We start from the raw sequence: 56,673 nt of genomic DNA, 5'->3' as shown, positions 1-56,673 counted from the left end.
CGTGCGCTCGCCCAGGTAGCGGTAGGTCTTCCGATCGAAGATCAGCTCGGACCGGGTGCCGTCGCCCTCGTCCATGGCGACGGCCAGGCCGGGGCGGCCGGCGGCGTCCACGGCGTCGCCGACGAGCACGATGCCATCCAGCCCAGCGGCGACCTGGTACAGCGCGGCGCCCAGGCTGGGCCTCACCACGGACTCGCGGACCAGGCTCTGGAGGGAGCGCCAGATACGCAGCGGCTCCTCGCCCGCCTCGGCCACGATCTTCGCGCGTACCTGGGCGGGATCCGTCGGCCAAGCGCCCAGCCGCGCGTAGGCCGGCTGGCCAGGACAGGCCCCTGACTCGGACACGATGTCCTCGACGCCGCGGTCCCAGTATTTGCGGGGCGCCGGTCCCGTGGCCGACAGGTTCCGGCTGCGGCTCAGCCAGGGCTTGCCCACGTCGGCGGCCTCCCAGCGCTCCTGGCTGACCAGCACCTTGGTGTAGAGCGTCCGGCCCGACCCGTCCTTGGTGTACAGGCTGTGCTGGGCCAGCGTCTTGGTGTGAACGTACTGGCCGCGAGCCGGCACCGTGTCGGGCCGAGCGGCGGCGGCCCGGGCGGCCAGGGTGAGCAGCGCCTTGGCGTCGGCCGGAGGGGCGGCGATCAGGTACCCGGGGGTACGCGGGTCGGAGCCGCCCAGGCTCACCTGGGTGACGATGATGCCGGCGGTGAGCGTCACCGCCAGCGCGCCGACCAGCGCGACGCGCCGGAGCGGCAGCGCGGTACGCCACCCGCGGCGTGGACGGTCCAACCGTGACGCCGTTGCCTCGCGGGTCACGCGGAGAAGGCGGTCACGCCCCCTGGCCGCCGCCTCCGCCGTGGGCTCGGGCTCCGCGAACAGGGCCTCGATCAGCTTCAACTCGTCCATCACCACTCCCCGATCGGGTTGACGTCGCCCAGGGCCTTGCGCAGCTTCTTGCGCGCCCTGTTGATCCGGGACCCGACGGTCCCCACCGGTATATCCAGAGCAGTGGCGATCTCCTCGTAGCCCAGCCCGCCGAACACGAGCAGGAACACCACGTCGCGATCGCCCTTCGCCAGGCCCTTCAGCCCCCGTACGAGCTCCGGCCGACTGGACTGCGCCGCGAGCCGCGCGGTCACCCGATCCTCGTGCCCGACGACGGAATCCTCAGCCGCCACCTTGCTGAGCGCGTTCAGGCGGCGGCCCTCCGCGCGGCGGTGCCGCGCCACGACGTTCGTGGCGATGCCGAATAACCACGACCGCACAGTGCCCCGCCGCGGGTCGAAGCCGCGCCTGCCGTTGAACGCGAGCAGGAAGGCGTCAGCGACCAGATCCTCGGCCTGCTCGCTGCCAAGCCGGGCGGCCAGATATCGGTAGACCTCCGTGAAGTACCGGTCGTACAGGAGGGCGAACAGCTCAGGACTGTCCAGCGACCGCCCGACCACGGTGACGTCTTCCATCACATCGCTGTCGTCAGGTGGTGCAGTCATGGCGTCCTTCCGAAGGCAACTGTCGCCCAGTGTTCGCCGCTCGGCAGGTTTTCTTCACACCAGTTTCCAGCCGGGCACGGCCCGCCTGCCGTCCGGTGAGCGCGGGCTCAGACGCAGTGTCTCGGCTTCAGGGATGCGAACCAGGCCGGGAGTATGTTGGTGATCCGCGCACGGGTTATGGATCAGGGTGCACGCCCTCGCCCCCGGCACGAGTTCCTGGCCGCCCAGGGGGGTGCACAACGACGACTTCCTCCGTGTGGAGGTCCACGCCTGCCCGATGACCGCCTGCGCCGCCCCTGCCGGCTCGCCCTGCCGTACTGGCAAGGGCAAGGTGGCCGTCCAGTACCACACCGCCCGCTTCCGGCTCGTGCCCTCGCTCGCCAAGGCGCTCAACGTCCCCACCCCGGCCATCCGAGCGCCGGGCATGGCCTGGCTCCGACTGCCCCGCCCCGCCGTGGCCGACGCCGAGCCGACCGGGCACGCGCGGATCGGCTACATCCGCGACCGCACCCTGGAAGGCCACGAGTCCGCCCGCGCCCGCGGCAAGGCCATCGGCGGCGCCGCCGTCACTGACGAGCACATGCTCTCCATGGCTCTCCACCTGCGCGCCCAGAACCTCAGCCTGCGCGACATCGCCGCCCGGCTCGTCATCACCAGCGGCGCGAAAGGGGCCGTCACCCTCGGCCGCGACCGTCCTGCGCATGCTCCGTGACCACGATCAGCAGACCGCGATCTGACCGGCCGGACCCGTCAAGGCCCGGGGGAACGGCTGAACGCGGAGCTATCGCAGGCGGATCGCCTCGGCCGCGCGGCGGCAGACCGGATAGACCGGGTTAGGCGACGCGTCCGGGAACGGGTTCGCCTGCCGGGCCAGCGCCTCCGCCGAGGTCTCCATGCCAAGCTCGAGGTCCGACTTGGCCAGCGTCGCCTCAATCGTGCCCGTGGCCAGCCCATCGGCCAGCGCCGCGCCGGCTCCAGAGTCCGCAACTGCTCGCGTTGGCGCCCAATTGCTCCAGCACGATCGCAGTCACCAGCCCACGTCTGTCACCGGCCGCCACCCGGGCTCGCCTCTGCCGTTCCTGCCGCCACCATCACCACGCGCCATGCCGCAGATCGTCCAGACCGGTTCCAGCCGTCCGCCGTACCTTCACCATCGAGACCCGGGCTGCCTTCCGCACCATGATCATTATCAGCGCTGACCATCTGTGCGATGGAACGGAATCCGGCGTTGACCACGTCCGGAAGACAGCAACGGCAGGGGTTCACTGACCGGGGAGAACTCGCTAACGCCGGATTCCGTTCCCCATCTCTCTGACCGCCGAAGCTCACCCGGTCTCAGGCTGATGCGCCGGAGGCCGGGTGTGCGGCTGTTCGGTGTGGATGACCGGTAGCAGCGCGGGGCGCTTGGCCGTGCGGCCGTCGCCGGAGGAGCGGCCGCGCAGGCGCCGGTGGATCCAGGGCGCCGCGAACCCCGTCACCCAGCGCAGCTCGGCGCCCGCCGCCCGCCACGGCGTGGGCCGGGGGAGCGCGGGCAGAGGAGCCGTCCACGAGTCGTCGCTGCCGGGCAGCCCCAGCGCGTGCGCCATCGCGGCGGCGATGCGCGCGTGGCCGAGCGGATTGGCGTGCAGCCGGTCGCTGCCCCACAGCCGCGCGTCGGTGATCGCCGTGTGCGCGAACGAGTCCACCACCAGGACGCCGTGGCGCGCGGCGGCGGCCACGATCCGGGCGTTCAGGTCGATCACCCGGGGCAGCAGCGGGCGGGCCAGCGGCACGAGCCTGCCGAAGTCCGGGAAGGTGACGGTGACGACGGTCGCGCCCGCGCCGGTGAGCGCGGCGAACATGTCCTCCAGCGCGCCCGCCACGGCGGTGGCGTCGAACCGGGGCCGGATCAGGTCGTTCATGCCCGCCATGACGGTCGCCAGGTCGGGCCGGAGCGCCAGGGCGGGGGCGAGCTGCTCGTCACGGATCTGGGCGGCCAACCGGCCGCGCACAGCCAGGTTCGCGTACAGCAGGCCGGGCTCCTCGCGGGCGAGGTCCTCGGCGAGCCGGTCGGCCCAGCCGCGCAGGCCGCCGGCGTCGTCGCCGTCGCCCAGGCCCTCGGTCTGGCTGTCACCCAGGGCGACGTAACGCGCATAACTCATCGGGGTTTCCTGTCGGTGCTCATCGCGGAGTCCTCTCGGCTCATGGCCCTGCGGGGGGTCGCCGGCGTGGTCGCGGGGGTGGGATGGCGGCCTGGACGGTGGTCGGTGGGGTGGCGGCCTGGATGGTTGCGGGGGGTGGTCGTCCGGGGGTGGTCGTGCGGGGGTGCTCTCAGGGTGCGGTGGAGGCGTGTTCGGTGGTGGAGGCGCGCTCGGTGAGGACGCGGGCGGTGGACACGCACCAGTCGCGCACCTCACGCTCCAGCCGGCAGCCCGCCAGGCACGAAAGGTACGGGCCGACGCGGTCGCCGTGGCGCAGGAACTCCTCCTCGGCCGTGTCGCCCCGCAGGTGGCGCAGCGTCTGCTCGAAGAGCTCCAGCTTGGCCGCGGCCTCCTCCGCCCGCTCGCGGAGCTGGGCGATCACGGGGGCCGGGTCGAGCCGGTCCACGGCGTGGACCTTGACGGTCAGGTCGTAGCGGATCAGCAGCGGCTTGCCGGGCGCGGCGGCGAAGGCGGCCAGCTCGCCGATCCCGGCCTCGGTGACCGTGAAGACCCTCTTGTTCGGGCGGCCCCGCTGCACGACCTCGCGCCCGCTGACCAGGCCGTCGGCCTCCAGCCTGGTCAGCTCGCCGTAGAGCTGCTGGGGGGCGGCGTACCAGAAGTTGGCGACGCCCACGTCGAAGATCTTGGCGAGCTGGTAGCCGCTGTACTCCCCGTCGAGCAGCGCCGCCAGGACGGCGTGTCGCAATGCCATCGGCTATCGCAGACGGTCATGTCGATGACTAGTCACGGCCATGACTATAGGGAAGGCGCCGCCGGCACGCCAGGTCCTTGGCGCGTTCGGAGACCGGCGACGGTCTCCTCCTCAGGAAGGAGGCGTCAATCAAAGTTGACATACTTTGGTCGTCAATTTAGGTTGACGGGTGCGGAACGCCCGCGGCTGTTCGTTGGGCGCTTCAGGATGAATCGAGATGTGTCGTGAAAGGAGGCGTAGTGATCAAGGACCTGCTCGCCTACGTGCGCCCGCACCGGAAGATCCTTGTCATCGGCGCGTTAGTCGGCCTAGTCGGCTCGGTGGCGGGGCTCGCCATGCCGTTGCTGGCCAAGTACGTGGTGGACGCCTTCGGGAGCGGCGGGTCGATCGCCGGCCCGCTCATCGGGCTGACCGTGGCCGTCGTGGTCGGCGCCGTGGTGTCGGCCGGGGGCAACTACCTCATGGAGCGCACCGGCGAGGGCATCGTGCTCGACGCCCGGCGCGGGCTCGTCGACCGGATGCTCCGCCTCCGGGTGGCCGACGTGGACCGGCTCAAGCCCGGCGACCTGCTGTCGCGGGTGACCGGCGACACGACGCTCCTGCGCTCCGTCCTGACCAACGGCATCGTGAACTCCATCGGCTCGGTCTTCATGCTCGTCGGAGCCGTGATCATGATGGCCGCCATGGACGGGGTGCTGCTGCTCGTCACGTTGCTCGTCATCGTCGTGGTCGGCGGCATGACGGGCCTGATCATGCCGAAGATCCGGCGGGCCCAGCAGGAGGCGCAGGCCGCCGTCGGCGACATGGGCGCCGTACTCGACCGGGCGCTGCAGGCGTACCGGACGGTCAAGGCGAGCGGGGCGGAGGAGCGCGAGATCGCGGTCGTCGGTGACGCCGCCGAGCGCGCCCGCGACCGAGGGCTTCAGGTGGCCGGGTGGACCTCGCTGGCCGGGGTGGCCACGTGGATGGCCGTGCAACTCGCGTTCCTCAGCGTGCTCGGGGTGGGCGGCGCCCGGGTCGCGTCCGGGACGCTGGAGATCTCCTCGCTGATCGCGTTCCTGCTGTACCTGTTCTACCTGGTGGCGCCCATCGGGCAGCTCGTCGAGGGGGCCGTCCAGCTCCAGCAGGGCCTGGCCGCGATGAAGCGCATCAAGGAGATCGAGAACCTGCCCGCCGAGCCGGTCGCCGTGCCGGCTCCCCCCGCGGCCGCCCCGGCGGCGGCGGAGCCTGTCGGGGTGCGGTTCGAGGACGTGGCGTTCCGGTACGGCGAGGACCGGCCGGCCGTCCACGACGGAGTGACCTTCGAGGTGCCGGCCGGCGGCCTGACCGCGCTCGTCGGGCCGTCGGGGGCCGGCAAGTCCACGGTGTTCGCCCTGCTCGAACGCTTCTACGACCATCAGGCCGGGACCATCCTCGTCGGCGGGCGGGACATCCGCGACTGGCCGCTCGGCGAGCTGCGCGCCGCGTTCGGCTATGTCGAGCAGGACGCGCCCGTGCTCGCCGGCACCCTGCGGGAGAACCTGCTGTTCGCCGCCCCCGGCGCCGCCGAGGACGAGCTGTGGAGCGCGATCGCCCGCACCCGCCTCGACGACCTCGTGGCCCGGCTGCCCGAGGGGCTGGAGACGCCCGTCGGCCACCGCGGCGTGCTGCTGTCCGGCGGCGAGCGGCAGCGGGTCGCGATCGCGCGGGCGCTGCTGCGCAGGCCGCGGCTGCTCCTGCTGGACGAGGCCACCTCACAGCTCGACGCGGTCAACGAGCTGCGGCTGCGCGAGGTCATCGCCGAGGTCGCCGCCGAGACGACCGTGCTCGTCATCGCGCACCGGCTCTCGACCGTGACCAACGCCGGCCGCATCATCGTCATGGAGGGCGGCGGCGTACGGGCGTCCGGCACCCACGAGGAGCTGGTCGGCCACGACGACCTCTACCGGGAGCTGGCCGCCACCCAGTTCCTGGTGAGCTGACCTGTTGCAGGTAGCGGACTCCGCTACCTGCAACGAGCCGCTGGACGCGGCTCGTTGTACCCTGCCAGAGACATATATGAATGCCTTCATTCAGGAGGTCGTATGACCCGGACCGTGCGCGCGCCGCGAGGCACCACGCTCACCGCGAAGGGGTGGCCGCAGGAGGCCGCCCTCCGGATGCTCCAGAACAACCTGGACCCGGAGGTGGCCGAGCATCCCGAGCAGCTGGTCGTCTACGGCGGCTCCGGCCGGGCGGCGCGTGACTGGCCCTCGTTCGACGCGCTGGTCAGGACGCTGACGACGCTGGAGGGCGACGAGACGCTGCTCGTCCAGTCCGGCCGGCCGGTCGGGGTGTTCCGCACGCACGAGTGGGCGCCGCGGGTCCTCATCGCCAACTCCAATCTGGTGCCCGACTGGGCGAACTGGGAGGAGTTCCGGCGGCTGGAGGCGGCCGGGCTCACCATGTACGGGCAGATGACCGCGGGCTCCTGGATCTACATCGGCACCCAGGGCATCCTGCAGGGCACGTACGAGACGTTCGCCGCGGTCGCGGAGAAGAGGTTCGGCGGGACGCTGGCCGGGACGGTCACGCTCACGGCGGGCCTCGGCGGCATGGGCGGCGCCCAGCCGCTCGCCGTCACCCTCAACGGCGGCGTCGCCATCTGCCTCGACTGCGACCCGCGCTCGGTGTCGCGCCGCATCGAGCACCGCTACCTCGACGTGCGGGCGTCGTCGCTGGACGAGGCGCTGCGCCTGGCCTACGAGGCGCGCGACGCCCGCCGGCCGCTGTCCATCGGGGTCGTCGCCAACGCCGCCGAGGCCGTCCCCGAGCTGCTGGCCCGCGGCGCCGAGATCGACATCGTCACCGACCAGACCTCGGCGCACGACCCGCTCATGTACCTGCCGCTCGGCGTGGCCTTCGACGACATGGCCGCCGAGCGCGACAAGGACCCGGCCGCCTTCACCCGGCGCGCCCGCGAGTCGATGGCCCGGCACGTCGAGGCGATGGTCGGCTTCAAGGACGCCGGGGCCGAGGTGTTCGACTACGGCAACTCCATCCGGGGCGAGGCGCGGCTGGCCGGCTACGCGCGGGCCTTCGACTTCCCGGGCTTCGTGCCGGCCTACATCCGGCCGCTGTTCTGCGAGGGCAGGGGGCCGTTCCGGTGGGCGGCGCTGAGCGGCGACCCGGCCGACATCGCCGCCACCGACCGCGCCATCCTCGACCTGTTCCCCGACAACGAGCCGCTGGCCCGCTGGATCCGCGCCGCCGGGGAGAAGGTCGCCTTCCAGGGGCTGCCGGCACGCATCTGCTGGCTCGGCTACGGCGAGCGGCACCTGGCGGGCGAGCGGTTCAACGACATGGTGGCCTCCGGGGAGCTCCAGGCGCCGGTCGTCATCGGCCGCGACCACCTCGACAGCGGGTCGGTCGCCTCGCCGTACCGGGAGACGGAGGCGATGGCGGACGGCTCGGACGCCATCGCCGACTGGCCGCTGCTGAACGCCATGCTGAACACCGCCTCCGGCGCGGCCTGGGTGTCGATCCACCACGGCGGCGGGGTCGGCATCGGGCGCTCGATCCACGCGGGCCAGGTCACGGTCGCGGACGGCACGGCCCTGGCGGGGGAGAAGCTCAACCGCGTGCTGACCAACGACCCCGGGACGGGCGTGATGCGGCACGTGGACGCGGGATACGAGGAGGCGGCCGAGGTGGCGCAGGCCCGGGGGGTGCGCGTCCCGATGCGGGAGTCGTGAAGGCGTCCCGGCGCGTGGCGGGCGGACGGCTCTGCGCCCGCGCCGGGCACCGCCGATCCGGTGACCTGGGATGAAGATGTGGCACCCGTGGTGTTAGAGGTGGCGTGGTGGGTGGATATCACGGGGCGATGGAGCTGCTGCTGGGCGGCCGGAGACTGTCGCCCGTGCAGCGCAGGATCGCCCACTACCTGTCCGAGCATCTCGACGAGGCCATCTTCCTGTCCAGTGTGGAGCTGGCCGAGCGGGCCGGGGTCAGCCAGCCGTCCGTGACCCGGTTCGCCATGGTGCTGGGGTTCGCCGGATACCCGGAGCTGCGGCAGGCGCTGCGGCCGATGGTGATGGGCGGCGCCGCCGAGGCGCCGCAGGGCAGCCTGCTGCGCGGCGCCGTCGACAACGAGATCCGCAACCTCACCCTGCTGCGCGAGCGGCTGTCGTCGATGCCGTTGAAGGAGGCGGGGGAGGCGCTGGCCGCGACCGAGCCGCTGGTCGTCCTCGGGCTGCGCGTCTCCTCGGGGCTCGCCACCACGTTCGCCTACTACGCGCGCCGCATCCATCCCGACGTGCGGCTGCTGACCCACGGCGGTTCGGAGCTGGCCGACGGGCTGCACGCCGCCCGCCGCGCCGGGGCCGAGTGGGTGGTGGCGGTGCTGCTGCCCCGCTACCCCGTGGAGGCGGTCCAGGCGCTGGAGTACGCGGACAAGCTGGGCCTGCGGACGGCGGTCATCACCGACAAGCCGGGCGTCCCCGCCGAGATCGTGCTGGACGCCCCCGTGGGGGACCGGCTGGTGTTCGACTCCCACGCGGCGCCGCTGGCCCTGGCCATGGCCCTGGTGGAGGCCATGGCCGACGCGGCGCCGCTGCGCACCCAGGCGCGGCTGGAGGAGTACGAGCGGATGACCGACGAGACCGGGACGTTCGTCCAGGGCGACCTGCCGTAGGGATCCCGGTCAGCCGGCGATCGCCCGCAGGGAGCGTACGGACCAGGTGATGGTGAGCGCCGACAGCGCGAGCATGATGCCGAACGCGAGCGGGACCGACGGGTCGGTGAGGTGGCCGGCGAACAGCGCCCGCCCCGCCACCACCGGGTGGTACATCGGGTTGAACAGGGCCACCGTCCGCATCCACTCCGGGGCGAGCGTCATCGGCAGCAGCGCCCCCGACAGCAGCATGACGGGCAGAGCGAAGAACTGCATGGTCTGGGCCATGCCGTTCTCGTCGCGCAGCGACAGCGCCAGGCCGTAGCCGATGCCGGAGGCGAACAGCCCGGTCAGGGCGATGAGCACCACCATGACGGCCAGGCCGGGCAGGTCGGCCCGCATGCCCATGGCGAGGGCGATGAGGATGACCGCGACGCACTGCGCCACCAGCACCACCCCGTCGCGCAGGGTGCGGCCGAGCACGATCGACGGGCGCCAGGCGGGGCTGACCGCGATGCGCTCCAGCACGCCGCTGCGCAGCTCGTAGATCATGCCGTAGCCGACGCCGATCGCGCCGAACAGCGCGGTGATCACCAGCATGCCCGGCGTGAAGGAGGTCAGCGCGGCGGCCGTCGACCGCCGGGCGGAGCCGGCCACCAGGGGACCGAACAGCAGCAGGTACACGACCGGCTGGACGATGCCGAACAGCGGCCAGATCGGGTTGCGGAAGGTGTTCCGCAGCTCGTAACCCAGGAAGAGCAGGGTGTGGCGGATCACGCGGCGGCTCCCGTGTCCCGGAGTGAGCGGCCGGTTTTGGCCAGGAAGACGTCGTCCAGGGTGGACCGGTCGAGCGCGATCGAGGCCAGGCCGAGGCCGTGCTCCTCCAGGTCGCGCAGCATGGCGGGCAGGGCGTGCTCGCCGTCGTCCACGTACACGCGCAGGATGTCGTCGTCCACGCGGGTCTCGCGGGCGTACGGCTTGAGCGCCTCGGCGGCCCGCCCCGGGTCGCTCACCCGCAACGTCACCACGTCGCCCGACACCTCGCGCTTCAGCTCGGCGGGGGTGCCGTGGGCGACGATCAGGCCGTGGTCGACGATGGCGAGCCGGTCGCAGAGCGCGTCGGCCTCGTCCAGGTAGTGGGTGCTGAGCAGGACGCTCGTGCCGCGCTCGCGCAACTGGCGGATGCGGTCCCAGAGGTTGGCCCGGTTCTGCGGGTCGAGGCCGGTGGTGGGCTCGTCGAGGAAGAGCAGCGGCGGGCTGTGGACGAGGCCGAGCGCGATGGCCACCCGCCGCTTCTGGCCGCCCGACAGGGTGCGGGCGGGCCGGTCGGCCACCTCGGCGAGGTCGAACCGGTCCAGCACGCCGGCCGTCGCCTCGGCGGCGCGGGCGACCCCGTGGATGCGCGCGGCCATCGTGATCTGGGCGCGCGGTGTCGCGGTCTCCTCGACGCCGCCGGCCTGGCTGACGTAGCCGAGCCGGCCGCGCACCCGGCCGGGCTCCTTGAGCAGGTCGAACCCGGCGACCGTGGCGGTGCCGGCGTCGGGGCTGATCAGCGTGGCGAGCATCCTGATCGTGGTGGTCTTGCCGGCGCCGTTGGGGCCGAGGACGCCGAAGATCTCGCCGGTCTCGACGGCGAGGTCGACGCCGCGGACGGCCTCGACGGTCCGGCTGGCGCCTCGGCGGCCCCGGGTGGTGAAGGTCTTGCGTAAGCCGTGCGCGTCAATGATCATCTGATGTTTCCTCAAGGTAGTTCGTCGGCCTCCACCTGCGGGATCGCCTTCTCGGCCCAGGCGAGCTGGGCGGCGTACATGGCGGAGGTGAGGCGGAGGTTCTCGTCCACGTGCTGGGGCGCGCCGTAGCGCTGCTTGGCGCCGAAGATGTGCTCGATCATGGTGATGTTCGCCCGGAGCTGCTGGATCCTGCTGTGCAGGCCGTCGAGCAGCTCCTCCTTGCTGAGCCGGTCCATGAACGACAGCGCCACCTGGAACGGGTCGATGATCGGCTTGACCTCGTGCCAGGAGACGAGCAGTTGCCGGTGGAACTCCGTCCGGCCGGCCTCGGTGATCCGGTAGACGGCCTTGGCGCCCTTGGAACGGCCGCCGGTGCTCTCCGGCTCCGTCACGATCTCCAGCAGCCCTTCCTCCGCCATCTTGGCCAGGCCGTGGTAGATCGAGCCGAATGCCACGTTGGCCCAGGACTCTGCGCCCATCACCTCCAGCCGCCTGCGGACCTGGTAACCGTTCATCGGCTCGTCGAGCAACGTGCCGAGGATGAGAATGCGGGTCGACGTCGACATGCTCAAGTTTGTGTTCAAATTTGAGCATCTGTCAAGGTCGTAAACTGCTCCGCATGACCGAACGACCAACGGCGCTGGTCACCGGCGCCTCCCGGGGCGTGGGCGAGGCCGTCGCCCGGGCGCTCGCGCCCACGCACCACGTCCTGCTCGGCGGCCGCGACACCGAGGCACTCGGCAGACTGGCCGGCGAGCTGCCCGACGCGCGGCCCTGGCCCGTCGAGCTCACCGCGGTCGGCCCCGCCGACGTCGAGGGCGTGCAGCGGCTCGACCTGCTCGTCCACAGCGCCGGCATCGCCCTGCTCGGCCACGTCGCCGAGCTGCCCGCCGACGCCTGGCGCCGGACGATGGAGCTCAACGTCGTCGCGGTGGCCGAGCTGACCCGGCTGCTGCTGCCGGCGCTGCGGGCCGCCCGCGGCCACGTCGTCTGCGTCAACTCGGGCGCGGGGCAGCGCGCGAACCCCAACTGGGGCGCGTACGCGGCCAGCAAGTTCGCCCTGCGGGCCTTCGCCGACGCGCTGCGCCTGGAGGAGCCGGAGCTGCGGGTGACGACCGTCTACCCGGGCCGCGTCGACACCGACATGCAGCGCAGCGTGCGCGAGCAGGAGGGCGGCGCGTACGAGACGGACCGCTACCTGCGGGCCGGCACCGTCGCGCGGGCCGTGCTGGCCGCCGTCAACGCCGGTCCCGACGCCCACCTGACCGAGATCACGCTGCGCCCGAGCGCCGGGCCCGTCACCTGATCCCCCTCCCGATCCGCTGAATGGCTTCATTCACTACAGTGGGGCCATGCTTGACGACCTCGCGCGCATCGGACGCGACCCCGCCACCAACGGATATGTCAGGGACGCCTGGTCGGCCGCCGACCTGGAGCTGCGCGCGTGGTTCCGGGGCGAGGCCGGCCGGCGCGGGCTCGACACGCGCGAGGACCGCAACGGCAACCTGTGGGCCTGGTGGGGCGACCCGTCACGCGCGCCGGGCGTCGTCACGGGCAGCCATCTCGACTCCGTACGGCAGGGCGGCGCCTTCGACGGCCCGCTCGGCGTGGTCTCCGCCTTCGCCGCGCTCGACCTGCTGCGAGAGCGCGGTGTACGGCCCGCCAGGCCGCTGGGCGTCGCCTGCTTCACCGACGAGGAGGGCGCCCGGTTCGGCGTGCCCTGCGTCGGGTCGCGGCTGCTGACCGGGGTGCTCGCGCCGGACCGGGCGCTCGGGCTCACCGACGACTCCGGCGACACGCTCGCGGACGTCCTCACCCGGGCCGGCCGCCGGCCCGGAGACCTGGGCAAGGACGACGAGACCCTCGCCACGGTCGGCACGTTCGTGGAGCTCCACGTCGAGCAGGGCCGCGGGCTGGCCGGCACGGACAGCCCGGTGGGGGTGGCCAGTGCGATCTGGCCCCACGGCCGGTGGCGCTTCGACTTCCGCGGCCGGGCCGACCACGCGGGCACCACCCGGCTGGAGGACCGCGACGACCCGATGCTGCCGTTCGCCCGCATGGTGCTCGCCGCACGGGAGGCGGCCGGCCGGCACGGCGTCGTCGCGACCGTGGGCCGGGCCCGGATCTCGCCGGGCAACACCAACGCCGTCCCCGGGCTGGTGTCGGCCTGGCTCGACGCGCGCGGAGCGGAGGAGCCGGCCGTGCGCGCCCTGGTGGCGGAGCTGGCCGAGCAGGCGGGCGTGGCGGCCCGGGAGGAGTCGTGGACCCCGGTCGTGGACTTCGACACGCGCCTGCGCGACCGCCTGGCCGCCGTCGCCGGCCACGCCCTCGCCGGCCACGCCGGCGCGGAGGGGCCGTCGGTGCCGGTGCTTCCGACGGGGGCCGGGCACGACGCCGGCATCCTGGCCGCGGCGGGGGTGCCGACCGCGATGCTGTTCGTCCGCAACCCCACCGGCGTGTCCCACTCGCCCGAGGAGCACGCGGACCCCGCCGACTGCCAGGCTGGGGTGACCGCGCTCGCGAGCGTCCTGGAGGACCTGTGCCGCTGACGTACTGGTGCGAGCGCGCCTGGCTGCCCGAAGGCGTCACCGACGGCGTGCTCGTCGAGATCGAGGGCGACCGCATCGCCCGGGTCACCCGCGGAGAGCCCGGAGGCGCCGAGCGGCTCGCCGGTCTCACCATCCCGGGCCTGGCCAACGCCCACTCCCACGCCTTCCACCGGGCGCTGCGCGGCGCCACCCAGACAGGCACGGGCGACTTCTGGACCTGGCGCGACCAGATGTACCAGGTGGCGGCCCGCCTCGACCCCGAGTCCTACCTCGACCTAGCCCGCGCCGTCTACGCCGAGATGGCGCTGGCCGGGATCACCTGCGTCGGGGAGTTCCACTACCTGCACCACGGGCCGGACGGGCGGCCGTACGACGAGCCCAACATCATGGGTCACGCGCTGGTCCAGGCGGCCCGCGAGGCCGGGCTGCGGATCGCGCTGCTCGACGCCTGCTATCTGACAGGCGGTTTCGGCGCGCCGCTGGCCGGGGCGCAGATCCGCTTCGGCGACGGCGACTCCGAGCGGTGGGCGGTCCGGGCCGAGGCCCTGGCCGCCGCCTACGCGGGGCGTCCCGACGTGGAGATCGGCGTCGCCGTCCACTCCGTGCGCGCGGTGCCGCCGGAGCACGTGCCGGTGGTCGCCGAGTTCTCCCACCGGCGTGCCGTCCCGCTGCACGCCCACGTCTCCGAGCAGCCCGCCGAGAACGCGGCGTGCGTCGAGATGTACGCCGCCACCCCCGTGCGGATCCTGCACGAGCACGGCGCGCTCGGGCCGCGCTCCACCGCCGTCCACGCCACCCACCTGACCGAGGTGGACGTCGAGCTGCTCGGCCGCTCCGGCACCCACGTCTGCATGTGCCCCACCACCGAGCGCGACCTCGCCGACGGCATCGGCCCCGCCCGCGCCCTGTGCGAGCGCGGCTCGCCGATCACGCTCGGCTCCGACAGCCACGCCGTGATCGACCTGTTCGAGGAGGCGCGGGCGGTGGAGCTGGACGAGCGGCTCGCCACCCACCGGCGCGGTCACTGGCGGGCCGACGAGCTGCTGACCGCCGCCACCGGCACGGGCCACACCTCACTCGGGTTCCCCGACGCGGGGATGCTCGTCCCGGGCGCGTGGGCCGACCTGGTGTCGGTGCGCCTCGACTCGGTCCGCACGGCCGGCGCGGGCGGGGAGGCCGCGGTGGAGGCCGTCGTGTACGCGGCGACGGCGGCCGACGTGCACTCGGTGATCTCAGGAGGCCGCCGCGTGGTGAGCGAGGGCCGGCACGTGCTGGGCGACGTGGGCGCGATGCTGGCCCGCGCGATCGGCCGGGCGACGGAACGACCGTGAAGACGAGAGCCGCCCCCCGCGGGGCCGCCAGGGGAGGCACACCATGACCACGACGCTGATCGACGGGATCGGGCTGCTCTACACGGCCGACCCCGAACGCGAGGAGATCGAGGACGCGGCGCTCGTCGCCGAGGACGGCCGCGTCGTCTGGGTCGGCCCCGCGGCCCGCGCGCCCGAGGCCGACCGGCGTTTCGACGCCGGCGGCCGGTGCGTCGTCCCCGGGTTCGTCGACAGCCACGCGCACCTGGTCTTCGCCGGCGACCGGACCGCCGAGTTCGAGGCGCGCATGTCGGGCCGCCCGTACGCCGCGGGCGGCATCAGGACCACGGTCGAGGCCACCCGGAACGCCGGCGACGCCGAGTTGGCCACCCACGCCGCCGCCCTGGTGGCCGAGATGCTGGCGCAGGGCACGACCACGGTCGAGATCAAGAGCGGCTACGGGCTGAGCGTCGAGGACGAGCGGCGCTCGCTGGAGATCGCGACCGCGCTGACCGACGAGACGACGTTCCTCGGGGCGCACGTGGTGCCGGCCGGGACGTCGGCCGACGACTACGTGCGGCTGGTCACCGGGGAGATGCTGGCGGCCTGCGCGCCGTACGCGAAGTGGGTGGACGTCTTCTGCGACCGGGGAGCCTTCGACGGCGACCAGACGCGGGAGATCCTGCGCGCCGGGATCGCGGCCGGGCTCCAGGCCCGGGTCCACGCCGGGCAGCTTGGCCCCGGCCCGGGCGTGCGGATCGCCTGCGAGCTGGGCGCCGCCTCGGCCGACCACTGCACGCACCTCACCGACGAGGACGTGGACGCGCTCGCCTCCTCCGGCACGGTGGCGACGCTGCTGCCCGGGGCCGAGTTCTCCACCCGCTCGCCGTACCCCGACGCCCGGCGGCTCCTCGACGCCGGGGTGAGCGTCGCGCTGGCCACCGACTGCAACCCCGGCTCGTCGTTCACCTCCTCCATGCCGTTCTGCGTGGCGCTCGCCGTGCGGGAGATGGGGATGACGCCGCTGGAGGCGGTGCGCGCCGCGACGTACGGCGGGGCGCGCGCCCTGCGCCGCGCGGACGTAGGCTGGATCCGTCCCGGAGCGCGGGCCGACCTCGTCGTCCTCGACGCTCCCTCGTACGTACACCTCGCCTACCGGCCCGGCGTCCCCCTCGTTCACCAGGTGTTCCAGGCCGGTCTCCTCCTTGAGGAGGACCCGCAGAACCGTCCGCTGGTCGTATCCCTTTAGGGAATCTTTGCATCTCGCCGGACGTTGGCGGTTTATACACGCAGCTGCGGAACGAGGTGCCTGGGGATGGCAAGGCCTACGGGGAGTCGCACGCAGGAGCAGCACGTCGCCGAGCGCGATCTGCTGGGGACCTATCTGGCCGAGATCGGCCGGGTCCCGCTGCTCACGGCGGAGGAAGAGGTGGAGCTCGCCAAGCGCATCGAGGCGGGACTCTTCGCCGAGCAACTGCTCGACAGAGGGGGCTCGGAGCCGCGGATCGGGGACGCGGCGGACGAGGAGCTGGAGCGGCTGGCGGTGTCCGGCCGGCGGGCGAAGGACGAGTTCATCCAGGCCAACCTGCGGCTCGTGGTCGCGGTGGCGCGGAAGTACTCGGGACGGGGCATGCCACTGATCGACCTGGTCCAGGAGGGCAACCTGGGGCTGGTCCGGGCGGTGGAGAAGTTCGACTACAAGCGGGGCTACAAGTTCTCGACGTACGCCACGTGGTGGATCCGGCAGTCGGTGGGGCGGGCCATCCACGAGCAGGCGCGGCCGGTGCGGCTGCCCACGCACGCCGGTGAGCAGATGACCCGGCTGATGCGGGTGCGGCGCGACCTGCTCGCCGAGTTCGACGTCGAGCCGACCGACGACGACCTCGCCAACATTCTGGAGCTGCCGATCGAGCGGGTGCGCGAGCTGCGCCGCTGGGCCTCCGACCCGGTGTCGCTGCAGCTCGGGGTGGGCGACGAGGACGAGACCGAGCTCGGCGACATGATCGCCGACGAGACGTGGGCCGACCCCGAGCAGCAGGCCATCGACATCCTGGAGCGCGAGCGGCTCGACGAGTGGCTGACCGGCCTGGAGGGCGACACGCGCGACATGCTGCGCTGGCGCTACGGGCTGGTCGACGGGCGCGAGCACACGCTGACGGAGGTGGGTGAGCGCTACGGTATCGGCCGCGACCGCGCCCGCCGCATCGAGCGCGACGCGCTGGCCCGCCTGCGCCGCATGGCCACCGCCGCCGCCTGACGCATCCCTTCACGGAGCGCGCCGACCGGCGCGCTCCGGGCGTCCTCAGGCAGTGGCGGGGCCGAGGACCCGGTGGAGGAAGTTTTCGACGGCCGTCTCGGCCGCCTGTGCCGCCTCGGGGTCGCCGTCGCGCGCCACCAGCAGCGCGCTCTCGTTGATGGCCGCCAGCAGCATGTGCGCGTGCAGGTCGGCGAACTCCTCCGGGACCGCCTTCGTCGCCTGCAGGGCCGCCTTCAGCATGCCGAACGCGTAGCGCTCCTCCATGGCCCGCCAGCGCTCCCAGCCCAGCACCGAGGGCGCGTCGATCAGCACGATGCGTCGCACGACCGGGTCGCCCGCCAGCCGCACCCACTCCAGGCACCCCGTCACCAGGGCCTGCCGTGGATCGTCGACGCCCCGCACCGACGCGATGATCGCCCGGCCCACCTCCGCCTCCACGGCCTCCAGGACCGCCTCGAACAGCGCGTCCTTGCCCGCGTAGTGGTGGTAGAGCGCGCCCCGGCTCAGGCCCGACTCGTGCAGCACGGCCTCGATCGAGGTGCCCTCGTAGCCGTGCTCGGCGAACAGGCGGCGGGCGATGGCGACGACCCGTTCGCGCGTGGCGGCGCCGCGCTCTGCCCTGAGATTCATCCCTCCACTCTAGACATACCGACTCTTGGTCGGTTATTTTCCAGACCGACAGTCGGTATGTCTAGAGTGGAGGACACCATGGCCAAGGCCGCTGGGCTGACCTACGTGGACGAGGGCGACGGGCCCGTGACGCTGTTCCTGCACGGCGTGGGGACCGGCTCGCACCTGTGGCGCAACGTCATCGCCGAGCTGCGCGGCGAGCGCCGCTGCGTGGCGCCGGACCTGCCCGTGCACGGCGGCAGCGAGATCCGCGAGGACCTGTCGCTGCCGGCGCTCGCGGAGGCGATCGAGGAGTTCTGCGCGGAGCTGGAGCTCGGCGAGGTCGACCTGGTCGCCAACGACACGGGCGGCGCCGTCGCCCAGATCCTCGCCGTCCGGCACCCCGAACGGCTCCGTACGCTCACCCTGACCAACTGCGACGTCCACGAGGACACGCCGCCCCCGGCGTTCGTGCCCACGGTCGAGCTGGCCGCGCGCGGCGAGCTCGTGCCGCTCGTCGAGACGCTCCTCGGCCGGCCCGACCTGCTCTCGGTCACCGCGTACGGCGTGAGCTACGAGCAGGTCGAGGACCCGGCGGCGGTCGTCGAGGCGTACCTGCGGCCGATCCTGTCCAAGCCCGGAGGGGGCGAGGCGTTCGAGCGGATGCTGACCTCGGTCGACGCCAAGGACATGATCGCCATCGAGCCGCTGCTGACCGTCCTGGCCGTGCCCGCGCTCGTGGTGTGGGGGACCGGGGACGTCTTCTTCGACGTGAAGTGGGCGCGGTGGCTGCGCGACACGATCCCCGGCGTGCGCAAGGTGGTCGAGATCGAGGGCGGCCGGTTGTTCTTCCCCGAGGAGCGGGCCGCCGAGCTCGTCCCCCATCTGCGCGCGTTCTGGGAGTCGGAGGGGTGAGCGCCGCTCAGCGCTCGGGCGCGGGGGTGATCTGGAAGAAGGCCGCCTTCCACTCGCCGTCCGTGCGCACCAGCGCCGTCGTCGCGTAGACGCGCATCGTCCGCTCGGTGGTGCCGCCCACGAGCATGTCGATCTCGACCGTGCTCGTGTGGACCGCACTGTCCTCGGTGAGCATCACGACCTTGTGGTCGGACTGGTCGGTGCGGGTGTACGGGTTCCGGTTCTCGGCGAACCCCTTGAGCGTGGCGTCGCGATCGGTCACCACGCCCCAGGGGGAGACGCTCACCACGTCGGCGGTGAGGAAACGGTCGTAGAAGGCGGCGTCGCCGTTCCTGTTCGCCTCCCACGCCTTCTCGGTCAGGGCGATCAGCTCTTGCATGGGGCATCTCCTCGGGTCGGGGGTACACCGGTTTGACCGGTGTCAGTGTTACAGTGCTGGAGTGGATGGCGCAAGCGGGACGGCAGCGAGCGCGGGCGGGATGACGCTGACGGGCGGTGACGGGCAGCGGTTCCGGTTCGACGCGGGCACGCTCTGCCTGGAGTTCCTGCTCAGCGGGGCGGTGGAGCCGTGGGAGCAGTTGCGCGAGCCCGGCGATCTGGCGGCGTGGATCGCCCGGACGCGGCTCAGGATCGAGGGGCCGGTGCTGGCGGGGCCCGGCGACCTGCCGGTGGCCAGGCGGCTGCGGGCCGCGATCTGGCGGCTGGCCGTACGGGCCGCCGGCGCCGAGGGCCTCCCCGGCGTCCCGCCCCCGATCGAGGACCCGTACGACGAGGTGGCGGGGAAGGCGGGGGACGACCTTAAGGTGCTGAACGAGGCGGCCGCGGCGCCGCCACCCGCCCCGGTGATCGGGGGGAACCTGGAAAGGGGGTGGGCCTACCCCGTGACGGGGCCGCAGTTCCTGTCGGCGGTGGCCCGCGACGCGATCGAGCTGTTCAGCGGCCCCCGGGCCGGGCGGGTGCGGATGTGCGCGGGGGACAACTGCCACCTGATCTTCCTCGACACCTCGCGTCCCGGCGCCCGCCGCTGGTGCTCGATGAGCCGCTGCGGCAACCGCCAGAAGCTCCGCACGCGGCGCTCATAGGCCCACCGGCCGCGCGGGCTGAAGCGCCGCCGAGGCGGGCCGGGACAAGCGCTCAGGCCAGGGGGGTCAGGTAGCGGTCGAGGTCGTCGAGGATCCTGCCGGCCGCCGTGACGCCGATGCCGAGCATCCAGATCTCGTCGTCCACGTTGTAGGCGTGTCCCGCCTTGACGGCCGCGAGGTTCTTCCACAGCGGGCCGCCCGTCACCGCCGCCTGGCTCTTGGCGGCCGCGTCGCCGTACGCGCTGTAGAAGACGGCGTCGGCGTCGGCCTGGGCGATGTTCTCCTGGCTGAGCTTGCCGAAGCGCTTGTCGGCCTGGCTCGCCAGCATCTGCGCCTCGGGCCGGGGGATGCCCGCGTCCCCGACGACGATGCCGCTGAACGACTCCGGGCCGTACATGCGGATCTCCGTCGGCATGAAGCGGACGATGCTCACCTTCAGCGAGGTGAACTTGGCGCCCACCTGCCGGGCCCGGGCCTCGTAGGCCGACAGCAGCTCGGCGGCCTTCTCCTTCTTGCCCAGCGCCTCGGCGTCGAGCAGGAAGTTCTGCTTCCAGGTGACGCCCACCTTCTCCGTGAACACCGTGGGCGCGATCTTGCTCAGCTTGTCGTAGAAGGCGGCCTGGCGGAACTTGGAGCCCAGGATCAGGTCCGGCTTCAGCGCCATGATCGCTTCGAGGTTGAGCTGCTGGAGCGTGCCGACCGGCTTGGTGGCCGACAGCGCCGACCCGAGGTACTTCGGCCACGCCTGGTTCTCGGCGGCCTGCGCCGCGCCCACCGGCGCAAGGCCGAGCGACACCATCGTGTCGAGCTTGTCGGTGTCGAGCACCACGACCCGCCTGGGCTCCGCGGGCACCTTGGTCTCGCCCATGGCGTGCTTGACGGTTCGGGTCGGGCCGGCCTCCTGCGGCGCCGTGGAGGTGCCGCAGGCGGCGAGGGCGAGAAGGGGGAGCAAGGCCGCGGCGGCCAGGCGGAGACGCATGGGCATTCCTTGATCGTTTAGGTAAGGCAAACCTAAGTGTAGTGGTCACCGCGCCCCAAATGCCGGGTGTGAAAAGGCCGAAACACCCTCGAAACACCAGTGTGGCGAGATTCACGAACGTGAAACACACCTGGTCGAGCCACGAAACTCCGGACGAACACGCTGTGGCCACACGTCATATGTAAGGAGGGTCGCGTCGTGAAGATCGACAGCGGCACGACTGCCTGGATGCTCACGGCCACCGCGTTGGTGCTGCTGATGACTCCGGGCCTCGCGTTCTTCTACGGGGGCATGACCAGGGCCAAGAGTGTCCTGAACATGATGATGATGTCGTTCGTCGCCATCATCACAGTGACGATCGCCTGGGTGCTCTACGGGCACTCGCTGGCGTTCAGCGACAATTCGATGTCGTGGCTGAACCAGTTCGTCGGCGGCCTCGACCACGTCGGCCTGCAGAGCCTCGTCAACACGGCGACCAAGACCGACGGCACGGGCATGCCCAGCCTGGTCTTCTCGGCCTTCCAGCTGACGTTCGCCATCATCACGGTCGCCCTGATCAGCGGCGCGATCGCGGACCGCGCGAAGTTCGGCGCCTGGGTGCTGTTCAGCTTCGTCTGGGCCACGATCGTGTACTTCCCCGTCGCCCACTGGGTCTGGGGCACCGGCTGGCTGAACACCCTCGGCATCGAGGACTTCGCCGGCGGCACGGTCGTCCACATCAACGCCGGAGCGGCGGCCCTGGCCCTCGCCCTGGTCCTCGGCAGGCGCAAGGGCTGGCGCAAGGAGCCCATGCGCCCGCACAACCTGACGCTGGTCCTGCTCGGCGCCGGTCTGCTGTGGTTCGGCTGGTTCGGCTTCAACGCCGGCTCCGAGCTCGCGGTGGACGGCACGGCCGGCCTGGCGTTCATGAACACGCAGATCGCCACCGCCGTCGCGGCCGGCGCCTGGCTCGTCGTGGAGAAGATGCGCGACGGCCACGCCACCAGCCTCGGCGTCGCCTCCGGCGCGGTCGCCGGCCTGGTGGCCATCACGCCCGCCTGTGGCTTCGTCGACCCGTGGGCCGCGCTGCTCATCGGCCTGATCGCCGGCGCGGTCTGCGCCTACGCCGTCGGCCTGAAGTACAAGCTCAACTACGACGACTCGCTCGACGTGGTCGGCGTCCACCTGGTGGGCGGCGTCATCGGCGCCGTCTCCCTGGGCTTCCTGGCCGCCTACCCCTTCCTTGAGCAGCAGAACAAGGGCCTGTTCTACGGCGGCGGCCTGACCCAGCTCGGCCTCCAGGTGCTCGGCCCGGTCGCTATCGGCGGCTACTCCTTCGTCGTCACCTGGGTGCTCGGCAAGATCATCGACAAGGTGATGGGCTTCCGGGTGCCGGAGGACCAGGAGGTCACCGGCATCGACATCACCACCCACGCCGAGACCGGCTACGACCTCGGCACCGTCCACGCCTCCGGCGTGGCATCCCCCAGCGGGCCCGCCGTCAGCCCGGCGCCTAAGAAGGTGGACGCATGAGACTCATCACCGCGGTCATCAAGCCCTTCAAGCTCGATGACGTGAAGGCCGCCCTGGAGCAGTTCGGCATCAAGGGCATGACAGTCAGCGAGGCCAGCGGCTACGGCCGGCAGCGCGGCCACACCGAGGTCTACCGGGGCGCCGAGTACCAGGTCGACCTGGTGCCCAAGGTCCGCCTGGAGGTGCTGGCGGACGAGGACGACGCCGAGGACGTGATCGACGTCATCGTCAAGGCGGCGCAGACCGGGAAGATCGGCGACGGCAAGGTCTGGTCGGTGCCCGTGGACACGGTCATCCGCGTCCGCACCGGCGAGCGCGGCCTGGACGCCCTCTAGGCACGGGCGGAGGACCATCCGGCGTGGACGACGGCGTCCGCGCCGGATCGGCGAGGCATGGCAGATGGATCGGCAGCGAGACGAGGGCGTCCGGACGGAGCCCGGCGAGGGGACGTCTTGAGGGGAGAAGCTCGCTCGTACGCCGCGGCCCGCAAGGAGCGGGCCGCGGACACCGACCGCTGGCTGAAGGACCTCTTCCGAACGGCGAGCGACGGCGACAACGTCTCCCTGGTCGCCGTCGGCAGCCTGGGGCGCGGCGAGCTGGCTCCGGGCAGCGACCTCGACCTGGTGCTGCTGCACGGCGGCCGGGGCGACGTCGGCAGGGTGGCGGACCGCATCTGGTACCCGATCTGGGACTCCGGCATAGGCCTCGACCACTCGGTACGGACCGTGGACGAGGCCGTGGCGGTGGCCAGGGACGACCTGAAGGCGGTCCTCGGCCTCATCCAGGCCCGGCACGTGGCCGGTGACCCGGAGCTGACCAGGAAGGTCAGGGAGTCGGTGCTGGCCGAGTGGCGGGCCGACTCCCGGCGCAGGCTCGGCGAGCTGCGTGAGGCGGCCGACAAGCGGGCGCAGGTCAGCGGCGAGGTCGCCTTCCTGCTGGAGCCCGACCTCAAGGACGGCCGCGGCGGGCTGCGCGACCTCCAGGCCATGCAGGCCGTGGCCGCGGCCTGGGTGGCCTCGGCCCCCGGTCCGCGGGCCCGCGAGGCGTACGAGTTCATCCTGGACGTGCGGCACGCGCTGCACGTCGTCACCGCCCGGGGCGCCGACCGGCTCGTCCTGCAGGAGCAGGAGGCCGTCGCCGGGCTGCTCGGCCTGCTCGACGCGGAGGCGCTGATGCGGCGGCTCGCGGAGGCGGGCCGGACGATCTCCCACGCGTTCGACGTGACCTGGCGCACGGTTGACAGGCTGGTGTCAGGGCCGGCGCCGCGCGGCCGGCGTCCGCTGGCCGACGGCGTGGTCGAGCACGGCGGCGAGGTGGTGCTGGCCAGGGGCGCCGACCCCCGCAAGGACCCCCTGCTGGTGCTGCGCGCCGCCGCCGCGGCGGCCGACTCCGGGCTGCCGCTGGCGCCCGCGACGGTGTCCGTCCTCGCAGCTCAGTCCCCTCCGCTGCCGGTCCCCTGGCCGGACGAGGCCCGCGACGCGCTGGTGTCGATCCTCGGCGCGGGCCGCGCCGCCGTGCCCGTGTGGGAGGAGCTCGACCAGGCGGGCATCCTTGTCAAGATGCTTCCTGACTGGGAGCGCGTGCGCCACCGCCCCCAGCGCAACCCGATCCACCGCTTCACCGTCGACCGGCACCTCATCGAGGCCGCCGCGAACGCCGCCGGCCACACCCGTGAGGTGTCCCGCCCCGACCTGCTGCTGATCGCGGCGCTGCTGCACGACATCGGCAAGGGCTGGCCCGGCGACCACTCGGCGACGGGTGAGGTCGTGGTGCGCGACATCGCCGCCCACATCGGCCTGCCGCCGGCGGACGTGGAGATCCTGGCCACCGTGGTGCGCCACCACCTCCTGCTGCCGGAGACGGCGACGCGGCGCGATCTCGACGACCCCGTGACGATCGAGAAGGTCGCGGGCACGGTCGGCACGCGGGAGGTGCTGGACCTGCTGGCGGCGCTCGCGGTGGCCGACGGCCACGCCACCGGCCCGGCGGCCTGGAATGCCTGGAAGGCCGGTCTGGTCGCCGATCTCGTGCGCCGCGTCCGGTCGGTCCTGTCGGGCTCGCCGCCGCCCAAGGCGCCCACCCTGTCCCCGGAGCAGGCCGCCCTGGCCCGGCACGGCGGCGGAGCGGTCCGCGTCAACGGCGGCGCGGTCACGGTCGTCGCCCCCGATCGCATCGGCCTGTTGTGGAACGCGGCCGGGGTGCTGGCCGCCCATCGGCTGATCGTCCGCTCGGCCGCCTCGGCCTCCGCGGGATCCACCGCGGTGATCGAGTTCTCCGTGGTCCCCGAGTACGGCTCACCCCCGGACCCCGCCACGCTGGAAGCCGACCTCCGCCTCGTCCTTGCCGGCCGTCTTGACATCGAGCAACGGCTGGCCCGCCGGAGCCGGTACGTGAGGCCCTCTCGCGTTCCGGTCGCGCCACCCCGTGTGACCTTGGTGGACGACGCCTCGGCGACCGCCACGGTGGTGGAAGTCAGGGCCCATGACAGGCCGGGACTCCTGTGGCGCATCGGACGGGCGTTCGGTGAGTGCGGTCTTGACGTGAGAGCGGCTCGCGTGGAGACTCTCGGCGCGGAGGCGGTGGACGTCTTCTACGTGGTCGATCGCGCCGGACGTCCCCTCAGTGACGACGCGCAGCGGGGCCAGGTCCGCGATCTGGTGCTGGCGGCACTGCGCTGAACCACTCACGACGGGACTGGTCACATATGTAACGATTGCATCCGATTTGCGTAGGTAGTCCCATGCTGCGGATACCTTGTGGACGTCCTACGGCCCGTGGAGCGCGGGATTGATTGAGGGGTTGCGGAAGCAGTGACTACGGGGAACTCCGACAGCGGCCAGGCCGCCGGGCGGGGCCGCGAGGGGCGATCCCCATCGCCTCGGCTCGGGCTGCGCAACTGGCGCGTGAGATGGCGTCTGACCGCCCTCATCCTGGTTCCCACCGTCGTCTGCGTGGCGCTGGGGGGCGCCCGCGTGGTCGGTTCGATCCAGAGCATCAGCGACTACGAGCGCACCATCCGCGCCGCCGAGGACGCGGGCCACATCCGCGACCTCGTCCAGGCCGTGGGCCTGGAGCGGGACACGGGCGGCGGCTGGGTCGACGCCACCAGGGCCCTGCGCAGGAAGCTCGCCAAGCCGTACGCCGAGCGCAAGGCCGCCGTCGACCAGCTCGTGAAGACCGTGCAGGCCGACATGAACGCCATGGACGACTCGTACGGCGTCCGCGTCCTCGACGTCGTCAAGCGGGCCCGGCTCGACATCCGCCAGCTGCCCCGCACCCGCACCGAGGGCCAGCGCGACACCACGCGCTACAACACCCTGCTCGACACGCTGCTCCGCCTGCACGACGAGCTGAGCCTGCTCACCGACGACTCGCAGATCATCGGCCAGTTCCGCGCGCTGGGCGCCATCGCGCGCGCCAAGGAGGAGATCTCCCGCCAGCGCGTCCAGCTCCTCAAGGGCTACTACAACCCGGGGAGCATGGACGCCAAGGAGGTCGAGCGGTTCATCGCCTCCAACGCCGCCCAGCGCTCCGACATCACCACCGTCGGACAGGAGGCCGGCCCCCAGGTCGCCATCCAGCTGCAGAAGGCGCTGACCAGGCCGGAGTACTACAACACCGAGCTGATCAAGTCGCGCGCCATCACGCTGGCCAGCGGCAAGGAGCCGGGCGTCCGCATCCGGCAGAACCTGCTCGCCTCTACCGACCCCGGCAAGATCTCGGCCGCCGACCAGTGGTTCAGCGACAACGCCACCACGATCAGCGCCCTCCACTCGGTGGAGGAGGACATCAACAAGAAGCTGGCCCTGCGCGGCACCGAGCTGCGTGACGCCGAGGTGCGCAACGCGGTCATCGCCGGTGTCCTCATCCTCGCCCTGCTGCTGCTCGTCGCGCTGCTCACCGTCGCCATCGCGCGCTCCATGGTCACCCCGCTGCGCCGGCTGCGCACCGAGGCCCTGGAGATCGCCGGCTTCCGGCTGCCGGACGTGGTCCGCAAGCTGCGCCTCAACGGCGACGTGGTGCCGGAGGTCCGGCCGATCGACGTCGAGGGCAGCGACGAGATCGGCGAGGTGGCCAAGGCCTTCGACCAGGTCCACCGGCAGGCCGTCCGGCTGGCGGGCGAGGAGGCCGAGCTGCGCGGCAACATCAGCTCGATGTTCGTCAACCTCTCGCGCCGCACCCAGACGCTGGTCGAGCGGCAGATCTCCCTCATCGACGGCCTGGAGAAGGGCGAGCAGGACGGCGGCCGGCTGGCCGACCTGTTCAAGCTCGACCACCTGGCCACCCGCATGCGGCGCAACTCCGAGAACCTCCTGGTCCTCGCCGGCCACGAGCCCTCCCGCCGGCGCAGCCAGCCGGCCAAGCTCGTGGACGTCGTGCGCGCCGCCCTGTCGGAGGTCGAGGGGTACGAGCGCGTCCAGGTGAAGGTCCACCGGGGCACCTCGGTGGTCGGCAGTGCCGCGAACGACCTCGTCCACCTCGTGGCCGAGCTGGTCGAGAACGCCCTGCAGTTCTCCCCGAGCAACGCCCAGGTCTCCGTGACGAGCAGCCTCATCGAGGGCGGCGGCGCGCTGCTGTCGGTGACGGACGCCGGCATCAGCATGACCGAGGACGAGCTGACCGAGGCCAACCGCCGCCTCGCCGAGCCGCCCGTCGTGGACGTGTCGGTCTCGCGGCGCATGGGCCTGTTCGTGGTCGGACGGCTGGCCCTGCGCCACGGCATCCGCGTCCAGCTCCGCAAGGGCGACGGCAACGGCCTGATCGCCATGGTGCTGCTGCCTCCGGCGCTCGTCGCCGACGGCTCCCAGCCGCCGCTGCCGCAGCGCCCCGCGTTCGCTGGCAGCGGCGACCCGGCCGGCGTCGCCCCGGCGGGCCGCGGGCCCGGCCTCGGCGGCTCCAGCCTGACCAGCCCCGGCCTGGCCGGTACGGGTCTCACCGGTCCTGGCCTGGCCGGTCCGGGGCTCGGCGGACCCGCTCTGGCGGGCAGTGGCGCCGGCGGACCCGGCGGGAGCGGGGGCGGCGGTCGGCACGGCACGCCCGCGCAGAACGGCTCCTTCCGCTCCTTCGGCAGCCTCGACTCCTTCGGCACCGCGGGCAACGGCACGGGCCGCCCCGGCGGGCCGCCCTTCACCGCCGACACCGACGGCGGCGCCCTGCGGCAGCCGTCGTACGACACCGGCGGCTTCCCCTCGTACCCGAGCCCGGATGCGCCCGGCGGCTTCCCGTCGTACCCGAGCCCCGACGCGCCCGGTGGCTTCCCGTCGTACCCGAGCCCCGACGCGCCCGGCGGCTTCCCGTCCCATCCCGGTCAGGAGGGCGCCGGCGGCTTCCCGTCGGCCCCGCCGGCCCCCGGCACCCGGGGACCCCGCAGGGAGGGCCTGCCCCGCAGGGAGGACCTCCCCGGCCGCGAGGACATGCCGAGCCGGGACCCCTTCCCCAGCCGGGAGCCCCTCCCCAGCCGCGACGCGTTCCCGAGCCGCGACGGATTTGCCGGCCGTGAGGGCTTCCCCAGCCGCGAGGGCTTCCCGGGCGCCGGAAGTGGTAATGGCGCGTTCCAGACGCCGCCGCCGGCGCCGGCCGCCTCGGGGTACAGCACCGCTGACGTGCGCAGACCCGAGTCGCCGCCCTCGGTGGACGTGTCCCCGATGGACAAGGGCCAGGAGGAGTACCTGCCGATCTTCGCCTCGGTGGAGTCGGCCTGGTTCCGCCGCCCGCCGGGCGAGCAGGCGACCTCGGCGCCCGGCCGTGATGAGCACAACCCATCGCAAGCCGTAGTCTCTGGGGAGGAAGCGTGGCGAACGGCCGCGGACGCCGGTTGGCGTGCGGCGGCCGCGGCCAGCGACCCCAGTCTCGGCGGCATCACCGCCGCCGGGCTGCCCAAGCGCACCCCCAAGGCCAACCTGGTCCCAGGTACGGCCGGCTCGCAGGCCGCGCAGCCGCAACGGCAGCAGCGGCAGGCGCCGGCGCCACCGGTCTCCGCTGACCGGATGCGCAGCCGGATGGCCAGCTTCCAGCAGGGAGTGCGCCGGGGACGGGCGGAAGTACGCGAACAGGAGGAACAAGAGTGAGCGAGCGTCTTTCCAGGGAGGACGCGTGACGACGCTGAGCCATGAGGCGCATCGGTTCGACTGGCTGATCACGGACTTCGTGCGCAACACGCCGGGCGTGGCGCACGCGGTCGTCGTCTCGGCCGATGGTCTCTGCCTGGCGAGTTCCGAGGGCTTCCCGCCGGACCGTGCGGACCAGCTCGCGGCGGTGTCCGCCGGCCTGCTGAGCCTCACCGTGGGCGCGTCCCGCGTGTTCGAGGGCGGCTCCGTCACGCAGACGGTCGTCGAGATGCAGCGCGGGCTGCTCATCGTGATGGCGATCAGCGACGGCTCGGTGATCACCGTGCTGGCCGCGCCCGACTGCGACATGGGGCTGGTGGCGTACCAGATGACGCTGCTGGTCGACCGGGCGGGCCAGGCGCTGACGCCGGCCCTGCGCGCGGAGCTCCAGGCTGCCAGGACACGGTGAGGCGATGACACTGATGGGAGAGGGTCGTGTACGGCACTGACGGCAACGGGGACGACGAGCCCCTGTTCCGTCCGTACGCGGTGACCGGCGGCCGTTCGGAGCCTCGCTACCACCTCGCGATGGAGACGCTGATCTCGTCCATGTCCATACCGGACGACGAGATGGCCTTGCTGACTCCCGAGCAGGAGGCCATCATGCAGCTCTGCCGTACGTTCCGGTCGGTCGCCGAGATCTCGGCCTTGCTCCGGGTCCCGCTGGGCGTGGCGAGGGTGCTTGTGGCGGACATGTCCGACGAAGGGCTTGTCCGCCTGCACCAGCCACGCCTCAGCCAGGGACAGCCAGACCTCAACATGCTCGAAAGGGTGCTCAGTGGACTTCGCAGGCTCTAGCCCCGGCCTCACGTCGACGAAGATCGTCGTCGCGGGCGGGTTCGGCGTCGGCAAGACGACGTTCGTGGGGGCGGTGTCCGAGATCCTTCCGCTGACCACGGAAGCGGTGATGACCGACGCGTCCGCGGGCATCGACGACCTCGGCATGACCCCCAACAAGCAGACGACGACCGTGGCCATGGACTTCGGCCGCCTGTCGCTCGACCGCGACCTGATCCTGTACCTGTTCGGCACGCCCGGGCAGCACCGGTTCTGGTTCATGTGGGACGACCTCGTGCGCGGCGCCATCGGTGCCGTCGTGCTGCTCGACACGCGCCGGCTGGCCGACAGCTTCCCGGCGATCGACTACTTCGAGGAGGCGAAGCTGCCGTTCGTGGTCGGCGTCAACGGCTGGGACGGGCAGTTCCTGCACTCCGAGGACGAGGTGCGCGAGGCGTTGGCGCTGTCGCCGCACGTGCCGATCGTCCGCACGGACGCGCGTAACCGCGACTCGGTGAAGGCGACGCTGATCTCGCTGGTCGAGCACGTCGTACGGCTCCGCGCCGCGCCGGTCTCCTAGCCCACCGCCACGCCGGCCTTCCGGCCGGAAACCCCCCATTCACCTCCTATTTCACGACATTTCGGGAAATAGGAGGTGAGCGGGTCGTGATCGCCATTACGCTGCTAGGCCCTGTCCGATGAGGAGCCCGACGGGGGCTTCGAGGGGGAGGGGAGTGGACCGTATGGTGTGGATCGCGCTCGCCGTCTCGGCCGTCGCCGTGGCCGTGGCGCTCACCTGGTGGCTACGCCGTGATCGTTCCGCCGCTCAGGACGGCTCTGGAGAGCCCCAGGAGGCCCCTGGGCACGCGTGGGGCCCGGTGCTCGACGCGGAGACCGGGACCGCGTTCACGGAGGGCCTGCGGGCCTTCCACGACGAGGCCGACGCCCCGCTCCTGGAGATCGCCCAGGCCGTGATCGTCACCGCCGGGCCGCCCCGGGCCATCTCGCTCCATCTACTGGCCGAGGCCTTCGCGGCCCGTGGCGAGGCGGCCCTGCACGACCCGGAGGGCACGGTCCGCGACCTCGTCGCCGAGCACGGCGCCGCGGAGGGGCCGGGCGTGCTCCACCTGCGCGCCGGCTGGCTGAGCGGAACGGCGGACGGCATGGACGGCCGGCGCTTCGCCGAGGCCGTCCGCGAGATCGTGTGCGCCCCGCCCTCGGCCGGCATCACCGCCTGGAAGGCCGAGGACGAGGCCGGCCTCCTGCTCCTGACCGTGCGGGCCCCGGCCGAGGGCGACACAGCCGGTGACGCGGAGAACACCGTCATGATCGACCTGGCCCGGGTGCTGGACCGCTACCGGGAGGCGCGCGAGGAGCAGGCGGCCGCGCCCGCGGAGGCGCTGCTGCGCGCCGTCGTGTCCCACGTGGTCGCCTCCGGCGGCCCCGGGCTCACCTGGACCCGGCCGCCCACCGCCGGGCAGCACGAGGTCCTCCTGTCCGCCGCCACCGCCCCGGCGGCCCTGCACTGACCCGGCGGCTCGGTCAGGGGGCGGACGCGCGGCGGGCCACCAGGGCCTCGATGCCGTCCAGGACGCGCTGGAGGCCGAACTCGAAGGCGCGCTCCGCGCTGTAGGCCGTCCCCATGGCCTCGCCCGCCGCCTGACCCACCCGGGTGGCCGTCGGGAAGCGGCTCGCGTCGGCGACGCGGTTGAGGAACGGCGCGTGCGCCGCCCACCACTGGGCATCGGACATGCCGGTCTCGCTCTCGGCCTGCGACGCCTCCACCGCGCCCCGGGCCGTGCCGTGGACGAACCCCGTCACCAGCGTGACCACCGCGTCCATCTCGACGTCCGTCAGCCCGATCCCGTCGAGGGCGCGCAGCTCGTGGTCGTACTTGGCCGTGCCGTTGGGTCCGAGCACCGGGCGGCTGGTCGCCACCTGGGCGAGCCAGGGGTGGCGCAGGTAGAGCGTCCAGTTCTGGCGGGCGATGCGCTCCAGCCGCTCCCGCCACCCGCCGGGCAGGTCCTCGGACCGGTCGATCTCCCCGTACACGGTGTCGAGCATGACGTCGAACAGCTCCGGCTTGCCGGGCACGTACGTGTACAGCGACATCGTCCCGACGCCCAGCCGCTCGGCCACGCGGCGCATGGACAGCGCCTGGAGCCCCTCGGCGTCCGCCACCTCGATGGCGGCCCGCACGATCCGGTCCACGCTCAGGTCGGGCTTGCCCTTGCGGCTGGCGCGCTCGCTGGTCCGCCACAGCAGCGCGAGGCTGCGCGCGGGGTCACCCCTGCCGACGTACTCGGTCGTCACCCTCCGTACGGTACACCGTACGTTGACGGACGCTCCGAGACCCCACCGCCGGAGTGAGTGAGGGTGTGCGGCGGTGGAACGGGACGGGCTCCGTCGGCAGCCGGTCGTGGCCGAGGACGAGGCCGGCGGCCCTCTCGGCGACGATCAGGAGGCCGCGGCCCACCAGCGGGCGGCGACGATCTCGGCGACCAGCGTCTCCGTCAGCAGCGCGACCTCGGGGTCGTCGTCGTGCCGGTAGCGGATCGACGCCGCGGCCCCCGGCACGTCGCCGCCCACCGCCAGCACCGTCGAGCCGCGCTGCCGCACCCAGTCCATGGCCTGCTCGTCGTAGCGGGAGCCCGGGAAGAGCAGGGCGCGGTAGTCGAGGGTCTTGGTCAGGTACACGTCCACGTGCGCCCAGTCCCCGGTCTCGCAGGCGTCGGCGGGGCGGCGCGGGCCCTCGCGGACCATGAGCGCCGACTGCTCGGCCGACGACAGCCGCTCGGCGGGGGCGACGGCGTAGACGCCGTGCGGGCCATCCAGCAGTTCCAGCGCCACGGGCAGCCATTCCTTCCGGCGGTCCAGCAGGTCGGCCGTGGCCTCGGCGGCGCGGCGGACGAGGGCGGGCAGGTCGCGGGCGGTGCCCGTGAGACGCGACTCCAGTGCGAGCAGGAGCGCCAGCGTGTGCTGGAACGTGCGGCAGGAGACGCCGCCGCGCTCCTCGCCCGCCCGCATCGGCACCACCAGGCCGGCGCCCTCGGTCACGGCGGAGCCGGGGGCGTTGGTGAGGGCCGCGAGGAACACCTCGGTGCCGGCGTAGCGGGCGAGCGCGTCGAGCGTCTCCCGGCTGCCGCCCGTGGCCGAGATCGGCACGACCAGCGTGCCGGGGGTGGCGGGGTAGGTGGCGGCGGCCGAGGCGTAGTCGGCGTAGGCGTCGATCCCGGCGGCGCGCAGCCGGAGGGCGGCCACGCCGGCGGCGTACCGGGAGCTGCCCATGCCGAGGAACAGCACCCGCTCGACGTCGCCCGGCAGGCCCTCGAACGGGTCGCCGGCGGCCAGCTCGCCGGCCAGCGCCTCCAGGGCGGCGGGCTTGGCCTCCAGGTCGGCCAGGAACAGCTCGGGGTTCAACGGATCTCCAGGTGATGCTCGGAAGGGTCGGGTCTCGCGGATGTCACGGACGCCGCGTGGGAGCGGCGTCCGCCGGGTGTCTCGGGCGCCGCGTGGGCGGGGTGGTCGTGGGAGGTCATGGGTACCAGGTGCGCAGGACGCCCATCGGGGCGTAGCGCCAGCGCGGCAGGTGGCGGGCCGCGTAGACGAGCTCGCGGCACTCCTGCTCGATCTCGAACGGCCGCAGCAGCGTCTCGTCGAGCAGCTCCGGCCGTCCGCGCTCGGCCAGGCGGAGGCGGTAGGCGGCCAGCATGGCGTCGCGGGTCTCGCGGGCCCAGCGGGCGGCGGCCGCGGGCGGCGTGCCGCGCCTCCTGACGGCGACCTGGGCGACGTGTTCGAGGCTGGTGGCGAGCTGGGCGACGTCGCGGGCGGCAGGCTGGTACGGCTCGGCGCCGGTCACGGTCGGGTTGCCGTCGAAGTCGATCACGGCGTAGCCGTCACGCCAGCGGAGGATCTGGCCCACGTGCAGGTCACCGTGGATGCGGATCTGCGGCGCGGAGCCGGCGGGCCGGTGCAGGGGCTCCAGCTCGCGGCGCAGATCGGCCTCCCGCGCGGCCAGCCACGCGCCGTCCTCGCCGCCGGTCAGCTCCAGCGCCTCCCGCAGCGCCCCTTCCGCCCGCGCCCCGTACCCGGCCGCCGGACCGCGAGACGCCTCGGGCACGGGTCCGGCCAGGCCCGCGGGACGGAGGGCGGACGGGTCGCCGGGGTGGAAGGTGGACAGGGCCGTGTGCAGGTCGGCGGTCAGGCGGCCGAGGTCCGCCGCGAACGCGGCGCGTCCCGCCTCGGCCTCGTCCACGCACCACTCCCACCCGTCGCGCGCCCCCGGCAGGTAGCCGGTCACGAGTGCCAGCAGCAGCACCTGGCCGGACTTTTCGTGAAGTGTCAGGGCGGCGAACGGCGGGGCGATCTCCCGGAAACCGGTCGCGGCCAGGTGCGCGAGGACGTCAGGAGCGGGATGCGGCATCGGCGCCGGGGGTGTCAGCCACTTGACGACGACCCGATCACTCACCACCACCGAATAGTTTGTCTGATCGACGTGCTCTCCGAAGTCGCGTTCGACCGGGACCCCGGTGTCGGCGGCGGCTTCGCGGTGCGAGAGGCTGGGCAGCGGGCCGAGCCGGCGTACGGCGAAGGGTGCGGGCACGTCGTCCGCCAACGACGCGACGAGCGCAGCTGTGAGGCCGCGGTCCCGCTGGGTGAGGGGATTCTCACCCACGGAGATCAACCGGTCCCATATTGAATCGGGATTCAACAGCATGACCAAACTTCCAGGTGGCAATGTCCGCAAAAGTCTTGCTCATGTTGATTTCTGCTGCAACACTCCTGCTCTGGTCTGCCGTGTCCGTTGGTCGCGCGACCCCTCGTCCCTTGTCATCAGAAGGAGTAGCGGCCTTGTCCCGATTCCGGTTCACCCGTCGTCTTCCGGCCGTCGTAGCGGTGGCCGGCCTCGCGCTCGCCGTGGCGGCGTGCGGTGGTGAGTCGTCGAGCAGCGGCGCGGGTTCGGCGGCGAAAGCAGAGGCCGACCAGCTCAACCCCAACGCGGACCTGAGCAAGCAGTCGGTCAGCATCACGGTGTGGGACGGCTACACGCCGGAGGAGCTGCCCGTCAAGGTCAAGGAGAAGCTCAAGGTCACCGACCTGAAGGTCACCCTGCACGCCACCAACGAAGAGGCGATGACCAAGCTCACCGCCGGCGGCGACAGCGGCATCGACGTGGCCTTCGTGTCCGGCCAGTACGCCCAGGCGCTCAACGAGCAGGGCCTGCTGGAGCCGATCCACCCCGAGCTGATCCCCAACCTGTCGAACCTCTACCCCGAGGCCACCCAGCTCTCCTACGACAAGGGCAACAAGTACTCCGTCCCCTACACCTGGGGCACGACCGGCATCTGCTACCGCAGCGACCTGGTGAAGGCCGAGCCGAAGAGCTGGAACGACATCCTCAACCCGCCGTCCTGGGCCGACAAGAAGGTCACCATGATGACCACCGAGCGCTGGCTGGCCCTGCCCGCGCTCAAGTCGCTCGGCTACTCGGTCAACACCGACAAGGACGACGAGATCGCCAAGGCCAAGGAGCTGCTCGTCAAGGCCAAGTCGCACCTGCTCGGGTACGACGACACCACGTTCGGCGACAAGCTGAAGAGCGGCGAGGCCATCATGGTCGAGGCGTGGGACGGCTGGTGCCCGACGACCGACGAGAAGCAGAACATCAAGTTCGTCGTGCCGAAGGAGGGCAGCGACCTCTGGGTGGACACCATGGTGATCATGAAGTCCTCCAAGAACAAGGAGGCCGCGCACGCCTTCATCAACTACATCCTCGACCCCGAGATCCACAGCTGGGCGGCCGAGAACATCAACTACAAGGTGCCCAACAAGGCCGCCATGGACCGGGTGAACCCGCCCAAGGGCTCCCTGCTCGGCATCAAGCCCGCCGAGCTGCTCAACGGCGAGTCGATCATCGACCTGGGTCAGGCGTCGACCAAGTACACGCGCCTGTCGACCGAGGTCACGGCGCAGTGACGCAGTGATGTCCCCGGTAAGGACCCGGCCGGCGACCGCCCTCAGGGGCCGGCGCCGGCTGGGCGCGTTCGTCTTCCTCACCCCCGGCCTCGCCTATCTCGTCGTGCTGCTGCTGGTGCCGCTGGCGCTGGTGCTGAGCTACGTCTTCTTCCAGCGCGGCCGCTTCGGCGGGGTGGTCTACGAGTTCACCACCGAGAACTTCTCCCGCCTGATCGACCCGCTCTACCTGCGGGTGCTCGGCCAGTCGCTGGAGATCGCGGCGCTGGCCACGCTCATAGCGCTCGCCCTCGGCTACCCCACGGCCTACCTGATCGCCCGGCTGCCGCGGAAGTGGAAGACGGTCGCGCTCGTCGCGATCGTGCTCCCGTTCTGGACGAACTTCATCATCCGCATGTACGCCTGGATCATCCTGCTCAACGGCCCCGGCCTGGTGAACTCGGCCCTGAAGAGCCTCGGCCTCGGCCCGTTGGAGCTGCTCTACAACAAGGGCGCCATCGTCGTCGGCCTGGTCTACTCGTACCTGCCGCTGATGGTGCTGCCGCTGTACGCGGCCATCGAGAGGCTCGACCCGCAGCTGCGCGAGGCGTCGGCGAACCTCGGCGCGTCCCGGCTGACCACCTTCCGCAAGGTGACGCTGCCGCTGACCGTGCCGGGGGTGATGACGGGGTGCCTGTTCGTGTTCGTGCCGAGCTTCGGCAACTTCGTCATCCCGGAGATGCTGGGCGGCGGCAAGTCGATCATGGTGGGCAACCTGATCCGCACGGAGTTCCTCAAGGCGCGTGACTGGCCGTTCGGCTCAGCGCTGACGCTCGCGCTGGTCGCGGTGCTCATCGTGCTGCTCCTGGTGCAGGCATGGGCGGCGCGCCGTGCGTAGGTCGAGGCTCCTGTACGTCCCGTTCTGGGTGACGATCGTCTTCCTGTACGCGCCGATCGCCGTGGTCGTCGCGATGTCGTTCAACTCCGGCAAGTCGGCCTACACCTACGAGGGCTTCAGCCTCAAGTGGTACGGCGTGCTGGCCCAGGACCAGCGGGTCCTCGACGGCCTGCTGAACACGCTGATCGTGGCGGCGGGCTCCACCGTGATCGCCACGGTGCTCGGCACGCTGCTGGCCGTCGGCCTGGCCCGGCACACCCGCTCCCGCACGCTGGACGCGGTCGCGCTCATGCCGGCCGTCCTGCCGGACCTCGTGCTCGCGATCGGCCTGCTGCTCTTCTACGGTCTGATTCAACTCACGCTGGGCCTGTACTCGGTGATCCTCGCGCACGGCGTGTTCGCGATGGCGTTCGTCGCGGCGGTGGTCCGCACCCGCCTGACGAACACCGACACGTCGCTGGAGGAGGCCTCGCGCGACCTCGGCGCGGGACCGGTCACCACCTTCATGAGGGTCACGCTCCCGCAGCTCACCCCGGGCATCGTGGCGGGCGCGATGCTGGCGTTCACGTTGTCGCTCGACGAGTTCGTGATCGCCTTCTTCACGATCGGCAACCTCCAGCAGACGCTGCCGATCGTCATCTACTCGATGATCCGGTTCGGGGTGACCCCCGAGATCAACGCGCTCGGCGCGATCCTCCTGCTGGTGAGCTTCACCGCGGTGATCGCGGGCCAGCGCATGACCAAGATCGGCGAAGCACGTGCTCAAGATTGACGGCATCACCCGCAGGTTCGGCCAGGTCACCGCGCTGGACGGCGTGTCCCTGGAGATCGGGCAGGGCGAGTTCTTCGCGCTGCTCGGCCCCTCCGGCTGCGGCAAGACGACGCTGCTGCGCATCATCGCGGGGTTCGAGACGCCCGACGACGGCACGGTGACGCTCGACGGCGACGACCTGCTCGCGCTGCCGCCGAACCGGCGGCCGATCAGCCTCATGTTCCAGTCGTACGCGCTGTTCCCGCACATGACCGTGGCCAAGAACGTGGCCTACGGCCTGGAGCGGGAGAAGCTGCCCCGCGAGGAGATCCGGCGGCGCGTCGGCGAGGTGCTGGAGACCGTGGGCCTGTCGGCGCACGGCGACCGCAAGCCGGCGCAGCTGTCCGGCGGCCAGCGCCAGCGCGTCGCCCTGGCCCGTTCCATCGTCAAGCGGCCCCGCCTGCTGCTGCTCGACGAGCCCCTGTCGGCGCTGGACAAGAAGGTCCGCGCCGACATGCAGCTGGAGCTGAAGCGGCTGCAGCACGAGGTCGGCATCACGTTCGTGGTCGTCACGCACGACCAGGAGGAGGCCATGTCGCTGGCGGACCGGATCGCGGTCTTCGACAGCGGCAGCGTCCGGCAGGTGGACGAGCCGGTCGCCCTCTACGAGCGGCCGCGCAGCCCGTTCGTCGCGGGCTTCGTCGGCGCCAACAACCTGTTCCGGGGAACGGCCCGCACGGGCGGGGTGGACGCGGGCGAGCTCGGGGAGCTGGCCGGGACCCCGCTGGAGGAGCTGGAGGAGGGCGCCGCCGCGCTGCTGTGCGTCCGGCCCGAGCAGATCGTCCTCCACCGGTCCGGCGACCCGGCCGACGAGAACGCCGGCGACGCCGAGTCCGGGGAGCCCGTCGAGGGGCTTGAGGGCAGCGTGCTGGACGTCAGCTTCTACGGGGGCGTCTCGCACCTCTCGGTGGAGGTGCCGGGCCACGCCAAGCCGGTGCTGGTGGCCGTGCAGGGCGCCAGCGCCGTGCAGCCGGGCGCCAAGGTGCGGCTCGGCTGGGACGCCGGTGACGCCGTCGTCATCCCCGCCACGCCATGACCGCCCCACAGAGAACCGCCCCCCGGAGAACCGGCCCCATCGCGACGGGCTCAGTGCACCAGGTCGTTGCCCGTCGCCGTGCGCGCGTAGGACAGGATCAGCTCGGCCGCCTCCTCGGGGCCGATCACCGGGTGCCTGGCCGTGATGCGGTAGCCGTAGGCGTCCTCCAGGGCCACCAGGTTGCGCGCCAGCGACTGCGAGTCGCCGCTCAGCCGGAACACCCCGAGCGCGGAGCCGGTGTCCAGGATCGACTGGTACATCGACACCTGCCGGTCGTACAGGGAGGTGAGCAGCACCCCGTAGACCCGGTTGCGGCCGGCGGCGCCGCCGAGCTCGTTGAGCAGGCGCACGTCGGGGTCGAGCGGCCCGGTGGGCAGCCCGGAGCGGATCGTCATGACGAGCTTCTTGACCGGGTCGGTCACGGTGGAGAGCCGGCGCAGCCGCTGCTCGTAGAAGCGCTCCATCCCGGCGTGCTGCGCCTCGACCAGCAGCTCGCTGAGGTCGGGGTAGTGGTAGAGCACGGCGCCCGAGGTCAGGCCCGCCTCCTCGGCGACGTGCGAGAGCTGGACGCCGTCGATGCCGTGGCGGATGATGGCGCGGCGCGCCGCCTCGATCAGGTCGATGCGCCGGTCGGTGCGGCTCTTGCGCTGGGCCATGCTCACCACCTCGTTCCCCCGAGCTGTTCGCCTCCCATTCAGGAAGCCGTGACCATAGTGCCTTGAAGTTGACCTTTACGCTAGATGAGTATTTGAATTCACGTTCAACTAGTTCGCCCCCTCCGGAGTAACGTGATGTCTCTCACGATCCTGTTCATGCCAGAAAGCGCCTACGGGCCCACCAACAACTGCATCGGCATCGGCGACATCCTGCGCCGCCGCGGCCACCGCGTCGTCTTCGCCGCGGAGGCCTCCTGGAAGGGCAAGCTGGAGGCCCTCGGCTTCGAGGAGGACCTGGTCGACCTCGCGCCGCCGGCCGAGGAGGAGCAGGACGCGGGTCAGTTCTGGAAGGACTTCATCCGCGAGACCGCGCCCGAGTACCGCAAGAGCACGCTGGAGCAGCTGGAGACGGTCACCAAGCCGATCTGGGAGTCGCTCATCGACGGCGTGAAGTACTGCGAGCCGCGCCTCAAGGAGATCATCGAGCGCGTCCAGCCGGACGTCATCGTCGAGGACAACGTCATCACGTTCCCGGCCCTGCTCACCGCGGGCCGCAAGTTCGTCCGCATCGTCTCCTGCAACCCGCTGGAGGTGCGCGGCGAGAACGTCGCGCCGGTCTTCTCCGGCCTGCCCGCGGACGACCGCGGCGAGTGGGACGCCTTCCGGGCGGAGTACGAGCGCACCCACCGCGAGCTGTGGAGCGCCTTCAACGAGTGGAGCGTCGAGCAGGGCACCGAGCCGCTGCCCGACCTGGACTTCATCCACGAAGGCGACCTGAACCTCTACGTCTTCCCGGAGATCCTCGACTACACGGCCGAGCGTCCGCTGGGCCCCACGTGGCACCGGCTCGACTCGTCTGTCCGGGAGACCGACGAGCCGTTCGAGCTGCCCTTCCCGCGGGGCGAGGGCGCGCTGGTCTACTTCTCGCTGGGCTCGCTCGGCTCCTCCGACGTGGAGCTGATGCAGCGGGTGATCGACGTGCTGGCCACCACGCCGCACCAGTTCATCGTCTCCAAGGGCCCGCTGCACGAGGAGATCAAGCTGGCCGACAACATGTGGGGCGCCGAGTTCGTGCCGCAGACGAAGATCATCCCGCTCTGCGACCTGGTCATCACCCACGGCGGCAACAACACCACCACCGAGGCGCTGCACTTCGGCAAGCCGATGATCCTCCTGCCGCTGTTCTGGGACCAGTACGACAACGCCCAGCGCGTCCACGAGCTCGGTTACGGCGTCCGGCTGTCCACCTACGCCTTCGGCGACGAGGAGCTGACGGGTGCGCTCGACCGCCTGCTCGGCGACACCGAGCTGCGCGCCCGGCTGGAGGCCGCGGGCGAGGAGATCCGCCGCCGCGACGGCCTGCGCAAGGCGGCCGACCTCATCGAGCGGCTCGGCCAGGAATAACGGCTCGGCCAGAAATAACGGCTCGGCCAGGAACGACGACCGGCAAGCAGTAACGGCCGGTCGGGAACAACGACCGGCCAGGAACAACGGCGGGTCAGGAACAACGGCAGGTCAGGAACGACCGGCCAGGAACAGGAACCATGCGCGAACTGATCAACCCGGCGACCGGCGCCCCCACGGACCGCGTCCCGGACACCACCGTCGAGAACGTGGCGCGGATCGTGGGCGAGGCCCGCGCCGCCTTCGCCGAGTGGGCCGAGGCGACCCCGGCGGAGCGCGCGCGGCTGCTGTTGCGCGTGGCGGACCTGGTCGAGGCCGACGCCGACGAGCTGACCCGGCTGGAGGTGGAGGACACCGGCAAGCCGGCCGCCGTCGTACGCGACGGCGAGCTGCCGTTCGCGGTGGACAACCTGCGCTTCTTCGCGGGGGCGGCCCGCTCGCTGGAGGGCACGGGCGCCGGGGTGTTCAGCCGCGGCTACACCTCGATCATGGTGCGCCGGCCGGTCGGCGTCGTCGCGTCGATCGCGCCGTGGAACTTCCCGCTGGTCATGGCCGTCTGGAAGCTCGGCCCGGCCATCGCCGCGGGCAACGCGGTGGTGATCAAGCCCGCCCCGCAGACGCCGCGCTCCACGCTGCGGCTGGCCGAGCTGTTCGCCCAGGCGGGCGCGCCGCGCGGCCTGGTGCAGGTCGTCACGGGCGACGCCGAGGTGGGGGAGGCACTCGTCACCGACCCGGGCGTGGACATGGTCAGCGTCACGGGATCGACCGAGACGGGCCGGGCCGTCATGACGGGCGCGGCCCGGACGCTCAAGCGGGTGCACCTGGAGCTCGGCGGCAAGGCGCCCGCGCTGGTGTTCGACGACGCCGACCTGGCCGCGATGGCGACCGGCGTGGCGATGGGCGCGACGTACAACACGGGCCAGGACTGCACGGCGGCCACGCGTGTCTACGTCGACCGGCGCGTCCACGACGAGGCGGTCGAGGCGATCCGGGCGACTCTTGCCGAAATCGTGACCGGAGATCCGTGGGACCCCGCCACCGACATCGGACCGCTGATCTCGGCGGCGCACCGCGACCGCGTGCACGGGTTCGTGCAGCGTGCGGGCGGTCGGGTGCTCCACGGCGGCGCTCCCGCCGAGGGTTCCGGGTTCTACTACCCGCCGACTCTGGTGACCGGGGTAGATCAGAAGAGCGATATCGTACAAGGAGAACTTTTCGGCCCCGTCCTCGTGGTCCTCCCCTTCGACGGCGAGGACGAGGCCGTCCGGCTCGCCAACGACACGCGCTACGGCCTGGCCTCCTCGGTGTGGTCGCGCGACGTCGCCCGGGCGATGCGGGTCTCGCACCGTCTCGACGTGGGCGTGACGTGGGTGAACGACCACCTGCCCATCGCCAGCGAGGCTCCGCACGGCGGGGTCAAGGGCAGCGGGTTCGGCAAGGACATGAGCCAGGAGGCGGTGCAGGAATACTCGGTGACCCGTCACCTGATGGTCAAGCACGCGGCGCCGGCGGAGCGAGACTCGTTCCGGCCCGCCTGAGAAAGACGCGCGGTGATATGCGACTCCAACGGCACGTCTGGTCGCATTTGATGGGATATGTCCGGTTGGCTGATCTGGTACGGGTTGTGTTCCAATTACCCAGCCCGCACGAATCCCATGCGCCCCAAGCGTGTCAGGTTTATCGAGCACGTACGGCGAGAGGTTGCGAGAGTCAGTGAGGACCGATAACCCCAGGCACACCAGGCCGGAGGAGTACGCAGGCGGCCGGTTCCGGCTGGGGAACTGGCGTGTGCGCACCAGGCTGGTCGCGCTGATCCTCATCCCCACCGTCGTCGGCGTGCTCCTCGCCGGTGTCCAGCTGGCCAACTCGATCGCCACCAGCGCCGAGTACCGCCGGCTCACCCAGATCGCGGAGCTGGTGCAGACCGTCGGCGCGATGTCCGACGAACTCGGCAAGGAGCGGACGCTCACGGCGTGGTACATCGCCGAGGGCCGCCGCGCCTCCCGCCGCGCCCAGCTCAACACCCAGCGTGACGCGGTCAACGCCGTCCGCAAGCGCGTGCTGGCGGCCGTGGGGGCGCTCGACGCCACCCACTCGCCGCGCACCCTGGAGGAAGCCGGTGAGATCCGCCGCTGGCTGACCGGCCTCGACGGCCTGCGCCAGTCGATCGTCCAGACCGGCAGCGCCCCGCCCCGAGCCGCCCTGCGCACCTTCAGCTCGATGATCGAAGTCATGAGCAAGCTCCAGGACGAGCTGGCCGGCGGCACCCAGGACGACGCCCTCGGCGCGGACGTCATCACCCTCGGAGCGCTGCAGAGGGCCAAGGAAGAGGTCTCCCGCCAGCAGGGCATCCTCGTCGTCGCGCTCGTGGAGCGGAAGCTCGACTACGACGACCTGTCCGACTTCCTCGGCTCCTGGAACCGGCAGCAGGCGGAGCTCGCCACCTTCGAGGAGGAGGCGAGGAAGTCGGACCTCCAGGCCTACCGCAAGAACATGCGGGGCCTGCAGATCGACCGCGCCGACGCCATGCGCCAGCGGGCGCTCGCCCAGCTGCGCGAGTACAAGACGATCCGCGACCTCGACATCACCGCCACCCCGCGCCGCGAGCTCAACCTGTGGCACGAGAGCACCTCGCTCCAGGTCAGCGGCCTGCGCAAGGTCGAGGACGGCCTGACCACCCGCGTCGTGACCGAGGCCCGGGACCTGAGCGACTCCGAGCAGCGCAGCGCCGTCATCTCCGGCGCGATGATCCTCGTCCTGCTGCTCCTCGTCCTGGTCTTCACCACCCGCGTGGCCGGCTCGCTGGTGCGCCCGCTGCGCCGCCTGCGCGCCGAGGCACTCCAGGTGGCCACCACCCGGCTGCCCGAGACCGTCCGCGCGCTGCGCGAGTCGGGCGACGGCGCGGTGCTGCCCGAGGTCCCCTCGATCGGCGTCAACACCCGCGACGAGATCGGGGAAGTGGCCCGGGCCTTCGACGAGGTCCACCGCGAGGCGATCAGGCTGGCCGGCGACGAGGCCAAGCTGCGTGCCAACGTCAACTCCATGTTCGTCAACCTCTCCCGCCGCAGCCAGACGCTGGTCGAACGGCAGCTCCAGCTCATCGAGGGCCTGGAGCAGGGTGAGGAGGACGAGAACCGGCTCGCCAACCTGTTCCGGCTCGACCACCTGGCCACCCGCATGCGGCGCAACAGCGAGAACCTCCTGGTCCTCGCCGGCCAGGAGGCCGCGCGCAAGTGGAGCGAGCCGGTGCCGCTGGTCGACGTCGCCCGCGCCTCGCTGTCCGAGGTCGAGAACTACGAGCGGGTCCAGATCCAGATCCCCTCGGGCGTGCAGATCGCCGGTCCGGCCGTCACCGACGCCGTCCACCTGCTGGCCGAGCTGATCGAGAACGCCATCTCCTTCTCCCCGCGCGAGAGCAAGGTGCAGGTCACCAGCGCCCCGATGGACGGCGGGGTGCTCGTGACCATCAGCGACCTGGGCATCGGCATGTCGGCCGACGAGCTGGCCGAGGCCAACTGGCGCCTGGCCAACCCGCCGGTGGTGGACGTCGCCGTCTCCCGCCGCATGGGCCTGTTCGTGGTCGGCCGCCTGGCGCTGCGCCACGGCGTGGGCGTCCAGCTCCGGATGCGCGAGACCGGTGGCCTGAGCGCCCTGGTCATGCTGCCGAACACGCTGATCGTGGGCGCGCAGGGCGCGCCCGGCGTGCCGCAGCAGCGCGGCCAGTACGACGCGTTCACCGACTTCGACCCGAGCATGTTCGGCCAGGCGCCGTTCGAGGAGGCCGCCTCCAACGGCCACGGCAACGGCACTTACGCCTCGCCGGCCGCCCTCGCCGACCCTCGCGACGACGCCCCGGTCGACACGCAGTGGCCCGGCTCGCTGCCCGCCCCCGGCACCGGCAACTGGCCCTCGTTCGCCGAGGAGCAGCCGGCCGCCGCCGCCCAGGAGGACCGCTGGCCGTCGTTCGCCGACCCGGCGGCGCCCGCCCAGGACGTGCCCAACTGGCCGTCGTTCGCGACCGAGCCGCCTCCGCCGGGCGCGGCGCAGGACGAGCCGCGCTGGCCGTCCTTCGCCACCGAGCCGCCTCCGATGCGCGAGGAGCAGGAGACCCGCTGGCCGTCGTTCGGCGAGCAGCCGGCCTCGTCGCTGTTCACCCCCGCCGAGCCGGCCCGGTCGCCCTACGCCGACGAGCCGCCCCGTTCGCCCTACGGCGACGAGCCCGCCCGCCCGTCCTTCGGCGAGGAGGTCCGCTACGGCGACGACCTCCGCTCGCCCTACGGCGACGAGCCCGCGCGCTCTCCCTACGGTGACGAGCCGTCCCGTGCGCCGTTCGGCGAGGAGCAGCGCTGGCCCTCCTTCGCCGAGACGGTCAAGCCGGCCGACGCCTTCGCCCCCAACGGGCAGCACGGCTTCGACCCGTTCGGCCCGGGGGAGTACTCCTCGCAGGATCTGACCGGCCCGCTGCCCGTGGTGCGCAGCTCGCCGATGGAGCCGCCGAGCGAGGAGTTCCTGCCCATCTTCTCCTCGGTGGGCTCCGACTGGTTCCGCAAGCCCGACCCCGAGGTGCTCAGGCCCCGTGAGCCGGAGCCCGACCAGGAGTCGGAGACGGCCGTCCAGCCCGCGGTGCGGCTCGACAGCCCGCCGCCGCTCCCGCAGCGCGGCGCGCAGTTCGGCGTCCAGGACGGCGCGCAGGAAAGCCTCAGCCCGTCCGGCCTGCCCCGGCGCCGCCCCGGAGAGTCGGGCGCGGGCGCCGCGTGGTCCTCACCGGCCGACAGCGGCTTCCAGGCCGCGCAGGCCGCCGCCGAGCCCGCGCAGGGCGGCGTGACGTCCTCGGGCCTGCCCCGGCGCGTGCCCAAGGCCAACCTGGTGCCCGGTACGGCGAGCCTGGCCGAGCCCCAGGCCACGTCACCGGCGCCGCAGATCTCTCCCGACAGGTTGCGGAGCCGGCTCTCCAGCTTCCAGCAGGGTGTTCGACAAGGCCGCGCGTTCACCCGCGGAGAAGAGAACGAGGAGGAGAAATGAGAGAACTGAGCCAGGGAGCGCGTGGCATCAGCTGGCTGATCACTGACTTCGTCAACAACGTGCCAGGGGTTGCGCACACCGTCGTGGTCTCGTCGGACGGTCTGCCGCTGGCGTTCTCCGAGGGTTTCCCGAAGGACCGGGCGGACCAGCTCGCCGCGGTCGCCTCGGGTGTCATCAGCCTGACTCAGGGTGCTGCCCGTGTCTTCGAGGGCGGCCTGGTGACCCAGACCGTCATCGAGATGCAGCGCGGTCTGTTGATGATCATGTCGATCAGCGATGGCTCCTGCCTGGCCGTGCTCGCTGCGCCCGATTGTGACATGGGCCTGGTGGCCTACCAGATGACGCTGCTCGTCGAGCGCGCCGGTCAGGTGCTCACGCCTGCCGTACGTGCCGAACTGCAGGCGGCCCGCCCCCGCTAAGGGCGGTGACAGGAGAACATGGTGTCAGGTCAGGGTTGGGCTGGTGATAGCACTCCGCCGCATCCGGCGGCTCCACGTCCGCAGAAGCCGAGCTCTCTGGTGCGGCCATATGCCGTGACCGGAGGGCGCACGGCGCCGCGGATGAAGTTCGCCATGGAGGCGCTGGTGTCCTCCGTGACGTCGGAATACCAAGACATATCTCTGCTGAGTCCGGAGTATCAGGCGATCATTCAACTGACCCGGAACGTCAGGTCGGTTGCTGAGATCTCGGCCCTCTTACGACAGCCTTTGGGTGTGGTCCGGGTGCTGATCGCCGACATGGCGTCCGAAGGCCTGATCCGCGTGCACCAGCCTGCGCTGGACGCGGGAAAGCCGGACCTCAACTTGCTCGAAAGGGTGCTCAGTGGACTTCGCAGGCTCTAGCGCCGGGCTGACCTCGACGAAGATCGTCGTGGCCGGCGGATTCGGCGTGGGCAAGACGACGTTCGTGGGTGCGGTCTCGGAGATCCTTCCGCTCACCACGGAGGCGGTGATGACGGACGCGTCGGCAGGGGTCGACGACGTCTCGCTCACCCCGAACAAGACCACCACGACCGTCGCCATGGACTTCGGCCGCGTCTCGCTGGACCGGGACCTCATCCTCTACCTGTTCGGCACGCCCGGACAGCACAGGTTCTGGTTCATGTGGGACGACCTGGTGCGCGGCGCGATCGGGGCCGTGGTGCTCGCGGACACGCGGCGCCTGGCCGACAGCTTCCCCGCCATCGACTACTTCGAGGAGGCGAAGCTGCCGTTCGTCATCGGCATCAACGGCTGGGACGGGCAGTTCGCCCACCAGGACGACGAGATCCGCGAGGCGCTGTCGCTGAACGCGCACACGCCGATCGTCCGCCTGGACGCCCGGGTGCGCGATTCGGTGAAGAGCACGCTCATCACGCTGGTGGAGCACGCGCTGACGCGCCACTCCCACCTGCCCGCCTGACGCCTGGCGCGGCACACGCCCGCACGACGAACGCCGCCGGACCATCGGTCCGGCGGCGTTCGTCGTTGTCCGCCCCGTTCAGGCGGCGGGATCGTTCAGGTGGCGGGATCGAGGAGTTGGGCCGCGAGGGTGTCGTGGACCCAGTCGCGATAGTGGCCGCACGTCCAGGCGCGGTCGCGAACCAGCAGCAGGTACAGCTCAGGGCTCAGCAACGCGAACAGCAGATCTGCGGCGCGGTCGACGGTGATGCCGGTCCGGGCGCCGGGTTTGCCGAGCAGCGCCTCGGCGGTGGCGTGCTGGACGGTGCGGCGGTCGGCGAGAGCGCGCTGCCACAGCTCGTCGAGCTCGGGCTCGACGCCCGCGGCGGTGCGCAGCACGTCGGTGATCGGGGCGGCGCGTTCGAGGACCGTGGTGGTTCCGATGACGTGTGCCCGTAGGTGGTCGTCGGCGGCGTCGGCGTTCATCGCGTCGGCGAACCAGGGGCGCTCCATGGTGGCGACGGGCTCGTCGTCGCCGGCGACGGTCACGTCGACCACGTTCTTGAGCAGGTTCCGCTTGGTCCGGAACAGGAAGTAGATCGTCTGCACGGACACACCCGCACGGTCGGCCACGTCCTGCAGAGCGGTCTGGCCATAACCCCCGTCGACGAACAGCTCGTGCGCCGCGGTGAGGACCCGCCGCTGTGTCTGCCGGGACTTCTCTGCCTGCTTGTTCTTGACCTGCGCCATGAGTCGAGTCTACCTTTAGAGTCGAACTTTATAGTCCAACTCTAAAGACAGACTAAGGAGCTGAGCGGCATGGCTGAGCGGGAATTCGTGATCACCGCGGACCAGGTCTTCGACGGGCACAAGGTGCTGCCGCGGCATGCCGTGGTGACCCGCGACGACCGGATCGTCGCGGTGGTGCCCGCCGAGCAGGCAGGCGGAGGGGGGCGCCGGATCGACATCCGCGGAACCGTGCTGCCGGGGTTCATCGATCTGCACGCGCACGTGTTGCTGGACCGCACCCCGACACAGACGGTGCTGCGACATGGGGTCACCACGGTGCGGGACACGGGCGGTCCGCTGGTCGCGCCCTCAGGCGGGGACGGACGGTTGCGGGTGCTGGCCGCGGGCCCGATCCTCACCGCCGTCGGCGGCTATCCGGTTCCCGTCTTCGGGCCGGACGCGGCCCTGCAGGTGCTGGACGCGAAGACGGCCCGCGCGGCCGTGCGCCGGTCGGCCGAAGGCGGCGCGGCCCTGATCAAGATAGGGCTGGAGCCGGGCGGCTCGACCGGCGCCCCCTGGAGCGCCCACGCCGGTACCGCCGTTCCCCCTTGGCCGTTGCCGGCCGCGGAGGTGGTCTCGGCGGTCGTGGCGGAGGCTCACGCGAACGGTCTGGGGGTCGCGGCGCACCTGAGCGGCGCGGCGGGCGCCGAGTTGGCGCTCGACGCGGGAGTGGATGAGTGGGCGCACGTGCCCTGTGATCCGTTGCCCGACGAGCTGATCAAGCGGGCGGCCGCGGCGGGTGTCCGGGTGGTCGGCACCCTGGACACCCTCTCGCGTACGACAGGGGTGTTCACGAACGCGGTACGCCTGGTGGAGGCGGGAGTGCGCCTGCTGTACGGAACGGATCTCGCGCATCCGGACGTGCCCTGGGGGATCGACGCGTTCGAGCTGCAGCTGATGCAGCACGTCGGGCGCGGCACGGTGTCGGCCGCGGAGGTGCTGTCGGCCGCCACGGCACGAGCCGGCGAGCACCTAGGCCTGGCTCCGCTCGGCCGGCTGGTCGCGGGTGCGCCCGCGGACCTCATCGCGGTGGAAGGCGACCCGCTCGAACGGTTCAAACTGCTGGAGTACCCCGTCCTGGTGATGTCAGGGGGACGGCTGGTGGTCGATCCGCCGGCGGGCGGATAAGGGCGGTCAGGCGGAGGCGGGGACGTCCACCCCGCGCACCAGGCGGCCGACCTCGCCGCGCAGGCGCACGAAGTCGGGGTTCTCGCGGGTGGTGATCTGGTCGCGGGGCCCCGGCAGGTCCACCCGGAGGTCGCCCACCACGTGCGCGGGCGCCTTGGACAGCACCACGACCCGGTCGCCGACGTACACGCTCTCGTCGATGTCGTGGGTGATGAGCACGATCGTCATCCGGTGGTGGCCGCGCACCTTGAGGACCAGGTCCTCCAGGTCCTCACGGGTCTGGGCGTCCACCGAGCCGAACGGCTCGTCCATGAGCATCAGGCTGGGCCGGTAGGCCAGCGCGCGGGCGATCGCGACGCGCTGCTGCATGCCGCCGGACAGCTGGAACGGGTACTTCTGGGCGGCGCCGAGCAGGCCCACCGACTCCAGCGCCTCCTGCGCCGCCTCCCGCCGCGCCCGCTTGTCCATGTCCCGGCGCCGCAGCGGCAGCGCCACGTTCTCGGCCACCGACATCCAGGGGAACAGGGAGCGGCTGTAGTCCTGGAAGACCACGGCCAGGTTGTCGGGCGTCTGGCGCACCAGCTTGCCGTCGACCCGGATCTCGCCGCCCGTGGGAGTGATCAGCCCGGCGATGGAGCGGAGCAGCGTGGACTTGCCGCATCCGGAGGGACCCACGATGCACAGCAGCTCGCCCTCGGCGACGCTCAGCTTGAGCCCTTCGATCGCGCGGTGCTCGTTGGGGCTGCCGGGACCGTAAACGTGCGTGAGGTTGTCTATCTCGAGCAAGTGACGTCCTAGGACAGGCGAAGCCGGGAGATAACAGGCTGACTCTACCGAAGTCAGTGATCGTTGGACATGAAGATGACCATTCCGGCAGGGGCCGGGCTCAGGCCACCGGCCGGCGGACGAAACGCCCCAGGGGACGGCCGACGATCTTGCCGGTGTCCAGCACGTGGTGACCCCGCACGAACGTGTCGGTGACCTTCGCGGTCAGCTCGAACCCCTCGAACGGCGTGTACTCCTGGGCCGAGTCCGAGTCGGCCGCCCGCACGGTCCAGGTGGCGTCCGGGTCCACCAGGCAGATGTCGGCGTCGAAGCCCGGCGCGATCGTGCCCTTGGTGCGCAGGCCGTACCGGCGGGCGGGGTTCCACGAGGTGAGCGCGGCGATGCGCCCCCATGGCAGCCCGCGCCGGCGGCCCTCGGTGATGAGGCCGGGCAGCAGGTACTCGGCGCCGCCGAAGCCGGCCTTGGCCAGGAACACGTCCTCGGCGGGCGCGCCGAACTTCAGCTCCTCCCGGCAGCAGGCGTGGTCGCTGACGACCCAGTCCACCGTGCCGTCGAGCACGTGCTCCCACAGCGCCTCGACGTCCTCGCGCGGCCTGATCGGCGGGTTGACCTTGGCGCCGATGCCGCTCGCCGTCTCGATGTCGGCCAGCAGGTGCCCGATCGTGACCTCGCGGCGGAAGTCGATGTGGGGGAACGTCCTGGCCATCCGCACCGCCGCGTCCAGGGCCTTGCGGGAGGACAGGTGCAGCAGGTTGACGTTGCCGAGGCCGGTCTCGTGGGCCAGGTAGGAGGCGATGAACACGGCCAGCCCCTCGGAGTGGGGCGGTCGCGAGGCGCTGTAGGCGGCCAGGCCGCTCAGGTCGCCCGCCTCCTCCACCAGCCGCGTGTACGCCGTCATGATCTCGGCCGTCTCGCAGTGCAGCGACAGCGAGATCTCGCTGGCCAGCTCGGGGAAGCGCTCCCGGGCCGCCTGCACGCCCCGCATGACGAACTCGAAGTGGGCGTAGTCGTAACGCTCGCCCTCGGGCAGCATGAGGAACGCGCTCTGGTCGGCCGAGCGCCCGTGCAGCCCGTGCCCGCCGTAGAACATGAAGATCTTGAACGACGGCACGCCGAACCGCTCGACCAGGTCCGGCAGCTCCTCGATGTGGCCCCGCGACATCGGCGCCAGGTGGAAGCCGTAGTCGATGTAGGCCCGCCCCTCGGCTCGGGCCAGCACCTCGGGGAAGAAGTCCGCGTACGCGCCGCCCCGGTTGAGGTAGTACTGCCCGGTGCGCATGTAGGTCAGAGCCGTCGTCACCCCGCCCTGCGCGGAGGCGCGGCTCTCCGAGCCGGCGTCCTCGTCCAGCGGGTTGTAGATCCCCCAGTGCTGGTGGGCGTCCACGACGCCGGGGAACGCGAGCCGCCCCGCGCCCTCGATCACCTCCGGGACGCCCTCGGTGGGCAGGCCGGGCGTGACCTGGTCGACGCGGCCCCCGGTCACGGCGATGTCGGCCATGACGGGCTCGCTCCGGTCATGCGTCACGACCCGCACGTTCTTCAGCAGCAGGTCTGTCACATCCGCCTCCTAGACGGTACGGCGGGCGCCCCGGTGCCAGGTCAGCACGCGGCGCTCCGCCATGAGGAACAGGGAGTTGAGGACGTAGCCGAGCACCCCGAGCACCACCACGCCGGCCCACAGCCCGGCCATGTCGGCGTTGTTGCCGGCCACGCTCAGCAGGTAGCCGATGCCGTCGGTGCTGCCCTTCAGCTCGGAGATCACCATGAGGATGAGCGCCAGCGAGACGCTCAGCCGCAGCCCCGCGAAGATCTTCGGGGCGGCCGAGGGCAGGATGATCCGGAACAGTCGCAGGCGGGCGGGCACGCCGAAGACGGTGGCGGTCTCCAGCTGGAGCGCGTCCACGTTGCGTGCCCCGTCGATGGAGTTGAGCAGGATCGGCCAGACGACGCCGAACACGATGGTCGCCACCTGCACCTGGGTGCCCATGGTGAACAGCACCAGGAAGACGGGGAGCATCGCGGGCGGCGGCACGGCGCGGCCGAACTCCACGAGCGGGTCGACGTAGTCGGCCAGCCAGGCCACCCGGCCGATCGCCACGCCGAGCGCGACCCCGGCCACCACGGCGATGCTCCACGAGCCGACGACGCGGACGAGGCTGGGCACGAAGTTGTCCACCGCCTCGTCGGTCAGCAGGTACGGGCCGGAGAACCACCGCTCGTACATCCAGGAGGCGATCCGGCTCGGCGCGGGCAGGTACGGGCTGGCCTGGGACCGGGCCAGCAGCTCCCAGCCGAGCAGGACCACGGGCACCAGCCAGAGCCGCCGTACGATGGTCGCGATCATACGTGCCGCCACCTGAACAGGCGCCGCTCCGCGCGGAGGAGCAGCGTGTTGACGACGAGCCCGACCAGCCCGGCCCACATGAGGGTCGCGATCACGTCGACCATCGCGTCGGCGCCGATGCCGGTGCTCGCCTGGATGAGGAAGGCGCCGATGCCGCCGGCGCCGCCCACGACGTACTCCACGCTGATCGCCAGGATGAGCGTGACGGAGGCCGCCAGCCGGATGCCGGTGAAGATGAACGGCGCCGCGCTCGGCAGGCTGACCCGCAGGATGACCGCGCCGGAGCCGAAGCCGAACGAGCGCAGCGTCTCGGTGGCCACCGGGTCGACGTCGCGGACGCCGTACAGGGTGTTGATGAGGATCGGCCAGGAGGCGGCGTAGACGATGAGCGCCACCTTGGCGTTGATCTCGGGCTGGAAGAAGAACAGGGCGAGCGGGATCAGCGCGACCGACGGGATCGGCCGCAGGAACTCGACGATCGCGCGGGTCATCTCCTCCACCACGGGGACGGTGCCGAGCAGCAGGCCGATCGGGACCGCGACGAGCACGGCCAGCGGAAGGCCCACGACCGCGGCGGTGAGGGTGGAGGCCAGGTCGGTCAGGAACGCGGGGTCGGCGCCGAGCCCCGCCGCCCGCGCCAGGGACGTCGAGGCGGCCGGCAGCCAGGAGACGAGGCCGGTGCGGCCGGCCAGCTCCCAGAGCAGGAGGAAGACCGCCACGCCGGCGACGTGGCGGAGGAGTCTTCCGAGCCGGGCGCGGGAGGGGGTGGTGCGCTCCGCCCGCGCCAGGGTGGCCGTGGACGTCATCCCTGGGAGGTGACGATCATCGGCGCGACGTCGATCTTGGCCTTGATGAAGCCGTACTCCTGCATGAGGTCCGCGACCCGCTGGATGCGCTGGGCGCTCAGCGTGGTCGGGTAGTTGCCGAGGTTGATGGTGGCCGCGGTGGCGGCGGGGATCTTGGTGAAGGTGGGCAGGATCTTGGTGACGGCGCTGCGGTCGGTGGCGGCGATGTTCTGGGCCTTGGCCATCGCGCGCTGGAAGGCGGCCATCGTCTTGGGGTTGCTGCTCACCCACTTCTCGGTCGCCGCCCAGCCGGTGATCGGCAGGCTCTCCGTGGGGCCGGACATGGTGTCGACCAGCATCGTCGCGCCGAGCTTGTTCTTGGCCTCGCTGACGTAGGGGTCGGTCATCCAGACCGCGTCCACGTCGCCCTTCTCCAGCGCCTGGAGCCAGTTCGTGGTGGGCACCTCGACGTACTGGATGTCCTTGCCGGGGCTCGGGTCAAGGCCGGCGATCTTGAGGTGCGGGTTCATGGTGAGCACGCCGAGGCCCTTGAGCGCGTTCACGCCGATCTTCTTGCCCTTGAGGTCGGCGACCTTCTTGATGGGGGAGTCGCGCCCCACCATGATCCCGAAGGCGCCGGTGGCGCCCTGGTAGGAGTCCGCGATGTACTTGAACTTCTCCAGGCCCTCACTCTGGATCGTCAGGATGGTGGCATAGCTGCCGAGGACCACGTCCATGCTGCCGTTGGACAGCTTGGGCAGCACGGCCTGGGGGGCCTGGATGGCCTCGGTCTTCACGTTGAGCCCCTGCTCCTTGAAGAAGCCTCGCTCGATGGCGATGAACAGGGGGGCGGAGTCGGCTCCCGGGTACTGCCCGATGAGCAGGTCGGTCTTCTCCAGCCCGTTGGCGTTGCTCCCACCTCCGGGTTTGGCCTCCGTGCTGGAGCAACTCGTCATGGCAAGGGTGGCCACCAGTCCGATCAGGGCGATGCGCCCTGCCGCAGCGAGCCTCATGTCGCGTCTCCTTTGAACGGGGGTGGCCGACACTCGACACACCCCAAAGCGCAGGCAACCCTTGCGCATGGTCCCCCGATTCTGGAAATTATCAATATATATGGCAGAAAAATGATCACACTGGTTTTCTGGAGCTATGTCCAGATATAGGTGATGATATGGCTGGCGTTCACCGGGGACGTGTGTCTACTGTCTGGACGTGGAGACATATGCAAGATGATCGACTTGCCGGTGTGGCCACACCGGCGGCCGATTTATCTGTTGTACATAAATAGGTTTTCGGACCACGGGTGCCGGGGGCGGCACACGGCTAGCACGGGCACGAATTTGATCTCTTGCACCAGGCCATCCAAGGAGAGGTTGCGGAGGCCAGTGAGAAAGACATTGCCCCCTGCGAACGGCGATTCCGGCTTACCTGCTGAGGCGTCCGCCTTTCCGTCATCCCATGCGCGGACAGGGCCGCCGGCCCAGCCCGGGCATGCCAGGGGCCCGGGTGGCATCGTGCGCAACTGGCGGGTGCGCACCAAGCTGCTGGTACTGATCGTCATCCCCACCGTCGCGGCGCTGGCGTTGGGCGGCCTGCGGGTCGCGTCCTCCGTCACCAGCGCCTCCGAGTACGAGCGCGTCTACCAGACGGCCGTCCTGGCCGGAAAGCTGACCGAGCTGGCCCACGAGACCGAGCTGGAACGCGATCTCACCGCCACCTTCGTCGCCCAGGACCGCAGGGGTGACCGCAATGCCATCACCGCCCAGTACTCCGCCGTGGACCGGCTCGTCGCCGAGGCGCGGCCCGACGTCACCGCGCTCGGCGCCTCCGACAGCCCCCTGCGGGCCGAGGCCGTGCGGGTCAAGAACCGTTTCGACGAGCTGGCCAACTCCCGCCGGACCGCGGTCGAGTCCCGGCTGAACGTCTCCTCCGTCATCGAGCTGTACGACCAGTCGATCTCCGACTTCCTGGCCCTCAACGACACCATCGACCAGGGCGCGGCGGACAAGGAGCTCACCGACACCGTCGCCGGGTTCGCCGCGTTGTCGCGGGCCAAGCAGTACGTCTCCCGGCAGCGGGCGCTGCTCGTCTCGGCGCTGGCCGTCGGCCGCTTCAGCCAGGACGAGCTGGACGACTTCATCGCCGCCCGGGCCCAGCGCAACAGCGAGCTCGCCGCGTTCCGGGCACAGGTGCCGCTGGCACTGCGCCAGGCGTACGACGACACGGTCAGCGGCCAGGCCGTCGACCGGGCCGAGCTGATTCAGGCCCGCGCCCTGGCACTCCAGGACGCCGGGCAGCCGCTCACCGACCGGGGTCTCGACCTCGCCAGCGACGGGCAGGCATGGTTCACCGCGGTCACCGAGACCATCGACGGCATGCGCCAGGTCGAGCAGCGGGTCGCCGACTCGATCATGCTGCGCAGCCGTACCGTGCAGGTCGCCGAGCAGCAGGGCGCGATGATCTTCGCGATCGCGATCGCCGTGCTCCTGGTCCTCGTGCTGATCGTCACCGTGCTGATGGCACGTTCCCTCAGCGGCCCGCTGCGCCGGCTCCGGCGCGAGGCGCTGCTGATCGCCGGCCGCCGGCTGCCCGAAACGGTCCAGCGGCTGCGGGACTCGGACACGTCCGGATCGGCGGCGGCCCTGGCCGAGGTGGAGCCGATCGGCGTGGTCGGCGACGACGAGATCGGCGAGGTCGCGCGGGCGTTCGATGAGGTGCATCGTGAGGCGGTGCGGTTGGCGGGTGAGGAGTCGCGGCTGCGCAGCAATGTGAATGCGATGTTCGTGAACCTGTCGCGGCGTAGTCAGACGTTGGTGGAGCGGCAGATCACGTTGATCGATGGTCTGGAGCAGGGTGAGCAGGATGAGAGCCGGTTGGCGAACCTGTTCAAGCTGGACCATCTGGCCACTCGTATGCGGCGTAACAGTGAGAACCTGCTGGTGCTGGCGGGGCAGGATCCGCCGCGTCGCTGGAGTCAGCCGGTCAAGCTGGTGGACGTGGCCCGCGCCTCGCTGTCGGAGGTGGAGAACTACGAGCGGGTGGTCCTCCAGGTGCCCGACGGGGTGTCGGTGGCCGGTCAGGCCGTCAACGACGTCATCCACCTGCTGGCCGAGCTGGTCGAGAACGCCCTGTCGTTCTCCCCGCGTGAGAACAGGGTGACGGTGTCGGGCAGCCGCATCGACGGCGGTGGCGTCATGCTGTCCATCACCGACGCGGGCATCGGCATGACGCAGGACGAGCTGGCGCAGTCCAACGAGCGCCTCACCGACGCGCCCACCGTGGACGTGTCGGCCTCCCGCCGCATGGGCCTGTTCGTGGTCGCCCGCCTGGCCCACCGCCACGGCATCCGCGTCCAGCTCCGGCCGCACGCCTCCGGCGGACTGACCGCCATGGTCCTCCTGCCGGACTCCCTGCTCGGCAACCCGTCGCCCGCGTACGCGAGCTCGCCGAGCCCCGCGCACGAGGACGCCTACAACGGCCCGCAGCTCACGCCGGCGCCGGCCCCCACTCCCAACTGGCCCGCGGGCGGCTACCAGCCGGGCCCCGGCCACCCGTCCTTCCCGTCCGGTCCGCCCGCCCAGCAGAACGGCTGGCCGGCCATGCCGCAGTGGCCGTCCGAGCCCAGCGGCTGGCCGTCGGAGCCGCGAGCCGGGTTCAACACCAACGACTCGTGGCTGCCGCCCGAGGAGCCGGGCTGGTCCAGCGGCGGCAACGGGCTGCCCCGTCGCCCCCCGCTGGAGGAGCCGCAGCCCTGGGGACCTTCCGGTGTCCAGCCCGACCGCCCCTTCGACAGGCCGCTCGGCCGCCCCCGGCCGCCGCGTGACTTCCCGGAGACCGACTCGGCCAGCACCGGCCCCATCCCGAGGGTGAACAGCCAGCCCTCCGCCGGTGACGAATACCTGCCGATCTTCGCCGCCGTGGAGTCCGCCTGGTTCGCCGGCGGCGCGAGCTGGGGCTCCTCACAGGCCGACGCCGGGTGGAGCGCCGCGGAGGCGGTGGTGGAGCCGGTGCGTGACGGGGCGACCGCGTCCGGTCTGCCCAAGCGGGTGCCCAAGGCCAACCTGGTGCCCGGCTCCGCGGACAGCTCCGCCGCACCCAAGGGGGTGGCCCCCATGCCGGCGGTCTCCCCGGACCGGGTGCGCAACCGGCTGTCCAGCTTCCAGCAGGGCTTCCGGGCCGCTCGCGAGGACATCAACGAGGGCAAGGCGTATCCGGCGGGTCCCCGGAGCGCCGACAGCAGCGAGGAGGGCGCATGAAGGATCTCAGTCACGCGGCGCGCGGTGTCGACTGGCTGATCACCGATTTCGTGAGCACCGTACCCGGGGTCGCCCACGCGGTCGTGGTCTCCTCGGACGGCCTGCCGCTCGCCGCGTCCTCCGGCTTCCCGCCGGACCGGGCCGACCAGCTCGCGGCCATCGCCTCCGGCCTGGTCAGCCTGACGCAGGGTGCGGCGCGGGTGTTCGAGGGTGGTGTGGTCAACCAGACGATCGTGGAGATGCAGCGGGGGCTGATGCTGATCATGTCGATCAGTGACGGCTCGTGTCTGGCGGTTCTGGCGGCCCCGGACTGCGACATGGGGCTGGTGGCGTACCAGATGACGCTGATGGTGGAACGCGCCGGTCAGGTACTCACTCCGGCGGTCCGCGCGGAGCTGCGTTCGAGTCAGTCCAGGTGAGGTAAGTGACAGACCCCAGATGGAACGGCGGTCCCGAGCCGAGACCGATGTCGTCCTTCGACCCGGGGTCTCCCGTGCGTCCCTATGCGGTGACGGGTGGGCGTACGGCGCCGCGGGTGAAGTTGGCGATGGAGGCGTTGGTGTCGTCGGCGACGGCTGAGCCGAGGGAGTT

The 56,673-nt window shown here is 71.7% G+C and carries 53 protein-coding genes (1 of these 53 only partly in view); 33 read left to right on the top strand and 20 right to left on the bottom strand.

The window, feature by feature from the left end; translation table 11 throughout:
* A protein-coding gene (locus ACIBG4_RS41565) for a CU044_5270 family protein (protein WP_397208082.1) crosses the window boundary here: on the bottom strand, positions 1-903 show its 5' portion. Its footprint begins 156 nt before the window's first position; only the first 903 of its 1,059 coding nucleotides appear in the window; its start codon is at positions 901-903; the stop codon falls past the left edge of the window.
* Positions 903-1,487, bottom strand: a complete 585-nt coding sequence (locus ACIBG4_RS41560; RefSeq protein WP_355453745.1) for an RNA polymerase sigma factor — start codon at positions 1,485-1,487, stop codon at positions 903-905. Before ACIBG4_RS41560 ends, ACIBG4_RS41565 begins: the two co-directional genes overlap by 1 nt.
* Positions 1,488-1,674: 187 nt before the next feature.
* Here ACIBG4_RS41560 and ACIBG4_RS41555 point away from each other — a divergent pair, with 187 nt between their 5' ends.
* Complete coding sequence (locus tag ACIBG4_RS41555; protein WP_397208080.1) at positions 1,675-2,199, top strand: hypothetical protein; 525 nt, start codon at positions 1,675-1,677, stop codon at positions 2,197-2,199.
* Between the two features lie 613 nt (positions 2,200-2,812).
* Here the strand turns inward: ACIBG4_RS41555 and ACIBG4_RS41550 are convergent.
* Together ACIBG4_RS41550 and ACIBG4_RS41545 are read right to left on the bottom strand one after the other, a co-directional pair.
* Complete coding sequence (locus ACIBG4_RS41550; protein WP_397208078.1) at positions 2,813-3,628, bottom strand: SGNH/GDSL hydrolase family protein; 816 nt, start codon at positions 3,626-3,628, stop codon at positions 2,813-2,815.
* Between the two features lie 169 nt (positions 3,629-3,797).
* Positions 3,798-4,379, bottom strand: a complete 582-nt coding sequence (locus ACIBG4_RS41545; protein WP_397208076.1) for a PadR family transcriptional regulator — start codon at positions 4,377-4,379, stop codon at positions 3,798-3,800.
* A gap of 239 nt (positions 4,380-4,618) precedes the next feature.
* On the opposite strand from ACIBG4_RS41545, the gene ACIBG4_RS41540 reads away from it, so the two are divergent.
* The 3 genes from ACIBG4_RS41540 (at position 4,619) to ACIBG4_RS41530 (ending at position 9,030) form a co-directional block, all read left to right on the top strand.
* Positions 4,619-6,340 carry an ABC transporter ATP-binding protein gene (locus ACIBG4_RS41540; protein WP_397208074.1) on the top strand — a complete coding sequence of 574 codons (1,722 nt, stop codon included), beginning with the start codon at positions 4,619-4,621 and terminating at the stop codon, positions 6,338-6,340.
* Positions 6,341-6,442: 102 nt separating this feature from the next.
* Entirely contained in the window at positions 6,443-8,092 is a 1,650-nt protein-coding gene (hutU, locus tag ACIBG4_RS41535) for a urocanate hydratase (protein ID WP_397208072.1), read from the top strand.
* 107 nt (positions 8,093-8,199) lie between these two features.
* Positions 8,200-9,030, top strand: a complete 831-nt coding sequence (locus tag ACIBG4_RS41530) for a MurR/RpiR family transcriptional regulator (protein ID WP_310710667.1) — start codon at positions 8,200-8,202, stop codon at positions 9,028-9,030.
* Between the two features lie 9 nt (positions 9,031-9,039).
* Here the strand turns inward: ACIBG4_RS41530 and ACIBG4_RS41525 are convergent, their stop codons facing one another.
* From ACIBG4_RS41525 to ACIBG4_RS41515, 3 genes are read right to left on the bottom strand one after another with little or no spacing between them, the layout of a single operon-like run.
* Positions 9,040-9,786 (bottom strand): ABC transporter permease, encoded by a 747-nt coding sequence (locus ACIBG4_RS41525; protein ID WP_397208069.1) that lies wholly within the window; start codon positions 9,784-9,786, stop codon positions 9,040-9,042.
* The gene (locus ACIBG4_RS41520) at positions 9,783-10,739 is read right to left on the bottom strand and encodes an ATP-binding cassette domain-containing protein (protein WP_397208067.1); all 957 of its coding nucleotides are present in this window, start codon (positions 10,737-10,739) and stop codon (positions 9,783-9,785) included. The genes ACIBG4_RS41525 and ACIBG4_RS41520 overlap by 4 nt, the downstream gene beginning before the upstream one ends.
* An 11-nt stretch (positions 10,740-10,750) precedes the next feature.
* Positions 10,751-11,305, bottom strand: a complete 555-nt coding sequence (locus tag ACIBG4_RS41515; RefSeq protein WP_397208065.1) for a PadR family transcriptional regulator — start codon at positions 11,303-11,305, stop codon at positions 10,751-10,753.
* A 53-nt stretch (positions 11,306-11,358) separates the two neighbouring features.
* On the opposite strand from ACIBG4_RS41515, the gene ACIBG4_RS41510 reads away from it, so the two are divergent.
* The 5 genes from ACIBG4_RS41510 to ACIBG4_RS41490 all read left to right on the top strand — a co-directional run bounded on the left by ACIBG4_RS41510 (position 11,359) and on the right by ACIBG4_RS41490 (position 16,855).
* Positions 11,359-12,045 (top strand): SDR family oxidoreductase, encoded by a 687-nt coding sequence (locus ACIBG4_RS41510; RefSeq protein WP_310710671.1) that lies wholly within the window; start codon positions 11,359-11,361, stop codon positions 12,043-12,045.
* A 46-nt stretch (positions 12,046-12,091) separates the two neighbouring features.
* The gene (locus ACIBG4_RS41505) at positions 12,092-13,288 is read left to right on the top strand and encodes an allantoate amidohydrolase (RefSeq protein ID WP_397208063.1); all 1,197 of its coding nucleotides are present in this window, start codon (positions 12,092-12,094) and stop codon (positions 13,286-13,288) included.
* Positions 13,279-14,619, top strand: a complete 1,341-nt coding sequence (locus tag ACIBG4_RS41500) for a formimidoylglutamate deiminase (RefSeq protein ID WP_397208061.1) — start codon at positions 13,279-13,281, stop codon at positions 14,617-14,619. Before ACIBG4_RS41505 ends, ACIBG4_RS41500 begins: the two co-directional genes overlap by 10 nt.
* Positions 14,620-14,662: 43 nt before the next feature.
* On the top strand, positions 14,663-15,847 hold the full coding sequence (hutI, locus tag ACIBG4_RS41495) for an imidazolonepropionase (RefSeq protein ID WP_397208059.1): 1,185 nt from the start codon (positions 14,663-14,665) through the stop codon (positions 15,845-15,847).
* Positions 15,848-15,913: 66 nt separating this feature from the next.
* Positions 15,914-16,855, top strand: a complete 942-nt coding sequence (locus ACIBG4_RS41490) for an RNA polymerase sigma factor RpoD/SigA (protein ID WP_397208057.1) — start codon at positions 15,914-15,916, stop codon at positions 16,853-16,855.
* A 45-nt stretch (positions 16,856-16,900) separates the two neighbouring features.
* On the opposite strand, the gene ACIBG4_RS41485 is transcribed toward ACIBG4_RS41490, so the two are convergent.
* Positions 16,901-17,485, bottom strand: a complete 585-nt coding sequence (locus tag ACIBG4_RS41485; RefSeq protein ID WP_397208055.1) for a TetR/AcrR family transcriptional regulator — start codon at positions 17,483-17,485, stop codon at positions 16,901-16,903.
* A gap of 78 nt (positions 17,486-17,563) precedes the next feature.
* Between ACIBG4_RS41485 and ACIBG4_RS41480 the strand changes: the two genes are divergently transcribed.
* A complete protein-coding gene (locus ACIBG4_RS41480; protein ID WP_397208053.1) occupies positions 17,564-18,379 on the top strand; it encodes an alpha/beta fold hydrolase in 816 nt (271 codons plus the stop codon).
* A 7-nt stretch (positions 18,380-18,386) separates the two neighbouring features.
* Here the strand turns inward: ACIBG4_RS41480 and ACIBG4_RS41475 are convergent, their stop codons facing one another.
* On the bottom strand, positions 18,387-18,758 hold the full coding sequence (locus tag ACIBG4_RS41475; protein WP_397208051.1) for a nuclear transport factor 2 family protein: 372 nt from the start codon (positions 18,756-18,758) through the stop codon (positions 18,387-18,389).
* A gap of 61 nt (positions 18,759-18,819) precedes the next feature.
* Between ACIBG4_RS41475 and ACIBG4_RS41470 the strand changes: the two genes are divergently transcribed.
* A complete protein-coding gene (locus ACIBG4_RS41470) occupies positions 18,820-19,461 on the top strand; it encodes a CGNR zinc finger domain-containing protein (protein WP_397208049.1) in 642 nt (213 codons plus the stop codon).
* 52 nt (positions 19,462-19,513) lie between these two features.
* On the opposite strand, the gene ACIBG4_RS41465 is transcribed toward ACIBG4_RS41470, so the two are convergent.
* Entirely contained in the window at positions 19,514-20,440 is a 927-nt protein-coding gene (locus ACIBG4_RS41465; RefSeq protein WP_397208047.1) for an ABC transporter substrate-binding protein, read from the bottom strand.
* Between the two features lie 198 nt (positions 20,441-20,638).
* Between ACIBG4_RS41465 and ACIBG4_RS41460 the strand changes: the two genes are divergently transcribed.
* The 8 genes from ACIBG4_RS41460 to ACIBG4_RS41425 all read left to right on the top strand — a co-directional run bounded on the left by ACIBG4_RS41460 (position 20,639) and on the right by ACIBG4_RS41425 (position 30,365).
* Positions 20,639-21,952 carry an ammonium transporter gene (locus tag ACIBG4_RS41460; RefSeq protein WP_397208045.1) on the top strand — a complete coding sequence of 438 codons (1,314 nt, stop codon included), beginning with the start codon at positions 20,639-20,641 and terminating at the stop codon, positions 21,950-21,952.
* On the top strand, positions 21,949-22,287 hold the full coding sequence (locus ACIBG4_RS41455) for a P-II family nitrogen regulator (RefSeq protein ID WP_355447436.1): 339 nt from the start codon (positions 21,949-21,951) through the stop codon (positions 22,285-22,287). Before ACIBG4_RS41460 ends, ACIBG4_RS41455 begins: the two co-directional genes overlap by 4 nt.
* Before the next feature lie 117 nt (positions 22,288-22,404).
* Positions 22,405-24,630, top strand: a complete 2,226-nt coding sequence (locus ACIBG4_RS41450; RefSeq protein WP_397208042.1) for a [protein-PII] uridylyltransferase — start codon at positions 22,405-22,407, stop codon at positions 24,628-24,630.
* A gap of 225 nt (positions 24,631-24,855) precedes the next feature.
* Positions 24,856-28,020: a nitrate- and nitrite sensing domain-containing protein gene (locus tag ACIBG4_RS41445; protein ID WP_397208040.1), complete on the top strand. Its 3,165-nt coding sequence runs from the start codon at positions 24,856-24,858 to the stop codon at positions 28,018-28,020.
* Positions 28,021-28,045: 25 nt separating this feature from the next.
* Complete coding sequence (locus ACIBG4_RS41440) at positions 28,046-28,468, top strand: roadblock/LC7 domain-containing protein (RefSeq protein ID WP_175595573.1); 423 nt, start codon at positions 28,046-28,048, stop codon at positions 28,466-28,468.
* Between the two features lie 26 nt (positions 28,469-28,494).
* Positions 28,495-28,857, top strand: a complete 363-nt coding sequence (locus ACIBG4_RS41435; protein WP_310710685.1) for a DUF742 domain-containing protein — start codon at positions 28,495-28,497, stop codon at positions 28,855-28,857.
* A complete protein-coding gene (locus ACIBG4_RS41430) occupies positions 28,838-29,416 on the top strand; it encodes an ATP/GTP-binding protein (protein WP_310710686.1) in 579 nt (192 codons plus the stop codon). The genes ACIBG4_RS41435 and ACIBG4_RS41430 overlap by 20 nt, the downstream gene beginning before the upstream one ends.
* 154 nt (positions 29,417-29,570) lie before the next feature.
* Positions 29,571-30,365, top strand: a complete 795-nt coding sequence (locus ACIBG4_RS41425) for a hypothetical protein (protein WP_397208037.1) — start codon at positions 29,571-29,573, stop codon at positions 30,363-30,365.
* A gap of 13 nt (positions 30,366-30,378) precedes the next feature.
* On the opposite strand, the gene ACIBG4_RS41420 is transcribed toward ACIBG4_RS41425, so the two are convergent.
* From ACIBG4_RS41420 to ACIBG4_RS41410, 3 genes are all read right to left on the bottom strand, one after another.
* Positions 30,379-31,149, bottom strand: coding sequence for a TetR/AcrR family transcriptional regulator (locus tag ACIBG4_RS41420; protein WP_397208035.1), 771 nt, complete (start codon positions 31,147-31,149; stop codon positions 30,379-30,381).
* Between the two features lie 144 nt (positions 31,150-31,293).
* Positions 31,294-32,256: an SIS domain-containing protein gene (locus tag ACIBG4_RS41415; RefSeq protein ID WP_397208033.1), complete on the bottom strand. Its 963-nt coding sequence runs from the start codon at positions 32,254-32,256 to the stop codon at positions 31,294-31,296.
* Positions 32,257-32,371: 115 nt separating this feature from the next.
* A complete protein-coding gene (locus tag ACIBG4_RS41410) occupies positions 32,372-33,511 on the bottom strand; it encodes a hypothetical protein (protein ID WP_397208031.1) in 1,140 nt (379 codons plus the stop codon).
* A gap of 176 nt (positions 33,512-33,687) precedes the next feature.
* On the opposite strand from ACIBG4_RS41410, the gene ACIBG4_RS41405 reads away from it, so the two are divergent.
* Genes ACIBG4_RS41405 through ACIBG4_RS41390 form a run of 4 tightly spaced genes read left to right on the top strand, consistent with a single transcriptional unit; the run spans position 33,688 to position 37,533 of the window.
* A complete protein-coding gene (locus ACIBG4_RS41405; RefSeq protein WP_397208029.1) occupies positions 33,688-34,812 on the top strand; it encodes a spermidine/putrescine ABC transporter substrate-binding protein in 1,125 nt (374 codons plus the stop codon).
* Positions 34,813-34,819: 7 nt separating this feature from the next.
* Positions 34,820-35,686 (top strand): ABC transporter permease, encoded by an 867-nt coding sequence (locus tag ACIBG4_RS41400; RefSeq protein ID WP_397208027.1) that lies wholly within the window; start codon positions 34,820-34,822, stop codon positions 35,684-35,686.
* A complete protein-coding gene (locus ACIBG4_RS41395) occupies positions 35,679-36,458 on the top strand; it encodes an ABC transporter permease (protein WP_355447416.1) in 780 nt (259 codons plus the stop codon). Before ACIBG4_RS41400 ends, ACIBG4_RS41395 begins: the two co-directional genes overlap by 8 nt.
* Positions 36,445-37,533, top strand: coding sequence for an ABC transporter ATP-binding protein (locus ACIBG4_RS41390; RefSeq protein WP_397208025.1), 1,089 nt, complete (start codon positions 36,445-36,447; stop codon positions 37,531-37,533). The genes ACIBG4_RS41395 and ACIBG4_RS41390 overlap by 14 nt, the downstream gene beginning before the upstream one ends.
* Positions 37,534-37,583: 50 nt before the next feature.
* Here ACIBG4_RS41390 and ACIBG4_RS41385 read toward each other — a convergent pair whose 3' ends face one another.
* Positions 37,584-38,189 (bottom strand): helix-turn-helix domain-containing protein, encoded by a 606-nt coding sequence (locus ACIBG4_RS41385; protein WP_310710695.1) that lies wholly within the window; start codon positions 38,187-38,189, stop codon positions 37,584-37,586.
* A gap of 156 nt (positions 38,190-38,345) precedes the next feature.
* Here ACIBG4_RS41385 and ACIBG4_RS41380 point away from each other — a divergent pair, with 156 nt between their 5' ends.
* The 6 genes from ACIBG4_RS41380 (at position 38,346) to ACIBG4_RS41355 (ending at position 46,016) form a co-directional block, all read left to right on the top strand.
* Positions 38,346-39,593: a glycosyltransferase gene (locus tag ACIBG4_RS41380; protein ID WP_355447410.1), complete on the top strand. Its 1,248-nt coding sequence runs from the start codon at positions 38,346-38,348 to the stop codon at positions 39,591-39,593.
* A 140-nt stretch (positions 39,594-39,733) separates the two neighbouring features.
* Entirely contained in the window at positions 39,734-41,131 is a 1,398-nt protein-coding gene (locus ACIBG4_RS41375) for an aminobutyraldehyde dehydrogenase (RefSeq protein WP_397208022.1), read from the top strand.
* A gap of 250 nt (positions 41,132-41,381) precedes the next feature.
* Complete coding sequence (locus tag ACIBG4_RS41370) at positions 41,382-44,615, top strand: nitrate- and nitrite sensing domain-containing protein (RefSeq protein ID WP_397208020.1); 3,234 nt, start codon at positions 41,382-41,384, stop codon at positions 44,613-44,615.
* Positions 44,612-45,034 carry a roadblock/LC7 domain-containing protein gene (locus tag ACIBG4_RS41365; protein WP_101790364.1) on the top strand — a complete coding sequence of 141 codons (423 nt, stop codon included), beginning with the start codon at positions 44,612-44,614 and terminating at the stop codon, positions 45,032-45,034. Before ACIBG4_RS41370 ends, ACIBG4_RS41365 begins: the two co-directional genes overlap by 4 nt.
* A gap of 18 nt (positions 45,035-45,052) precedes the next feature.
* Complete coding sequence (locus tag ACIBG4_RS41360) at positions 45,053-45,457, top strand: DUF742 domain-containing protein (protein WP_055507219.1); 405 nt, start codon at positions 45,053-45,055, stop codon at positions 45,455-45,457.
* A 7-nt stretch (positions 45,458-45,464) separates the two neighbouring features.
* Positions 45,465-46,016: an ATP/GTP-binding protein gene (locus ACIBG4_RS41355; protein ID WP_310710786.1), complete on the top strand. Its 552-nt coding sequence runs from the start codon at positions 45,465-45,467 to the stop codon at positions 46,014-46,016.
* 95 nt (positions 46,017-46,111) lie between these two features.
* On the opposite strand, the gene ACIBG4_RS41350 is transcribed toward ACIBG4_RS41355, so the two are convergent.
* On the bottom strand, positions 46,112-46,744 hold the full coding sequence (locus ACIBG4_RS41350; protein ID WP_397208018.1) for a TetR/AcrR family transcriptional regulator: 633 nt from the start codon (positions 46,742-46,744) through the stop codon (positions 46,112-46,114).
* Between the two features lie 69 nt (positions 46,745-46,813).
* Between ACIBG4_RS41350 and ACIBG4_RS41345 the strand changes: the two genes are divergently transcribed.
* The gene (locus ACIBG4_RS41345; protein ID WP_397208016.1) at positions 46,814-47,911 is read left to right on the top strand and encodes an amidohydrolase family protein; all 1,098 of its coding nucleotides are present in this window, start codon (positions 46,814-46,816) and stop codon (positions 47,909-47,911) included.
* Positions 47,912-47,917: 6 nt separating this feature from the next.
* Here ACIBG4_RS41345 and ACIBG4_RS41340 read toward each other — a convergent pair whose 3' ends face one another.
* From ACIBG4_RS41340 to ACIBG4_RS41320, 5 genes are all read right to left on the bottom strand, one after another.
* Complete coding sequence (locus ACIBG4_RS41340) at positions 47,918-48,697, bottom strand: ABC transporter ATP-binding protein (RefSeq protein WP_310710699.1); 780 nt, start codon at positions 48,695-48,697, stop codon at positions 47,918-47,920.
* 100 nt (positions 48,698-48,797) lie between these two features.
* Positions 48,798-50,255 carry a dihydroorotase family protein gene (locus tag ACIBG4_RS41335; RefSeq protein WP_355447394.1) on the bottom strand — a complete coding sequence of 486 codons (1,458 nt, stop codon included), beginning with the start codon at positions 50,253-50,255 and terminating at the stop codon, positions 48,798-48,800.
* 9 nt (positions 50,256-50,264) lie between these two features.
* Complete coding sequence (locus tag ACIBG4_RS41330) at positions 50,265-51,041, bottom strand: ABC transporter permease (RefSeq protein ID WP_310710701.1); 777 nt, start codon at positions 51,039-51,041, stop codon at positions 50,265-50,267.
* On the bottom strand, positions 51,038-51,847 hold the full coding sequence (locus ACIBG4_RS41325; protein WP_310710702.1) for an ABC transporter permease subunit: 810 nt from the start codon (positions 51,845-51,847) through the stop codon (positions 51,038-51,040). Before ACIBG4_RS41325 ends, ACIBG4_RS41330 begins: the two co-directional genes overlap by 4 nt.
* Positions 51,844-52,839 carry an ABC transporter substrate-binding protein gene (locus ACIBG4_RS41320; RefSeq protein WP_397208013.1) on the bottom strand — a complete coding sequence of 332 codons (996 nt, stop codon included), beginning with the start codon at positions 52,837-52,839 and terminating at the stop codon, positions 51,844-51,846. Before ACIBG4_RS41320 ends, ACIBG4_RS41325 begins: the two co-directional genes overlap by 4 nt.
* Before the next feature lie 501 nt (positions 52,840-53,340).
* Between ACIBG4_RS41320 and ACIBG4_RS41315 the strand changes: the two genes are divergently transcribed.
* From ACIBG4_RS41315 to ACIBG4_RS41305, 3 genes are all read left to right on the top strand, one after another.
* The gene (locus ACIBG4_RS41315) at positions 53,341-56,082 is read left to right on the top strand and encodes a nitrate- and nitrite sensing domain-containing protein (RefSeq protein ID WP_397208011.1); all 2,742 of its coding nucleotides are present in this window, start codon (positions 53,341-53,343) and stop codon (positions 56,080-56,082) included.
* The gene (locus tag ACIBG4_RS41310) at positions 56,079-56,501 is read left to right on the top strand and encodes a roadblock/LC7 domain-containing protein (protein ID WP_310710705.1); all 423 of its coding nucleotides are present in this window, start codon (positions 56,079-56,081) and stop codon (positions 56,499-56,501) included. The genes ACIBG4_RS41315 and ACIBG4_RS41310 overlap by 4 nt, the downstream gene beginning before the upstream one ends.
* A gap of 47 nt (positions 56,502-56,548) precedes the next feature.
* A partial coding sequence (locus ACIBG4_RS41305; protein WP_355454033.1) for a DUF742 domain-containing protein occupies positions 56,549-56,673 on the top strand: 125 nt, incomplete at its 3' end.

Source organism: Nonomuraea sp. NPDC050383, assembly GCF_044459125.1.
Taxonomy (GTDB): Bacteria; Actinomycetota; Actinomycetes; order Streptosporangiales; family Streptosporangiaceae; genus Nonomuraea.
The sequence above is the reverse complement of the archived record's forward strand: the minus strand, read 5'-3'. Positions and strand labels throughout refer to the sequence as shown.

Excerpts from the sequence above, each read along its gene's own strand:
- ACIBG4_RS41560 (WP_355453745.1), bottom strand. The coding sequence starts at position 1,487 with ATGACTGCACCACCTGACGACAGCGATGTGATGGAAGACGTCACCGTG.
- ACIBG4_RS41550 (WP_397208078.1), bottom strand. The coding sequence starts at position 3,628 with ATGAGTTATGCGCGTTACGTCGCCCTGGGTGACAGCCAGACCGAGGGC.
- ACIBG4_RS41545 (WP_397208076.1), bottom strand. The coding sequence starts at position 4,379 with ATGGCATTGCGACACGCCGTCCTGGCGGCGCTGCTCGACGGGGAGTAC.
- hutU (WP_397208072.1), top strand. The coding sequence starts at position 6,443 with ATGACCCGGACCGTGCGCGCGCCGCGAGGCACCACGCTCACCGCGAAG.
- ACIBG4_RS41520 (WP_397208067.1), bottom strand. The coding sequence starts at position 10,739 with ATGATCATTGACGCGCACGGCTTACGCAAGACCTTCACCACCCGGGGC.
- ACIBG4_RS41515 (WP_397208065.1), bottom strand. The coding sequence starts at position 11,305 with ATGTCGACGTCGACCCGCATTCTCATCCTCGGCACGTTGCTCGACGAG.
- ACIBG4_RS41510 (WP_310710671.1), top strand. The coding sequence starts at position 11,359 with ATGACCGAACGACCAACGGCGCTGGTCACCGGCGCCTCCCGGGGCGTG.
- ACIBG4_RS41505 (WP_397208063.1), top strand. The coding sequence starts at position 12,092 with ATGCTTGACGACCTCGCGCGCATCGGACGCGACCCCGCCACCAACGGA.
- hutI (WP_397208059.1), top strand. The coding sequence starts at position 14,663 with ATGACCACGACGCTGATCGACGGGATCGGGCTGCTCTACACGGCCGAC.
- ACIBG4_RS41490 (WP_397208057.1), top strand. The coding sequence starts at position 15,914 with ATGGCAAGGCCTACGGGGAGTCGCACGCAGGAGCAGCACGTCGCCGAG.
- ACIBG4_RS41485 (WP_397208055.1), bottom strand. The coding sequence starts at position 17,485 with ATGAATCTCAGGGCAGAGCGCGGCGCCGCCACGCGCGAACGGGTCGTC.
- ACIBG4_RS41480 (WP_397208053.1), top strand. The coding sequence starts at position 17,564 with ATGGCCAAGGCCGCTGGGCTGACCTACGTGGACGAGGGCGACGGGCCC.
- ACIBG4_RS41475 (WP_397208051.1), bottom strand. The coding sequence starts at position 18,758 with ATGCAAGAGCTGATCGCCCTGACCGAGAAGGCGTGGGAGGCGAACAGG.
- ACIBG4_RS41465 (WP_397208047.1), bottom strand. The coding sequence starts at position 20,440 with ATGCGTCTCCGCCTGGCCGCCGCGGCCTTGCTCCCCCTTCTCGCCCTC.
- ACIBG4_RS41455 (WP_355447436.1), top strand. The coding sequence starts at position 21,949 with ATGAGACTCATCACCGCGGTCATCAAGCCCTTCAAGCTCGATGACGTG.
- ACIBG4_RS41400 (WP_397208027.1), top strand. The coding sequence starts at position 34,820 with ATGTCCCCGGTAAGGACCCGGCCGGCGACCGCCCTCAGGGGCCGGCGC.
- ACIBG4_RS41385 (WP_310710695.1), bottom strand. The coding sequence starts at position 38,189 with ATGGCCCAGCGCAAGAGCCGCACCGACCGGCGCATCGACCTGATCGAG.
- ACIBG4_RS41380 (WP_355447410.1), top strand. The coding sequence starts at position 38,346 with ATGCCAGAAAGCGCCTACGGGCCCACCAACAACTGCATCGGCATCGGC.
- ACIBG4_RS41375 (WP_397208022.1), top strand. The coding sequence starts at position 39,734 with ATGCGCGAACTGATCAACCCGGCGACCGGCGCCCCCACGGACCGCGTC.
- ACIBG4_RS41365 (WP_101790364.1), top strand. The coding sequence starts at position 44,612 with ATGAGAGAACTGAGCCAGGGAGCGCGTGGCATCAGCTGGCTGATCACT.
- ACIBG4_RS41360 (WP_055507219.1), top strand. The coding sequence starts at position 45,053 with ATGGTGTCAGGTCAGGGTTGGGCTGGTGATAGCACTCCGCCGCATCCG.
- ACIBG4_RS41350 (WP_397208018.1), bottom strand. The coding sequence starts at position 46,744 with ATGGCGCAGGTCAAGAACAAGCAGGCAGAGAAGTCCCGGCAGACACAG.
- ACIBG4_RS41345 (WP_397208016.1), top strand. The coding sequence starts at position 46,814 with ATGGCTGAGCGGGAATTCGTGATCACCGCGGACCAGGTCTTCGACGGG.
- ACIBG4_RS41330 (WP_310710701.1), bottom strand. The coding sequence starts at position 51,041 with ATGATCGCGACCATCGTACGGCGGCTCTGGCTGGTGCCCGTGGTCCTG.
- ACIBG4_RS41325 (WP_310710702.1), bottom strand. The coding sequence starts at position 51,847 with ATGACGTCCACGGCCACCCTGGCGCGGGCGGAGCGCACCACCCCCTCC.
- ACIBG4_RS41320 (WP_397208013.1), bottom strand. The coding sequence starts at position 52,839 with ATGAGGCTCGCTGCGGCAGGGCGCATCGCCCTGATCGGACTGGTGGCC.
- ACIBG4_RS41310 (WP_310710705.1), top strand. The coding sequence starts at position 56,079 with ATGAAGGATCTCAGTCACGCGGCGCGCGGTGTCGACTGGCTGATCACC.